Origin of the sequence: Halalkalibacter alkaliphilus, assembly GCF_023555415.1 — a bacterium.
Classification (GTDB): Bacteria; Bacillota; Bacilli; order Bacillales; family Bacillaceae_D; genus Halalkalibacter; species Halalkalibacter alkaliphilus.
This window is the reverse complement of record NZ_JAKRYL010000025.1, coordinates 1-57,671: the sequence shown is the minus strand read 5'-3', so window position 1 is coordinate 57,671 and position 57,671 is coordinate 1. Positions and strand designations below refer to the sequence as shown.

General features: G+C 38.3%; 57 protein-coding genes and 1 riboswitch. Of the genes, 22 read left to right on the top strand and 35 right to left on the bottom strand.

Annotated elements, in window-relative coordinates; all coding sequences use genetic code 11:
* Positions 1 to 217 precede the first annotated feature (217 nt).
* A complete protein-coding gene (locus MF646_RS19105) occupies positions 218 to 1,270 on the top strand; it encodes a hypothetical protein (protein WP_250098103.1) in 1,053 nt (350 codons plus the stop codon).
* Positions 1,271 to 1,316: 46 nt separating this feature from the next.
* On the opposite strand, the gene MF646_RS19100 is transcribed toward MF646_RS19105, so the two are convergent.
* Complete coding sequence (locus MF646_RS19100; RefSeq protein ID WP_250098105.1) at positions 1,317 to 2,420, bottom strand: YncE family protein; 1,104 nt, start codon at positions 2,418 to 2,420, stop codon at positions 1,317 to 1,319.
* A 709-nt stretch (positions 2,421 to 3,129) separates the two neighbouring features.
* On the opposite strand from MF646_RS19100, the gene MF646_RS19095 reads away from it, so the two are divergent.
* Positions 3,130 to 3,435 (top strand): MerR family transcriptional regulator, encoded by a 306-nt coding sequence (locus MF646_RS19095; RefSeq protein ID WP_250098102.1) that lies wholly within the window; start codon positions 3,130 to 3,132, stop codon positions 3,433 to 3,435.
* Between the two features lie 77 nt (positions 3,436 to 3,512).
* Here the strand turns inward: MF646_RS19095 and MF646_RS19090 are convergent, their stop codons facing one another.
* Both MF646_RS19090 and MF646_RS19085 read right to left on the bottom strand, forming a co-directional pair.
* Positions 3,513 to 4,271 (bottom strand): transposase, encoded by a 759-nt coding sequence (locus tag MF646_RS19090; protein ID WP_250098101.1) that lies wholly within the window; start codon positions 4,269 to 4,271, stop codon positions 3,513 to 3,515.
* A gap of 301 nt (positions 4,272 to 4,572) precedes the next feature.
* Positions 4,573 to 5,916, bottom strand: coding sequence for an MmgE/PrpD family protein (locus MF646_RS19085; RefSeq protein ID WP_250098100.1), 1,344 nt, complete (start codon positions 5,914 to 5,916; stop codon positions 4,573 to 4,575).
* A 223-nt stretch (positions 5,917 to 6,139) separates the two neighbouring features.
* On the opposite strand from MF646_RS19085, the gene MF646_RS19080 reads away from it, so the two are divergent.
* Positions 6,140 to 6,841, top strand: a complete 702-nt coding sequence (locus MF646_RS19080; RefSeq protein WP_250098099.1) for a GntR family transcriptional regulator — start codon at positions 6,140 to 6,142, stop codon at positions 6,839 to 6,841.
* A gap of 19 nt (positions 6,842 to 6,860) precedes the next feature.
* Here MF646_RS19080 and MF646_RS19075 read toward each other — a convergent pair whose 3' ends face one another.
* From MF646_RS19075 to MF646_RS19035, 9 genes are all read right to left on the bottom strand, one after another.
* Positions 6,861 to 8,288, bottom strand: coding sequence for an SLC13 family permease (locus MF646_RS19075; RefSeq protein WP_250098098.1), 1,428 nt, complete (start codon positions 8,286 to 8,288; stop codon positions 6,861 to 6,863).
* 215 nt (positions 8,289 to 8,503) lie between these two features.
* On the bottom strand, positions 8,504 to 9,847 hold the full coding sequence (locus MF646_RS19070; RefSeq protein ID WP_250098097.1) for an MmgE/PrpD family protein: 1,344 nt from the start codon (positions 9,845 to 9,847) through the stop codon (positions 8,504 to 8,506).
* A gap of 26 nt (positions 9,848 to 9,873) precedes the next feature.
* On the bottom strand, positions 9,874 to 10,515 hold the full coding sequence (locus tag MF646_RS19065) for a GntR family transcriptional regulator (protein ID WP_250098096.1): 642 nt from the start codon (positions 10,513 to 10,515) through the stop codon (positions 9,874 to 9,876).
* A gap of 35 nt (positions 10,516 to 10,550) precedes the next feature.
* Positions 10,551 to 12,062 (bottom strand): tripartite tricarboxylate transporter permease, encoded by a 1,512-nt coding sequence (locus MF646_RS19060; protein ID WP_250098095.1) that lies wholly within the window; start codon positions 12,060 to 12,062, stop codon positions 10,551 to 10,553.
* A gap of 16 nt (positions 12,063 to 12,078) precedes the next feature.
* Positions 12,079 to 12,522, bottom strand: coding sequence for a tripartite tricarboxylate transporter TctB family protein (locus tag MF646_RS19055; RefSeq protein ID WP_250098094.1), 444 nt, complete (start codon positions 12,520 to 12,522; stop codon positions 12,079 to 12,081).
* Between the two features lie 44 nt (positions 12,523 to 12,566).
* Positions 12,567 to 13,595 (bottom strand): tripartite tricarboxylate transporter substrate binding protein, encoded by a 1,029-nt coding sequence (locus tag MF646_RS19050; RefSeq protein WP_250098093.1) that lies wholly within the window; start codon positions 13,593 to 13,595, stop codon positions 12,567 to 12,569.
* Positions 13,596 to 14,999: 1,404 nt separating this feature from the next.
* A complete protein-coding gene (locus MF646_RS19045) occupies positions 15,000 to 17,318 on the bottom strand; it encodes a transglutaminase-like domain-containing protein (RefSeq protein WP_250098092.1) in 2,319 nt (772 codons plus the stop codon).
* On the bottom strand, positions 17,315 to 18,544 hold the full coding sequence (locus tag MF646_RS19040; RefSeq protein ID WP_250098091.1) for a DUF58 domain-containing protein: 1,230 nt from the start codon (positions 18,542 to 18,544) through the stop codon (positions 17,315 to 17,317). The genes MF646_RS19045 and MF646_RS19040 overlap by 4 nt, the downstream gene beginning before the upstream one ends.
* A gap of 15 nt (positions 18,545 to 18,559) precedes the next feature.
* Complete coding sequence (locus MF646_RS19035; RefSeq protein ID WP_250098090.1) at positions 18,560 to 19,498, bottom strand: AAA family ATPase; 939 nt, start codon at positions 19,496 to 19,498, stop codon at positions 18,560 to 18,562.
* A 599-nt stretch (positions 19,499 to 20,097) separates the two neighbouring features.
* Here MF646_RS19035 and MF646_RS19030 point away from each other — a divergent pair.
* The 4 genes from MF646_RS19030 to MF646_RS19015 are packed head-to-tail and all read left to right on the top strand — an operon-like array spanning position 20,098 to position 23,588.
* On the top strand, positions 20,098 to 21,447 hold the full coding sequence (locus MF646_RS19030; RefSeq protein WP_250098089.1) for a zinc ribbon domain-containing protein: 1,350 nt from the start codon (positions 20,098 to 20,100) through the stop codon (positions 21,445 to 21,447).
* A 14-nt stretch (positions 21,448 to 21,461) separates the two neighbouring features.
* A complete protein-coding gene (locus MF646_RS19025) occupies positions 21,462 to 22,598 on the top strand; it encodes a S1C family serine protease (protein ID WP_250098088.1) in 1,137 nt (378 codons plus the stop codon).
* A 13-nt stretch (positions 22,599 to 22,611) separates the two neighbouring features.
* Positions 22,612 to 22,833, top strand: coding sequence for a hypothetical protein (locus tag MF646_RS19020; RefSeq protein ID WP_250098087.1), 222 nt, complete (start codon positions 22,612 to 22,614; stop codon positions 22,831 to 22,833).
* On the top strand, positions 22,830 to 23,588 hold the full coding sequence (locus tag MF646_RS19015) for a GDSL-type esterase/lipase family protein (RefSeq protein WP_250098086.1): 759 nt from the start codon (positions 22,830 to 22,832) through the stop codon (positions 23,586 to 23,588). The genes MF646_RS19020 and MF646_RS19015 overlap by 4 nt, the downstream gene beginning before the upstream one ends.
* A gap of 105 nt (positions 23,589 to 23,693) precedes the next feature.
* Here the strand turns inward: MF646_RS19015 and MF646_RS19010 are convergent, their stop codons facing one another.
* Both MF646_RS19010 and MF646_RS19005 read right to left on the bottom strand, forming a co-directional pair.
* Positions 23,694 to 24,449 (bottom strand): hypothetical protein, encoded by a 756-nt coding sequence (locus MF646_RS19010; protein ID WP_250098085.1) that lies wholly within the window; start codon positions 24,447 to 24,449, stop codon positions 23,694 to 23,696.
* On the bottom strand, positions 24,433 to 24,951 hold the full coding sequence (locus MF646_RS19005) for an RNA polymerase sigma factor (RefSeq protein ID WP_338035516.1): 519 nt from the start codon (positions 24,949 to 24,951) through the stop codon (positions 24,433 to 24,435). The genes MF646_RS19010 and MF646_RS19005 overlap by 17 nt, the downstream gene beginning before the upstream one ends.
* A gap of 390 nt (positions 24,952 to 25,341) precedes the next feature.
* Here MF646_RS19005 and MF646_RS19000 point away from each other — a divergent pair, with 390 nt between their 5' ends.
* Complete coding sequence (locus MF646_RS19000) at positions 25,342 to 25,662, top strand: polysaccharide deacetylase family protein (protein WP_338035515.1); 321 nt, start codon at positions 25,342 to 25,344, stop codon at positions 25,660 to 25,662.
* 244 nt (positions 25,663 to 25,906) lie between these two features.
* Here MF646_RS19000 and MF646_RS18995 read toward each other — a convergent pair whose 3' ends face one another.
* The 8 genes from MF646_RS18995 to MF646_RS18960 form a co-directional block, all read right to left on the bottom strand.
* Positions 25,907 to 26,284, bottom strand: a complete 378-nt coding sequence (locus MF646_RS18995) for a hypothetical protein (protein ID WP_250098082.1) — start codon at positions 26,282 to 26,284, stop codon at positions 25,907 to 25,909.
* A gap of 17 nt (positions 26,285 to 26,301) precedes the next feature.
* Positions 26,302 to 27,306, bottom strand: a complete 1,005-nt coding sequence (locus MF646_RS18990) for a hypothetical protein (RefSeq protein ID WP_250098081.1) — start codon at positions 27,304 to 27,306, stop codon at positions 26,302 to 26,304.
* Positions 27,307 to 27,597 carry a YkgJ family cysteine cluster protein gene (locus MF646_RS18985; RefSeq protein WP_250098080.1) on the bottom strand — a complete coding sequence of 97 codons (291 nt, stop codon included), beginning with the start codon at positions 27,595 to 27,597 and terminating at the stop codon, positions 27,307 to 27,309.
* Between the two features lie 26 nt (positions 27,598 to 27,623).
* Positions 27,624 to 28,331: a hypothetical protein gene (locus MF646_RS18980; RefSeq protein ID WP_250098079.1), complete on the bottom strand. Its 708-nt coding sequence runs from the start codon at positions 28,329 to 28,331 to the stop codon at positions 27,624 to 27,626.
* An 18-nt stretch (positions 28,332 to 28,349) separates the two neighbouring features.
* Positions 28,350 to 29,084, bottom strand: a complete 735-nt coding sequence (locus tag MF646_RS18975; protein ID WP_250098078.1) for a DUF4230 domain-containing protein — start codon at positions 29,082 to 29,084, stop codon at positions 28,350 to 28,352.
* Between the two features lie 78 nt (positions 29,085 to 29,162).
* Positions 29,163 to 29,249: riboswitch (cyclic di-GMP riboswitch) on the bottom strand.
* A 53-nt stretch (positions 29,250 to 29,302) separates the two neighbouring features.
* Positions 29,303 to 30,148, bottom strand: a complete 846-nt coding sequence (locus MF646_RS18970; protein ID WP_250098077.1) for a hypothetical protein — start codon at positions 30,146 to 30,148, stop codon at positions 29,303 to 29,305.
* A gap of 19 nt (positions 30,149 to 30,167) precedes the next feature.
* Positions 30,168 to 30,965, bottom strand: coding sequence for a hypothetical protein (locus MF646_RS18965; RefSeq protein ID WP_250098076.1), 798 nt, complete (start codon positions 30,963 to 30,965; stop codon positions 30,168 to 30,170).
* A gap of 14 nt (positions 30,966 to 30,979) precedes the next feature.
* Entirely contained in the window at positions 30,980 to 32,404 is a 1,425-nt protein-coding gene (locus MF646_RS18960) for a dynamin family protein (RefSeq protein ID WP_250098075.1), read from the bottom strand.
* A gap of 292 nt (positions 32,405 to 32,696) precedes the next feature.
* Between MF646_RS18960 and MF646_RS18955 the strand changes: the two genes are divergently transcribed.
* Positions 32,697 to 33,419, top strand: coding sequence for a YaaW family protein (locus MF646_RS18955; RefSeq protein ID WP_250098074.1), 723 nt, complete (start codon positions 32,697 to 32,699; stop codon positions 33,417 to 33,419).
* Positions 33,420 to 33,586: 167 nt separating this feature from the next.
* Here the strand turns inward: MF646_RS18955 and MF646_RS18950 are convergent, their stop codons facing one another.
* From MF646_RS18950 to MF646_RS18920, 7 genes are all read right to left on the bottom strand, one after another.
* The gene (locus tag MF646_RS18950) at positions 33,587 to 34,303 is read right to left on the bottom strand and encodes a hypothetical protein (RefSeq protein WP_250098073.1); all 717 of its coding nucleotides are present in this window, start codon (positions 34,301 to 34,303) and stop codon (positions 33,587 to 33,589) included.
* Between the two features lie 138 nt (positions 34,304 to 34,441).
* A complete protein-coding gene (locus MF646_RS18945; RefSeq protein WP_250098072.1) occupies positions 34,442 to 34,699 on the bottom strand; it encodes an AbrB/MazE/SpoVT family DNA-binding domain-containing protein in 258 nt (85 codons plus the stop codon).
* Between the two features lie 2 nt (positions 34,700 to 34,701).
* On the bottom strand, positions 34,702 to 35,058 hold the full coding sequence (locus MF646_RS18940) for a ribbon-helix-helix domain-containing protein (RefSeq protein WP_250098071.1): 357 nt from the start codon (positions 35,056 to 35,058) through the stop codon (positions 34,702 to 34,704).
* 361 nt (positions 35,059 to 35,419) lie between these two features.
* The gene (locus MF646_RS18935; protein ID WP_250098070.1) at positions 35,420 to 35,716 is read right to left on the bottom strand and encodes a hypothetical protein; all 297 of its coding nucleotides are present in this window, start codon (positions 35,714 to 35,716) and stop codon (positions 35,420 to 35,422) included.
* Positions 35,706 to 36,515 carry a hypothetical protein gene (locus MF646_RS18930; protein ID WP_250098069.1) on the bottom strand — a complete coding sequence of 270 codons (810 nt, stop codon included), beginning with the start codon at positions 36,513 to 36,515 and terminating at the stop codon, positions 35,706 to 35,708. The genes MF646_RS18935 and MF646_RS18930 overlap by 11 nt, the downstream gene beginning before the upstream one ends.
* A gap of 519 nt (positions 36,516 to 37,034) precedes the next feature.
* Positions 37,035 to 37,226, bottom strand: a complete 192-nt coding sequence (locus MF646_RS18925; RefSeq protein ID WP_250098068.1) for an aspartyl-phosphate phosphatase Spo0E family protein — start codon at positions 37,224 to 37,226, stop codon at positions 37,035 to 37,037.
* 336 nt (positions 37,227 to 37,562) lie between these two features.
* Positions 37,563 to 38,411 (bottom strand): zinc metalloprotease HtpX, encoded by an 849-nt coding sequence (locus MF646_RS18920; RefSeq protein ID WP_250098067.1) that lies wholly within the window; start codon positions 38,409 to 38,411, stop codon positions 37,563 to 37,565.
* Between the two features lie 272 nt (positions 38,412 to 38,683).
* Between MF646_RS18920 and MF646_RS18915 the strand changes: the two genes are divergently transcribed.
* From MF646_RS18915 to MF646_RS23540, 3 genes are all read left to right on the top strand, one after another.
* On the top strand, positions 38,684 to 39,934 hold the full coding sequence (locus tag MF646_RS18915; RefSeq protein ID WP_250098066.1) for a DUF1294 domain-containing protein: 1,251 nt from the start codon (positions 38,684 to 38,686) through the stop codon (positions 39,932 to 39,934).
* Positions 39,935 to 39,950: 16 nt separating this feature from the next.
* Positions 39,951 to 40,517 carry a hypothetical protein gene (locus MF646_RS18910; protein ID WP_250098065.1) on the top strand — a complete coding sequence of 189 codons (567 nt, stop codon included), beginning with the start codon at positions 39,951 to 39,953 and terminating at the stop codon, positions 40,515 to 40,517.
* 174 nt (positions 40,518 to 40,691) lie between these two features.
* Positions 40,692 to 40,832, top strand: coding sequence for a Fur-regulated basic protein FbpA (locus tag MF646_RS23540; RefSeq protein ID WP_420842546.1), 141 nt, complete (start codon positions 40,692 to 40,694; stop codon positions 40,830 to 40,832).
* 274 nt (positions 40,833 to 41,106) lie between these two features.
* Here the strand turns inward: MF646_RS23540 and MF646_RS18905 are convergent, their stop codons facing one another.
* Positions 41,107 to 42,702, bottom strand: a complete 1,596-nt coding sequence (locus MF646_RS18905) for a tetratricopeptide repeat protein (RefSeq protein WP_250098064.1) — start codon at positions 42,700 to 42,702, stop codon at positions 41,107 to 41,109.
* Positions 42,703 to 43,115: 413 nt separating this feature from the next.
* Between MF646_RS18905 and MF646_RS18900 the strand changes: the two genes are divergently transcribed.
* On the top strand, positions 43,116 to 43,256 hold the full coding sequence (locus MF646_RS18900) for a hypothetical protein (RefSeq protein WP_250098063.1): 141 nt from the start codon (positions 43,116 to 43,118) through the stop codon (positions 43,254 to 43,256).
* A gap of 257 nt (positions 43,257 to 43,513) precedes the next feature.
* On the opposite strand, the gene MF646_RS18895 is transcribed toward MF646_RS18900, so the two are convergent.
* Complete coding sequence (locus MF646_RS18895; protein WP_250098062.1) at positions 43,514 to 44,677, bottom strand: MetQ/NlpA family ABC transporter substrate-binding protein; 1,164 nt, start codon at positions 44,675 to 44,677, stop codon at positions 43,514 to 43,516.
* Positions 44,678 to 44,953: 276 nt separating this feature from the next.
* On the opposite strand from MF646_RS18895, the gene MF646_RS18890 reads away from it, so the two are divergent.
* Positions 44,954 to 46,177 carry a lipase family alpha/beta hydrolase gene (locus tag MF646_RS18890; RefSeq protein WP_250098061.1) on the top strand — a complete coding sequence of 408 codons (1,224 nt, stop codon included), beginning with the start codon at positions 44,954 to 44,956 and terminating at the stop codon, positions 46,175 to 46,177.
* A gap of 51 nt (positions 46,178 to 46,228) precedes the next feature.
* On the opposite strand, the gene MF646_RS18885 is transcribed toward MF646_RS18890, so the two are convergent.
* The gene (locus MF646_RS18885) at positions 46,229 to 46,660 is read right to left on the bottom strand and encodes an outer membrane protein assembly factor BamB family protein (RefSeq protein WP_250098060.1); all 432 of its coding nucleotides are present in this window, start codon (positions 46,658 to 46,660) and stop codon (positions 46,229 to 46,231) included.
* A 308-nt stretch (positions 46,661 to 46,968) separates the two neighbouring features.
* Here MF646_RS18885 and MF646_RS18880 point away from each other — a divergent pair, with 308 nt between their 5' ends.
* Positions 46,969 to 47,562 carry a hypothetical protein gene (locus tag MF646_RS18880; RefSeq protein ID WP_250098059.1) on the top strand — a complete coding sequence of 198 codons (594 nt, stop codon included), beginning with the start codon at positions 46,969 to 46,971 and terminating at the stop codon, positions 47,560 to 47,562.
* A 464-nt stretch (positions 47,563 to 48,026) separates the two neighbouring features.
* On the opposite strand, the gene MF646_RS18875 is transcribed toward MF646_RS18880, so the two are convergent.
* Positions 48,027 to 50,819 (bottom strand): KAP family P-loop NTPase fold protein, encoded by a 2,793-nt coding sequence (locus tag MF646_RS18875; RefSeq protein ID WP_250098058.1) that lies wholly within the window; start codon positions 50,817 to 50,819, stop codon positions 48,027 to 48,029.
* A gap of 492 nt (positions 50,820 to 51,311) precedes the next feature.
* Between MF646_RS18875 and MF646_RS18870 the strand changes: the two genes are divergently transcribed.
* The 6 genes from MF646_RS18870 to MF646_RS18845 all read left to right on the top strand — a co-directional run bounded on the left by MF646_RS18870 (position 51,312) and on the right by MF646_RS18845 (position 55,622).
* Complete coding sequence (locus MF646_RS18870; RefSeq protein WP_250098057.1) at positions 51,312 to 51,812, top strand: sigma-70 family RNA polymerase sigma factor; 501 nt, start codon at positions 51,312 to 51,314, stop codon at positions 51,810 to 51,812.
* A gap of 169 nt (positions 51,813 to 51,981) precedes the next feature.
* A complete protein-coding gene (locus MF646_RS18865; protein WP_250098056.1) occupies positions 51,982 to 52,278 on the top strand; it encodes a helix-turn-helix domain-containing protein in 297 nt (98 codons plus the stop codon).
* A gap of 105 nt (positions 52,279 to 52,383) precedes the next feature.
* The gene (locus tag MF646_RS18860) at positions 52,384 to 52,875 is read left to right on the top strand and encodes a competence protein ComK (protein WP_250098055.1); all 492 of its coding nucleotides are present in this window, start codon (positions 52,384 to 52,386) and stop codon (positions 52,873 to 52,875) included.
* Positions 52,876 to 52,940: 65 nt separating this feature from the next.
* The gene (locus MF646_RS18855) at positions 52,941 to 53,792 is read left to right on the top strand and encodes a hypothetical protein (protein ID WP_250098054.1); all 852 of its coding nucleotides are present in this window, start codon (positions 52,941 to 52,943) and stop codon (positions 53,790 to 53,792) included.
* A gap of 187 nt (positions 53,793 to 53,979) precedes the next feature.
* The gene (locus MF646_RS18850; protein ID WP_250098053.1) at positions 53,980 to 54,789 is read left to right on the top strand and encodes a nuclease-related domain-containing protein; all 810 of its coding nucleotides are present in this window, start codon (positions 53,980 to 53,982) and stop codon (positions 54,787 to 54,789) included.
* A gap of 656 nt (positions 54,790 to 55,445) precedes the next feature.
* On the top strand, positions 55,446 to 55,622 hold the full coding sequence (locus MF646_RS18845) for a Fur-regulated basic protein FbpA (RefSeq protein WP_250098052.1): 177 nt from the start codon (positions 55,446 to 55,448) through the stop codon (positions 55,620 to 55,622).
* Positions 55,623 to 55,950: 328 nt separating this feature from the next.
* Here the strand turns inward: MF646_RS18845 and MF646_RS18840 are convergent, their stop codons facing one another.
* Together MF646_RS18840 and MF646_RS23535 are read right to left on the bottom strand one after the other, a co-directional pair.
* Positions 55,951 to 56,115: a hypothetical protein gene (locus MF646_RS18840; RefSeq protein ID WP_250098051.1), complete on the bottom strand. Its 165-nt coding sequence runs from the start codon at positions 56,113 to 56,115 to the stop codon at positions 55,951 to 55,953.
* A gap of 152 nt (positions 56,116 to 56,267) precedes the next feature.
* Positions 56,268 to 56,429, bottom strand: coding sequence for a sigma factor (locus tag MF646_RS23535; protein WP_420842548.1), 162 nt, complete (start codon positions 56,427 to 56,429; stop codon positions 56,268 to 56,270).
* A 391-nt stretch (positions 56,430 to 56,820) separates the two neighbouring features.
* Here MF646_RS23535 and MF646_RS18835 point away from each other — a divergent pair.
* Positions 56,821 to 57,671, top strand: an 851-nt coding sequence (locus MF646_RS18835; RefSeq protein ID WP_250098050.1) for an S-layer homology domain-containing protein, incomplete at its 3' end; no start/stop codon positions are given.

Here is a 57,671-nt window from a genome sequence, read left to right as displayed (position 1 = left end):
TCTGCTGTGGATATCTGCCGTAATGTGGAAAACCGACTGTATAAAGTCATAGTTATCCACTTTTTCTCGATAATTTGTCCCGTTTTTCATACTTGAATTTTCTACTAATCCACAGAATGCGCTCTAACCATAGAGATCTCCAAATCCTCTATCATATCCCTCTCCCCTCCAGCATATCTATTACTAAAATAATAGAATCCGCGGAGGTGCTTCATTCATGGTCCTGCTCTCAAAAAACGAAATAGAAACGGTGATGAGCACATTAAACGAAGAGCAAATCTACTTCCTACAGCATCGAACAAAGCAAAAAAAGAAGAGTCGCTGGCTGCAAACTCTAGCAAATTACAAAGGATTCGACATCAATGAAAAAATGAGTGACCAAGAGATTGAGGAGAAGCTCGATGATTGGATCTTAGTCGATATCAAAGATGGAGGATATCAAAAGCGACCTCATAAATGTGATTGCGGACAAGCACTTCGCTTCCAATACATCATTCGAAATAAAGCCCAAGACGCAGTACGCTATTTAGGAGAAAATTGTTTTGAAAACTATCTCTCCCTCCCTGCTTCTGTCATTAAAGATGTCAAAAAAGGACTGTATTCGATTGATCTTGAAAGAGATGAAATACTCGTTAAATACAAGAAGAATTTATTTTATCCTTTAGACAAGTACATGCATTTGCCTCTCCCTCAAGATCTACTCGACCAATATGAACTTGGCCTTCCGCTATCCGATAACCAGATTAACCTAGTCGAGCGGATTCATACACGATACGAGGAAGAGAAGAAATTAGCCTCTTTATTTCAACGGCTAACGATCGAACAACAACAATTTGTATCAAAACTAAACCAGGAAGACCGAAGAGAGTTACTTCTATCTATTGAGGATGGGTTTGCAGAAAGCTTCTTGTATATTGAAGATCTATCAGAATTCAACGAAGCCTTACACCGACAAATTCAACTAAACCTCCCTCTACTCGAAAGGCAGAAGCAGACTATAGAAGAATGGAGACTCACAAAGAAAAGAGAGGCAGCGTTACACGCCTTATCACCAGAACAACAAAAATTTATCCTTTCTTTTGGAAAAGAAGAGCAAACTTCCTTACTAGATCAAATTCATAAACCGCTTTATTTTAGCTATGAAAGCATCGAGAACTTATTACTAGATGACACGATAAAAAAACAAGTCGAACTGAAATTGCCTTTGTTAAAAGAGCAAATCTATCAAATTCAACTAGCCCAAAATAAAAGGGACAAGGTTGAAGTTTAGCTGAATTTGGGGTAAGAGGGACACGGTACCCGTCCCCCTGTCCCAATTATCGATCTATTACACGAACATCAATGCCATGAATATCTCCTTCTGGCATTTCAAGTAATTTCACTTTCTTTAGTGAACGTGTATTGATGATAGATAATCCAGGACGATCACCTGCAATTGCATGTGTGCCTGTAGCTGGTTCTGGACCTCTAGTTGTTACATATGCCCATTGACCGTTAGGGGAGAATTTCATTAAATCCGGCGAATCCCCGACATAAGAAACCTGGTCAATCGCTTCTGTTGTCTCTAAGTCAAAAATTGTAGCGTTATTCGACGCACGATTAACGACCCAAAGGTTTTGTTCATCAGGAGTAATTGCTACTCCATGAGCATCGTATCCTAATGTATCTTTTGTTTCTAGTAATTCATGAGTTTCTGTATCAAATACGTATAGCTCTCCCAAAGTACTACTTCCAGCATTAGCATACATCTTTGTTTCATCAGGAGAAAGAATTAATCCACAGCCATGTGGAGCTACAACATCTTTGTCATATGCTTTCACTAGATTAAGTGTTTCTGTTTCAAAGACAAGCAATCCGCCACCGCCAAGGGTAACATAGAAGTGTGAGTCGTCTGCTGTGAAGAAATGGCATACAGGTGTCGGGTTAGGGAAGCGATCTTTGTCTTGTAATACTTCATACTCTTTTTCGATGTTGACAGTTTCCAGTAAAGTGAACTCTTCGTTTTCTACATCTGTTTCAATAATAGAAATACTTTTGCTCGGAGTATTTGCCACAATTACTTTGTCACGTTTGTTTGTTGGCAAGGCAGCATGAGCACCAGGCTCTGTTTCAATCGTTTTAATAATTTCTTTGTCGGAGCCACGTATAACGGACATTGTCCCACTTTTCATATTGGCTACAAATGCATATTCTCCAGCATTATCAAAAACTAACATATGAGGATGTTCACCAACACCATCATCTGTAGTAAGGGTATGTTCAATTTTGTGAGTCGTACCATTTACGACATAAATCTGATTTTTTGCTTGATCTGTCACCCAAATTTCATGGGTGATGTGACCTTTACCACTTTGTCCCGGGTAGGCCAATCCGGTTGTTGCTAGTAATGACAGCAGAAGTGCCATACATAATACTTTCATACTCAATGTTCATCCACTTCCTTTTTTGTATTGTATTCTTCTAAATTTTAACCTGATTTGCTTAATAATCCTTTTTTGAAAAGTAATTCTCAAGTAGATACGTAAACTAAATTTCTATTTACAGAGTTACCTGTCTCTTCGGGATTTCTTTCTCTTAAACCGCCCTCACCATCTGATTAAACTACGTTAACTAAAATAGCCCTTTGATCTTATGATGGTCCGATATGTAGCTTATGATGGAACGCGACGTGGGCACTGGAACCTCCAGCGAACGCTAATGATAAAGGTAATGTCGCTCTATTTTTTACTTTTTCATTAAATATTCCTCCCCTGGGTTCATTTGTTATACAGGTGAAAGTATATATAATCGCGTGGTAAATTTCTACTATTCTGACAAATATAGTGTAATTTTTACAATGTTCAACACCTAGTACTGAGATTCTTTCGTTATATTTCATACTTATGTCCCGATGTAACACAGTCTAGGGACGTGGCACTGAGACCATTGCCCCCTTGTCCAGGGCGGTGACAGGAACAACAAAAAAACCGAGGGACACGGTACCCGGCCCCTTGTCCCCCCTTGTCCCGGTCAAACCCCAGATCTTCCCTCCACACCCTATATCTTTTCTCCACCTACTAAATTTAGTATGTTAGAATAATAAGCACTACAATATATGATGCTTCTAACTTAATAAAAGAGGTGAAGCAGGTGTCATCATACAAAGATCAAAAAGTCATCACAATCGGGATTGTCAGTGAATTAACGGGGTTATCAGAAAGACAAATACGTTATTACGAAGAAAGACAATTAATTTTCCCTGTTCGAACGGCTGGTAAAACTCGGAAGTATTCATTTCGTGATGTTGAGAGATTAGTAGACATTGCTAACAAGATAGAGGACGGCGTAGGGACGTTTGAAATACGCAAGGCCGAGAAAAAGAAACAAAGCACAAAAGAAACAAGAAACCGCATGCTTCGTGGTCAGATCAATGCTGCGTTTAAAATACGAAATTAGGGACAGAGGGACAGGTTCATTGTCCCTTTTTCCTGTTTCATCCGGGACGAGGGACCTGTCCCCCTGTCCCTCCGTCCCTAGAGACGTTGAATAACACTCTTTGAGACACCAGTAACCCTCGATAATTGCCGCAGGGATACCCCTTCTAGCTTTTTTAACTCCCGCAGAATATCATTCCTATTCTCTTTATCCATTTGCTGCAGCACACTGCTGTTCGACACTCCAAGTTCACTCATATAATATATAACTTCATTATCAGAGAGTCTTACTTTGTCTTTCTCGTCTAAACAGAGATCATTCGTTACAATTTGCAAATGGGCCTTGAAACATTTCAACGCCTTGTTTCTATCTGTTGAAAATTGATTCAAGGCAAAATTGATATCGACTATGATCGACTTATAGATATACTCATTTATACTTGTCCACTTGCTATCAAATACGGTTTGGGAGAGTCCTGCTTTGAGAGGGTTTTGGTGGATATATCTAAGGACGGTTAGAAAGTAGGCACGATCTTCTACATTTTTGCTTTTAAATCGGTCTTGGAAAAGATGCCCACATCGTTGATATTTCGCATTGTACCAATATACATAGCTTGAGTTGATTCTTTTCATTACCAAAGAAATCGGCTCATCTCGCTCCTTCATCAAGAGATGAATATGATTATTCATCAAACAATAAGCGTATAGTTGATAATTGCACGTTTGCTTGTACCGTTTTAATGTTTCTATAAATCTCCTTTTGTCTTCGTCATCCTCAAAGATCAGTTGTTTATTATTTCCTCTCAGTATAATGTGATAGATGCCACTTATGCTCTTTGCCCTTGGTTCTCTAGGCATATTTAAATCACCTCAAGGTTGAAGGTTTAGCTGAATTCGGGATAAACGGTAGTTGGATGGATTTGAGAATGATGTTGGTTTCGTACAAATGGGAGGAGCAATAGACTAGAGGGTCGTGAAAGTACCATTACCGGCTGATTGGAGAACGTTACGTTTTACTATGTAGGTTAAATTTGAGGGGGGGACTTATCCGAGACCTTTCAATGGCCTTATTTAGTTTATTTCAATAATCACGACAAAAATTCCTGCTAGTTAATCGGATAAATCTATAAAAAAAAGAGGGACATGTCCCCCCGTCCCGTTAATTAGTTGTTAGCTTCTGACCACCAGCTACAGCCAACACCTCTTGAAGGTTTGGCAACTGATCTAAGTTGTAAAGCGTCGTGATCAGTGCCTCCGTATTCTCCGCTCCAATGATTGGTGTAGCTAGGTTCGTAAATTTACGAATAAGCGCTTCGTCTGTCATTGGATTTTCAATGCTTCCTGTCGCGTGTTCAATTTTCACTTCGAACTCGCGGCCATCAAGAAGAGTAAGCTTTGCGTATACTTCATCCTCTTTCATGTTTTCATTGACGACTGGTTTGATCTTTTCTCTGAATGCAACTGTCTTACTGTCTAACACTTTCTCATTTGAATATTGCTCTTCACCCGCATCCCCGTCTAAGAAGGCAATCGCTCCTGTATGATAAATACTAAACTTCCCTTCTAGTCCTGTTTGCGGCGTTGGCTTCCCTGTTAATTCAAGGACATATTGGTTTACGCTGACTTCAATGGACTTCACTTCATCTGGCTCCGCATGTTTGCGCAAGTTAATGCACGCATCAATCGATGGATGTAAGACAATTCCGCACGCATACGGTTTGAAGGCATTCTTCTGTAACTCCCAATCTACTCCCCAGTTGACATTCACTTTTTCTAAGTCATGTTCTGGTGCTAATACGTTGGCAAATCCACGTTTTGCTTCAAGCACTTGCTTCGAGCTTGTGAAGCCTTTCTTCGCTAGCATTGCTGCTAGTAAGCCATTTTGAGCGGCTTTTCCTGGATGGAATGGTTTCGTCATCGTTCCAAACATTTCACGCAATCCAAATGATTGAGTTCCCGCTAACCCGAGCGCATGTAACATTTCTTCTTCGTTTAACTCTAATAATGTTCCAGCTGCAACCGCTGCCCCAAACACCCCTGCTGAACTCGTAATATGCCAGCCTAGCTGATAATGACTCGGATAGACCGCATTACTGATTCGAAGCTCGACTTCACAACCTAGAATAAAAGCATGGAGAACTTGTTCTCCGGAGAGGCCTAGGTGCTCACCTAACGCTAGCGCTACAGGGGCCACTGGACCACTTGGGTGGTGAATTGTGTCAAGATGAGTATCATCATAGTCAAAGATATGAGAGGACATACCATTAACCAATGTCGCTAATAATAAATCGGTCTTCTCTTCTCTTCCTAAAATTGAAACTTGTTCCCCGCCGTTTAGGTCGTTTTTCAACTCAAGAACCATATCGACCGATTCATGTTGTGCCGCACCGATCGCTACACCCATCCAATTTAGAAAACTTCTTTTACCATGGTCTCTAACCTCTTGTGGGATATCCTCAATTTTTGTCGCTAACACATTTTGCACTAATTGCTTTGTCACCATATTATCCTCTCCTCCTATGTACAAATAGTTGAAAAATGAATTACAATAATGTATGTTTATATTGTATACAATATTGTAATTGGAAGTCAACTGGATTTGCCAAAAAATCAGAAAACTAATTACCTTCAAAATCTTTGTTGACTAAAAAAAGGTAGATTTTTATAATAAACACAAATTGTTCTACAAAAATGTAATGAATAAATAGCATACAAAGGTGAGTGCGATGACATCACAAAAAGAAACGATTCAAATTGCTGTATATGAAAGCGTGAAAAAGGCCCTACTGAATGGTGAGTTCAAACCCGGTCAAAGAGTAATAGAAAGAGAGCTATGCGAATCACTTGAGGTTAGCAGAACTCCTGTAAGAGAAGCACTAAATAGACTTGTCATGGAAGGACTTCTGGAAAATCAAGCGTATAAAGGAATCCTTGTACCGCGGCTTAATGTCAAATCCATAACTGACTTAGTTGAGGTAAGAGAAGTAATGGAAGGACTCGCAGCAAGAAAGGCTGCCGAAAACATAACGAAGGAAGGGATCAAGAAACTTAGAGCTATATTAGATGATTCTTACAAAGCAATGGAAGATGATAACATTCGTGAATTGGTTCATATTAATGATGAACTTCATAATACAATCGTAGAAATTAGTGATAATCAGTTTGTTAAGGAAACCCTTCAACGTTTGAAGTATCGCATTATTCTAGCACGTTCCACTTCTTTAGCCGTGCCCTTTCGTCCTGAAGATACGATAAAAGAGCACATAGAGATTATTAATGCAATTGAACAAAAAGACTCAGAATCAGCCGAGATAAAAGCTAAACAACATATTATAAATGCTGGAAAAGTAGCGATAAAAGCGCTTGAAGAAAGCTCGCAAAGTTTCATCCAGCCTATAAGAGAGAACAGCAAGAAACCACGTACATAACGGTACGTGGTTCTTTCAGCTAATACATATCTAAGCCAACGAACGGCCAGTAAAAAAAGGAAAATAGCAAAGCAATGAAAATAATACAAATCGTTAACAATCCACCCGCTTTAAACATATCCTTATTGTTGTAATACCCCAAGGTAAATGTCATCATACTTCCTATTGCTTGAGTAGGAATCAAATAAGCCGTACTGCTTGCTATTAAACTAATCATCCCAATCCATAAAGGATTGTAAGGAGTCGTAATAGCAAATGAAATAGCTACTGGCATTAAAGTCGCAACCATCGCATTAAAATTCGTAAAACAAAGCCTAATCACGACAAAAATCAACATAATCGATAAGGCTAAAATAAAGATCGAGAAATCCTGCAAAAACCGTACTGCCACATCTGATAACAAGTAGACAATCCCACTCTTTTCAAAGGCATTCGCAATCGCAAATCCCGCCGCAAATAAGATAGGTACACCCCAATCAACCTTCTTTAGGCTTTCCTTCCATTCAAGCAATTTTATTCCAGGTAGGAACATAAGAACTAACACGATCACAGCCGAGAGAGAGATCGATAGATGGTGGTAATCTCTAGTTATCCACAAAAAGATTAATAGAACATACAGACAGAGTAATTTTCTTTCACTCGTTGATATAGGGCCCATTCCCTTTCTTTCCTGTTCAAAATACTCCTGACTATCACTAATTTTAGACGCGCGTGACGGGAAGAGGAATAAAACAATGAGCCAAAGCGCTATCAATACAACAAAGATCATCGGAACCATAATAATCATCCATTGTAAATAATTCCAACTGTACCCAAGCATCGTCTCAAAAAGCCCTGTTGCATAAATAGAGCCACTAGCCCCTGTTAATAAAGCGACTGCTGTAACATAAGGAGAATAGGTAACAATTAACATGATTGATTTACCTATGTTCTCTCCTCCCTCTTTTTCCATACTACGAATGATCCCCTTACCTATCGGCAGTAGAACAGCTAGTCTCCCTACTGCATTAGGGATGAGAAATGTCAGCACGAATGCAGACATAATTAAGTTAAATAACGTAGCTTTTACGCTCCCCTTCGATAACGAAAGCAGCGAATAGGCAATTCGTTTATCAAGCCCAGTCTTCTCAACAGCAATCCCCATAAATAAAACGGCTAAAACAAGCCAGATGATTTCATTTCCTAACCCACTTGCTGCCTCTTCAAATGTCAAAACATCAAATACTGAAAACAGCACAATCAGAAGAACAGCGGTTAATGAAGAAGGGATTACATTCGTAATCCACAAAATAATCCCCAAAATAAAAATAGCTCCCGCACTGAAAATATTGCTATCCACAGAATCACTAAATGTTAATAAGGGAGAAGCCACTAAGAATAGGAATGCTCCCGCAATAATCACGTGCTTAAACACTTCACTTTTTTTTACTCGACTCAGATCTTCCATTTTCCCAAACACCTTCTTACTAGGGTTAATTTTTTTCATAATGAAAAGGGTTTGTCTCACTAGTCGAGAGCAGTACTTGCATTGGCTCCGTACATACTTACGCCATAAGGATTAACTCAAGTAGTCGTTTTGAAACCAGCAACTACAATGCTCATTATTTCAGGGGTGCCTCAACAGGTTAAAGTCACCTTTGAAGACACCCCTTTCATTTCTTGTTAATTAGTTGTTAGCTTCTGACCGCCTGATACTGCCAACACTTCTTGAAGGTTCGGTAGTTGATCTAAGTTGTATAGCGTCGTGATCAGTGCCTCCGTATTTTCTGCTCCAATGATTGGTGTAGCTAGGTTCGTAAATTTACGAATAAGCGCTTCGTCTGTCATTGGATTTTCAATGCTTCCTGTCGCGTGTTCAATCTTCACTTCAAACTCACGCCCATCAAGAAGAGTAAGCTTCGCGTACACTTCATCCTCTTTCATGTTTTCATTGACGACTGGTTTGATCTTTTCTCTGAATGCTACCGTCTTGCTGTCTAACACTTTCTCATTTGAATATTGCTCTTCACCCGCATCCCCGTCTAAGAAAGCAATCGCTCCTGTATGATAAATACTAAACTTCCCTTCTAGTCCTGTTTGCGGCGTTGGCTTCCCTGTTAATTCAAGAACATATTGGTTTACGCTGACTTCAATTGACTTTACCTCAGATGGATCCGCATGCTGACGCAAGTGAATGCACGCATCAATCGATGGATGTAAGACAATTCCGCACGCATACGGTTTAAAGGCATTCTTCTGTAACTCCCAATCTACTCCCCAGTTAACATTCACTTTTTCTAAGTCATGTTCTGGTGCTAATACATTGGCAAATCCACGTTTTGCTTCAAGCACTTGCTTCGAGCTTGTGAAGCCTTTCTTCGCCAACATCGCTGCTAGTAAGCCATTTTGAGCGGCTTTTCCTGGATGGAATGGTTTCGTCATCGTTCCAAACATTTCACGCAATCCAAATGATTGAGTTCCCGCTAACCCGAGCGCATGTAACATCTCTTCTTCGTTCAACTCTAATAATGTTCCAGCTGCAACCGCTGCCCCAAACACCCCTGCTGAACTCGTAATATGCCAGCCTAGCTGATAATGACTCGGATAGACCGCATTACTAATTCGAAGCTCAACTTCACAACCTAGAATAAAAGCATGGAGAACTTGTTCTCCAGAGAGACCTAGGTGCTCACCTAGCGCTAGCACCACAGGGGCCACTGGACCACTTGGGTGATGAATCGTATCAAGATGAGTATCATCATAGTCAAAGATATGAGACGACATGCCGTTAACCAATGTCGCTAATAATAAGTCCGTTTTCTCTTCTCTTCCTAAAATTGAAACTTGTTCCCCGCCATTTAGGTCGTTTTTCAACTCAAGAACCATATCGACCGATTCATGTTGTGCCGCACCGATTGCTACTCCCATCCAATTTAGAAAACTTCTTTTCCCATGGTCTCTAACCTCTTGTGGGATATCCTCAATCTTTGTCGCTAACACGTTTTGAACTAATTGTTTTGTCACCATATGAACCTCTCCTTTTCTTTTCTCATTTATATTTCTAAATTTTTTAATACATTTTCCATAGATTTTCGAACATGATACTTGGTTACTGCTTCTGCGAAATCAGGCTCTCCTCGTTTTATCGCATCCAAAATCAAGTGGTGTTCTTCGATATTTTCCAATGGTCTTCCTGTAACCTTTAGCGACGTACCCATACAAACACTAATATGCGATTGTAATGTTTGCATCGTATTAATTAAGTACAAGTTATTTGTGCTACTAGCAATTTCGATATGAAACTGCGAGTTAATGTTTCGTAATAGATCGATGTCATTGTTCTTGGCTGCTTTTTCCGCCTCAGCTAAAAGCATTTCTAGTCTTTCTATGTCTTTAGGATTGGCTTTCTCAGCAAGAAGCTTTGCACCTAATCCTTCTAATACCTCACGTACTTGATAAAGTTGTTTTACCTTCTCTTCTGAGAAAGAAATGACTTTCACACCTTTATGTGGTTCTGGCTCTACTAGTCCATAATTCTCCAACCTGCGCAAAGCTTCGCGAACCGGGGTTCTACTCACATTTAATTCAGATGCTAATCCTCTTTCTGATAACGTTTCACCAGATTTAATAAGACCATCTTTAATTCCTTTATAAATATGATCAAACACTGAATCAGTCTTAATATCTTTCTCCAAGATGCATTACCCTCTCTGTTATTTATTACCTCTTATTACATTGAGATGTTTTGGTCATCTGCTTCTTTTTTCTTTGACTTAATACTTCTAATAATTGGTACTAACAATGTTAATACTGCAAGTGCAATTAACACAAATGCAATTGGCCTTGATAGGAAGAAAAGGAGGTTGCCATCTGATACGACCATAGCTCTTCTAAAGTTTACTTCCATCATAAACCCTAATACCATCGCTAAGACAATTGGCGTTGTCGGTATACCAATCTTTCTAAATAAATACCCTACAATCCCTGCTATGAGCATAATCCAAACGGAATACATGGAATTACTATAAGCATAAGCTCCTAGTATACAAATCCCTGCTACAACTACTGCTAGCAATCGTTTTGGAATAAGCGTTACATTTACCCATAAGCGTACCCCAAAAAGACCAACTGCCAACATAAGTGGAATGGAAAGCAGCAACGAGGCAAAGATCGAGTATGGGATTTCTGGATACTCTGTAAAAAGGAGCGGTCCAGGCTGAACACCTTGTATCGTTAAAGCACCAATTAAGATAGCCGCACTAGCTGAACCTGGTATCCCAAGTGCTAGTAATGGAGCTAATGAACCAGGAACAGCAGCATTGTTCGCTCCTTCAGAAGCTGCAATCCCTTCTGGGTTCCCCTTACCGAAGCTATCGCGATTTTTTGAAGATCTTTTCGCTTCATTGTAACTAATCAAAGAGGCAATCGTTACACCTGCACCAGGTATAATACCAATGACATAACCTAGTATCGGCGATCGAATTAAGGTTCCTTTAAATTTACTTAAGGTTTCTTTCGTATCCTTTAACCCGAACCTCTCTATTCGGTTCACCTTTTTATTATTCTTGTCTTGCTTGGCTTCTAACATATAAAAAACTTCAGAAAGAGCAAATAATCCAATAAGAGCTGGTAGGAATGGTACTCCACCTAATAAGTCTGTTGTAACAGCGAATCGCGGTACTCCATTAACAGGGTCCATCCCAATCGTTACGATAATTAACCCTATGAACATAGCTATTAAACTCTTTACTAACGAACCTTCACTTAAACTACTAACTAAACTCAAGCCAAACAATGCAAGAGCAAAGTACTCCGCCGGTCCAAAATTCAATGCAAAATTAGCCATAGGAACTGCGGTAAATATGAGTAAAATAGTACTAATGAATGCACCAATAGCAGAAGCCACAATAGAAACCGTTAATGCCTTACCAGCCTTACCTTGCTTTGCTAGCGGATAGCCATCAAAGGAAGTAGCTGCCGCCGCTGGTGTACCTGGAGCATTTAAGAGAATAGCCGTAATCCCTCCACCGTACTCAGCTGCAACATATAAAGATACTAGTAAGACTAACGCAGCAACTGGCTCCATCCCAAAAGTAAATGGGATTAATAAAGCAATACCAATACTAGGAGTCAGTCCTGGAATTGATCCGATAAAGTAACCTGCCACTGTTCCCAACAAGATCATTAGGAGTACACTTGATCCTAGAACTGTTGAAAAACCAGATAGTAATTGTTCAATCAATTAAACCTCCTCCTTCTTATGGCAATGGAACACCTAATAACATATCAAAAGCTAGTTTTGCAAAAGCCAGAAATCCAATCGTAATAAAGACGACTTTCTTCCATGACCTTTCCCCTGTAGCTAAAATAATAAATGGGAAAAATATTAATGTAGAAACAAAATAACCGATTCTAGGAACCAAGTATGCATACAAAATAAGTAAGCCTGCAAAGACGGTTACATTCATTAATTTGGTGAACTTTACACTCTTTTGTTCTCCTTTTTTTATAGAGAGAATTGATTGAATAAGTAAGACGATCGAAAAAGTAATAATCGAAATCGACATTATAAGCGGGAACGCACGTGGTCCAACATCTGCTGCATTAGAAGCCGTTGGGAGTGCTAATGTTCCTATTAAAAACCATGCCCCGATACCTATAAAGATTACACTAGCAATTATATTGGCCACATTCATATTCATATAGGAACCCCTTCCTTACATAAGGGGGGGAGAACCCCCCAATATTAATTAACACCTAATCTTTCATACCAAGTTCCTGTTAACTCATTTTGATTCATAATATACTCTGTATACTCTTCATAACCCATTGGACTTTCCACCAATTGAGAATTTCTCATATAGTTTGTATATGATTCCGAAGAATACGCTTCCATAAATGCATCACTTAATATGTCAATTACATCTTGCGGCATATCCTTAGGTCCAAAAACTCCTCTGAATTGAGCCCAGCCTGTATCAACTGTAATTCCTGCTTCTTCGTATGTCGGTACATCTGGTAAATCTTCTAATCTCTCATCAGCCATAACCCCTAGAACCCTTAGCTGTCCTGCTTCTACGTATTGCATGACTTGACCTGGATTAGAGTTAGCAACATCAATATGTTTACCTAAGATTCCAGTAACAGCATCCCCAGTACTCTCAAACGGAGTCCAGTTCGCATCTACACCAGCAGCCTCAGCGAAAATATTCCAAGCTACGTTATGACCTGAACCTTCAGCCCCGTACCCTCCAACAGTTAGTCCGTTAGGGTTTTCTTCTAAATACTCAACAAGATCTTCCAAAGTGTTGAAAGGGCTTTCAGAATTTACTACTAATACGTATGGATCAATCTGAGCTCTTGATAACCACGTGAAATCATTAATATCATACTGTTCTTTAAGTGTCCCATTAATTAAACCAATTTGTGACGGTGTCATTGCACCTAGAGTATAGCCGTCCGGATCTGCTGAGAAAACCTGCGCCATTGCTGTAGCACCACTTCCACCTGGTCTATTTTCAACTACAACATTGGTACCTAGCACTTCTTCTGCTGCTCTAGCTAGTTCACGAGCCATTAAATCCGTTGGACCACCAGAACTCGTATGAACAACAATCGTAATATTTTTAGTTGGGAAATCTGTACCGCTTTGACCATCTGCCCCTCCGGCACTTTGACCGTTTCCATCTCCGCTAGATTCACCCGATGAACACGCTACCAAAAAAATTGAAAGTACGAAGAAAGCAAAAATCGAAAAATACTTCTTTTTTCTCATTACCTAATCCCCCTCGTTTCGTTAATGGTATACCACCTGTTCTAAATATTAAATAATTAATTCAATTCTGTCAATTGTTTTTATAAAAAATCTCCTTTTATTAACGATAAAACCTTATTTTGTTGCCAAAATGACTTGTTTGAGAGTCAGGGTGGTATGCCACATGCCGGAAGTGGTGTACCACCCTGGGGAGGGGCAGGGGGAGGAGGGGGGACAGGGGGACAGGGGGACAGGTTCCTTGTCCCATATAACACAAAAAAGGTGGATAACCCTCTGTATAAAGAGGCAGTTATCCACCCACCTGACTATAATGAATCACCTTTAAAGAGAGAAGAACTGAATATCTTTTCCCTTAACCATCTCACTTCATTCGTGTGGTGCCAGGCACCTATACTAACTATATCTCTTCCTTATTCCCTTAAACAACGATTCTATCGATAACACGGCAGAAGGAAACCACCTTTTAAAAAACATATGCCTATTTTCCAAGAGACAACCGCTCAAATTAACCTACTACAAATATAATATGTAGAAAAATCAAATAAAAGGAGGAGTAACTTTTGAGTATAAATTCCCATAAGCAGGCATTCCCTTACAATTATCTATATCAACCGCCCCCTTATAGTCCCTTTGATTTTCTCCCTGTAGACTATCGCAAGCATGAAGAGGAAAGAGCATTTACATCAACTAATTTTCCAAGATCCTGGAACGTTAACGACTCTTTAGTTAGATCCGATGTACTATTATGTCCCTTTGATAGACCCTGCATAAGAGCTGTCTACAACGAAGGTGCTAACTTGGTTGTCGAGTGGAACGACACTGAGACTCGAGATCACTATAACTTTCGTTGGAGCCGTCCAGGCAGGCAGGCCACTCAAATGGAAGTACGTGGTGGCAGAGGCGGAAGATTCACACTAAGAAACTTTAGACCGAATACCAGCTATACGTTTTCCGTACAAGGGTGCCACAAGCCTCTTATTGGTCGATCTAGGTGCACCCCTTGGTACGAGATAACAGTAACCTCCTGCGGCGCTCAATGGAACCCGTGTAGGTAACCGTTCGGCCGAGACCGGTCAAATACCTAGGCCAGATACCAGTCCAATGCCATATTAACCGCTACTCCCCCCATTAAATACTTCTAATCAAGAATAATAGTATGTATTTGGGTCAAGGGATCTGTCCCAATAAACCCAACTAAAGAAACAGGTGACACTCATTTTTGAAGTACGAGATCCTTCCACATGCTTCCTTGTATACTGATATCAAAATCAACCTAAAATAAAAAAGACCGAGTGCGCTAACACCCGGTCATCGCAACTACATGCCGCATGAAGAGCGGCTGACCAAATGATGTTGATATTAGAAAAGAAGTAACCACCTACTCTTGGTCGGGGTGACGGGCGGTTACTTCTTTTTGTTGGTGGCAAGTAGCGACAACGTGGGACAAGGTACCTGTCCCCTATGTCCCCCACCATTCATCTTCTCTCTCACCCCATCCATCATCCTCCTACCTTTATCTACCTCCTCCTGCGAAATCTTCTCCCCGCTATACTTTGCTTTTTCAAATAACACGAGCAGTTCGGATAAATCCTTTTGTAAATGAGGCTGCTTTGCTGTCCACTGCTCCATCGTTTCTTTCATCGTTTCATGTTCATTGACTTTGAACCCTTTTCTTCTGGCAAATTGAAGAAAACTTTCAAATTCGTAAATCAATCTTGCTTTTGCTGTTTTGCTCTTCTTTCTTTTCCAGCGCAGCTTTAAGAGCAAGCCTTTTTTTCTTATAATAAAAAACAATATCAATCCGACAACCACAAGACTGGCAAAAAGCAAATACCATCTTGAAAACAGGAACTCACTCTCATTATTCTCTTCTTCAAAGGAGGCGGTTTCCTCTCTTTCTGCCCAATTGCTTTCTTCTGCTCCTCGAATGAGAGGGATCGAAAAAGCTGGTGTTGGTTCAAATGGGATCCATCCATAGCCTTCGAAATAGACTTCTGCCCAAGAATGAGCATTTGAATTACTGACCGAATATGTACCTGGTCCTCGATTGTTTTCGATATAGGAGTACATCATTTCGTCATCCCGCACCGAGCCTTCTGTATAGCCTTTGACCCATCTCGCTGGTATATCTAGTGATCTAGTTAAGATAACCATCGCTGTTGAAAAATAATCACAGTATCCTTCTTGGACTTCAAAGAGAAAGCGGTCGACAAAGTCCTCACTCTCTCCTAAGTGATCATCTGGTTCTGTCGTATATTCATAGGTTTCCCTTAAATAGGCTTCAATTGCTTTTACTTGATCGTAAGGATTGGTTTGATCGATGCTAATTTCCTTTGCCAGCTCGCTCACTCTTTCTGGGAGTTCGTCTGGTAATTGCAAATACCTTTCCCATTCCCCCAACTGCTCAATCCGATTCACCTTTCTCAATGCTTCCTCATCTATAACAGGAACTTCTGACACAACCTTATATTTTTTAGGATACGCTTTCCCGTCCGCAAAATAGTGGATTTCTTCTACTTCCGGCAGCCATGCTAACGATGCTGAGTCTTCCTGATCTTCTCGTAAAAAATCTACTAAGCTCGCATGTTCAGACACATTTTCCTTCTCCCGATCCTCTATGATTTCAATCGATGTCATTGAATAGGCCCCGAAAAGAACCGGATAAAGGAAAGGCGATTCTTCATAAAATTCGATCGTTTGCGTGACCGTTCTCGTTTCTAATCGTGAACGGTCTGGTACAAATTCATTCTCATGCTGATTAGACAGCTCAGTCACGGTATTGTTTGAAATCAATAAAGGCGTCAGAAACGAAAAGTCAGGGTCTTCCCAGCCGGCACCGCTGTAATAATGTCTTGATTCTCCTCTCCAATAGTAAGGATCAGTTGTTTCAACTGTCATTACAGGCGAATAATCAAAATCAAAGCTACCGCCAAGCTGCGAATTGTCTCGGCTGTAGCCGGATATTTGTTCTCTTGCTTTTGTGCTAGACTCACGATCATTTCCCAAGTTAGATGAAACGGCTCCCTCTGTAGCAGTATAACTTCTCCAAGCTGTAATCGGATCGGTTACGAGAGGCTTTGTATCAGGTAAAAGGAGAATAGCTGTTAATATCAAGCCAAAGAAAAGACCGACTGGAATAATCAACAATTCCGGGTAATACGTTAAATGACTCCAGCCATCTGGGCTTTTCTTTCTTAGCATGAGAAAGTGATGAACAACAAGAAGTGCCAAAATCGTACAAACCATTAACATAATCTCAGTCGAAAAAGAGTGACGCGTGAACGTATCGATCAACGCTGTCAAAACTGTACAAACAAATAAAGCAGCAATTGTCCGAAACTTATTCTGAAACCACTTAATCGCAACTAGAAACAAGACCCATGTGCCGATAATATAAAAAATGGTTGGAACTAACACGGTCAACTGAGTGATGTCAGACATGACCATATGCCAAAGTTGTTCAAAGCTTCTCGCAGAATAGAAGGAAGGACGCCACCCTGAGTACCAAAGTGCTCCAATCATTAGCAACAAGAGCTGAGGCCAGCGCTGAACCACTTTCTTCACAGGAAAAAGGATTTCAAAAAGGGCCACGATTAGCAAAGCAGCGATCAACGCCGGTTTCGCCTCCATATTAAAATAGAGAGCTGTCATAGAAGTACAAAGATAAAGAAAGTAGCCCGCCAACATCACCGCACTGCTCTGGAGCCAGTCTATTCTTTTCATAGAAATCGCCCCTGACTTTCTAATTTCACAGGCAGTTCTTTGATGGAGCCGATCATATAAACCGGTATTCCTGCCCCCTCTACTAAACGAGCCCACTTTTCCTGACTGTTTTGGTTACTCGAAAGAAGGATAAGACAAGGCTGAACCTTTCCTTCCTTTAACCACTTTATCTTTTGGAACACACTCTCATTTATTTCTGGAGAAATGAGAACAAGGATCGTACCTGGGATCAACTTGATTTGTTCATCTAAAATGACATCCTCAAGTTTCATCCTTCCATCCACCTTCACTTCGAGTAAATGATGATCGATATGAGGAATATGTCTTTGGCCTTGTCTCGCTTCTAAGTACCGTACTTCCTTTCCAGGAGAGAGGAGTCCAAGTGACATGTGGAGGTGTTTCACATAGGCAATTAACGACGCTGCCGCACTGACAGCAAGTTCGAATTGTTCGTCATCTTGATAAGAATGAGAATATCGATCAAGTATGACAATTGTTTTCGGCTCGGCTTCCCGTTCAAATTCCTTTGATTTCAGTGCCCCTGTTTTCGCTGTCGCATTCCAGTGAATGTGTGACATGCGGTCACCATACACATAGTCCCTTATGCCATCAATATACGTTGTTTCTCTTTGATGTTTTGCAGTCGAGGTTCGATGTGACGATGCATTTAGAGCTTTAACGTATTGCCACTTTTTAATTGGCACCGTTTGCGGATAGACGTAAATAGCAGAAGTCAAATCAAGCCTACTCTTTTGTTGAAATAAGTTAAAAATATCCCCGGTTAAGCATTCGGTCTTGCCGATCCGGTAAATGCCTCGTTTTAATTGAGGAATCGTATATTCAATCCTTCCTTTCCTTTTGTCATCAAGAACAAAGGAAGATTCATATACCTTTACACATTCATTGTTATGATATAAATAATCTTTAATAAACACATAGATAATCGGCCAAAAACCTGGTATTTCAAACGTTGTCTTCAAATGAACAGAATCACCCGCTTCTAATCGATCCGACATAGCTGACCTAGATCCGGTGATATGTTTCATTCCGCTAAATCTTTCTAATAGGACCGGGTAAGCCGTTAATAAGGTGACGACAAACAATAGGAAAGCTGCTAATTTTCCCCCTTCAAAAAGAAAAAACAAAAAACAGCACGTCCAAAAAAAGAAAAAGATAAAAAACAGAGTACGTTGGCTTTTAGGAATCCAGCTTGCAATCGTCTGCATCAGCATACCCTCCAATCAAATGGGCACGCGTACATTTTTCATGATCGATTGCAAAATAGCTTGTTCCGTCAACCCATCCATTTTCGCCTCTGGCTTTAACATTAGACGATGACAATATACGTACGGGGCTAAAAATTTGACGTCATCAGGCGTAACAAAAGTGCGTTGCTCGATTAACGCTAACGCTTTTACTCCATGCAAAAGCGAAAGAGCTGCACGCGGACTCGCACCTAAGTAAATATAAGGATGTTCTCTCGTTTCTTCGGTGATCGACAAGATATAATCAACAATCTCATCATCGACATATACCTCTTCGATTTGCTGCTGTAAAGAGGCGATCGTTTCAATCTCTGTAACCGGATTCAAGTTTTCGAACAGCTTGCGGTTGTTTTGCCCTAATAGCAAGTTCTTTTCGGTTGCTTTATCTGGATATCCTAAATGAAACTTCATCATAAAACGGTCCAATTGCGCTTCCGGCAGCGGGTACGTTCCCTCAAATTCAATGGGATTCTGAGTAGCCAGCACAAAAAAAGGCTCTGGCAGCGCATACATTTTCCCATCTACACTTACCTGCTTTTCTTCCATCGCTTCAAGGAGAGCGGATTGTGTCTTCGTAGAGGTTCGATTAATTTCATCCATTAATAAAATATTCGTCATTACTGGGCCAGGCCGAAACAGAAACTGCTCTTCTTTCGGGTGATACATGGAAAATCCTGTCACATCTGTCGGAAGCAGATCCGGGTTGCATTGCACTCGCCGAAACTCCCCTTGAATAGATCTCGCCAATGCTTTAACAAGCAACGTCTTCCCCGTCCCGGGCACACCTTCAAGCAGTACATGACCGCCAGCTAACAACGCTGTTAAAACCAGTTTGATTTCCTTTCTTTTTCCTAAAAGACAGCTTGCTAGATTTTCTTCTATTTCTTTTATGACTTTTATATCTGCTTCATTCATGAGTTAGTCTCTCCTTCGTTGGACCTATTTTGCTTGTGTAAGATTGGTATACAATCATTTTCTATGAAACAGTGGAAAATCCTTTATTTGGGACAGAGGGACAGGTTCCTTGTCCCAGTTATCCCTTAGTTGAGACGTAGGATAACGCTCTTCGAGACACCAGTAACCCTCGATAATTGCCACAACGAATTTAAAACCGAAACCTCGAGACCAAAAAAACCTACCAGCTTAGCTCATAAGCTAACTGGTAGGTTTTGATTACCTTCTTATTTATTAAAAAACACTGAAAATGTAAGACCAATCAAAGTGAAAATCCCTGGATTTCTTAAACCTGCATTTGTCATATTGATTACCTCCCGCATATTCTGCTCTCTTTGATGTCTCCATCATACCAAGTATAAGACAAGCTGTAAGTAAACCCGTGAAGTAATCTGACACACAAAAGATACATTTAAATTATAGGTTTAGAATAACTCCCCTTCAACAAAATCTGCAAAAGTCACCCATTAACTCCCTTCCAATATATTGCCATTTGTTTAATCAAGTCAAATAATCTAAGATTATTATAGTAGAAAACTTGATTAGGAGGATTTACAATCATGTTTTGTCATAACTGTGGCGAGCAATTACATGAGCAGTCTCATTTTTGTTCGAACTGTGGTAAAAAAGTGTTAAATACTAGAATAGCAAATACAGAAAAAAGCGATAACAGTGATACTAATAAAGCAACGTCCACTGAAGTCGAAGATCGTGAGCTCCCCCCAACCGTGATTGACCAGCAAACACCTGTCCAACCTATCACCGTTAAGACCGAAGTGAGCGAGCAGCCTAAGCAAATCATTCGCAGTCGTTTTTTTAAAAAACTCCCCATCCTGATTCCTATTATAAGCATCCTTCTTGTCGGCGGCGGAGTTTCAGCGTCTTACTTTCATGAAATGAACAAGAATGAAGAAGTTTTGGCTTTACAGCAGTCAGCGAACGACGCTGCATTAAACGGGGATTATACTACAGCTGAAGAAAAGTTAGAAAGAGCACAAGGCATCAGACCTACGTACGCTGCCTTGCAAGAAGACTTAGACAATGTGAGTCGAGCTTCACATTACAAGGTTAGGCTAACGACGATCAGCGAGTTAATTGAAGAAGAAAATTTCTCCAAAGCAAAAGACCGCCTCACTTCTTTGAAAAAAGCTGTGGAAGCTGAAGAGGATCCGATGTTTGAAGGGTTTGCCGAGCAAATTACACTCACCCAAGCAGCGTTAACCGTCGGGACCATTAAACAGGACTTAAGTAAGTTCACAACCATTAAGCAGCTGGCAAACAAACTAAATGAGCTTTCTACCCAATCTTCTGATGAAGCAGCTGCAGTCAAAGAGCAGATCCGCTTAAAGATTGTCCAGATTTCAAAAGAGAATGCAGAAACCCAGCTGCAGAACAACCAGTTTTCTGATGCAATTGCGACTGTGAATCAAGGGCTTGAATATGCTTCAGGTAATAAAACGCTTGTCTCTGTTAAGAAAAAAATCGAGCAGGAACAAGCTGCCTTTGAACAAGCAGAACAGGAGCGCTTGGAACAAGCCCGTCGGGAACAAGAGGCATTTGAGCGAGCTGAACAGGAACGGTTGGAACAAGAGAGGGAAGCAGCAGCCCAACAGGACCTCATAAATCGGACCGCCGCCGTTTCAATCATCTCGTTAGACACACAGCTTGATGAAAGTGGCGACCTCTATCTCTATGGTGACATTAAAAACGTCGCAACGGTCGACCTTACCTCAATTGTCATTTATTATACGGTTCATGATGCAGACGGCACATATCTTTCTGCTGGCAGCACTGATGTTACCCCTCATTATATAGGTCAAGGAGAACAAGGCTCCTTTGAAGATGTGATTCACAATCTATCTGTAGATGCAAATGTTCAAATTGACTATATATCATGGCAGTTTTATTAATTAAGGAGGGAAAGATGAAGAAACAATGGATTATTAGTTGCATTACAACGATCATGATTTTTGGAGTCGGCTTCTACTCATTTACTTTGATCAAAGAGTCTGTTGCGAGTCAACTGAATACCGCAGCAATTGCAGCAAGTGAATCGACTGAAGACACGAAAGAAAAAGCGCCCGCTGAATCAAAAGAAATAAAAGACATCATTCATGAAACACAAAAGCTCGTTGTCCAAATCGAAATAGGAGATTACGGCATCGGTTCGGGGTTTTTATATAATGATCAGGGAGATATTGTGACGAATGCCCATGTCGTTGCTGGTGTAACAAATGTTACCGTGAAAACAGCTGACAATCGTGAATTTCCTGGGAAAGTGATTGGAATTAGTGAAAATACAGATGTTGCTGTTGTCCGTGTGGATGGGCTAAAAGGAACAGAGCCTTTACAAATAAGTAAAGAGAAGAACGCTGAGATCGGTGATGAAGTCCTTGCATTAGGCAGTCCATTAGGCTTCCAAAATACGGTTACAACGGGCATTATCAGTGGTGTTGATCGAGATTTTGAGTTACCACCTTATCAATTTGAAAATGTCTATCAAATCTCAGCTCCGATTGCACCGGGTAATAGCGGCGGGCCTTTAATTAATAGAAAAACTGGTGAAGTCGTCGGGATTAATTCCGCATCAGCTGAACAAGGATCGATCGGATTTAGCATTCCACTTCCTAATGTCCTGGCTTTAATCGAAGGATGGTCCAACTCACCAATGACCTCCCTACCGAACAACGTGGAACAGAACGACTATTTCTACGAAGAAGACAGCTTCACAGATGAACAATTAGCCCGTTATCTAGTCATGTATTTCTATGAAAGCTTGAACGTCAAAGACTACGTTACAGCGTACTCCTTACTAGGAAGCTCTTGGCAACGAGACACGACCTATGAATCCTTTCGCAACGGCTATACAAATACAGAAGCCGTGTACATTGATGAATTATCTGTAACAACCAATGGAGATATCACTGTCACAGCGATTATTTCAGCTGAGGAATGGAGAAACGGAAGCTATTCGTATCAACAATACAAAACGACCTACACAGTAGGTTATGAAAATGACCAAATGAAGATAATATCTGGAGGAATGCAGGCTGTCAATTAAGAGGAGGTGCCCGGTGCCTGAGCATAGAAGATTTAAATTGACTATTATTTATTGGGTGAATGGTTTATTCCATTCACCCATTTTATTTAAAGATGAGACAATATGCTTTTTACGTGCAAACACCAAACCCGAAACGGTAAAAATTAATTTTCAGCTCTCTGACCGTTCGACAGCCTCCTCCAAAGCCAGTCACTATAATAGAAATGAATTTAAAATAAGAGGAGGAAGTATATGAGAACATTATTCAAATCATTCACGCTGCTTTTGATCATCACTCTTTTATCTGCCACAACCGCTTTCGCCAAAGACGACCACGCAAAAAAATCTTTAGTATCCTTAGGTGACTCTATTCCTTATGGGTACAACCTTGGAAATAACAACAATGCCTCTCCCTCTAAACATGCCTTTCCTTACTTAATCGGAGAAGATGCAGACATGCGAGTCCGAAACCTTGCCGTATCAGGCTGGACAACCGATCAAATGTTATCCGCACTTAAACACGATCAGAAATACCGTCAAGCTGTTAGACATGCTGATTATGTTACCTTAACGATTGGCAATAATGACTTGCTGCAGGCACTGGCTAAAGCCGGGGAATTAAGCGAAGGGGATCAAAATTTATTTCTTTACCATTTAAATGACCAAATTGAAAAAAGCGGGGTTTTTGGTAAAATCACTGCCAATATCGTACAAATTCGCTCGCTGACAGATGCACCAATTGTTGTTTACAATGTTTACAATCCTTTTCAAGTGAACGACCCACTCCATCAAACTGGACTTTTTGTTTTGCCAGGCATCAATGAGCAGCTCGACTTGCTTATAGCGAGCTTAAACTTCCATTATAAAAACATAGCCATTGCAGATGCGTTCAATGCATTTGGTACGAATCAGGCTCAATATGTCATTGCTGGTGATATCCACCCAACTGTCGATGGGCAGAGAAAGCTTGCTGAGGTTGGCTTAGAGACGTTGAATCACTTTATGAAATAAATGACAAATAAAGCTGGTCCTTGTTACAAGGCCAGCTTAACAATTCGTTCGTTTAGACCACACGCATGTTATTTATCTTAATTCCACACTTATATGGCAAGCACTCTACTGCCGTCCAAGATACGTCCTAACCACATCATAAGTTGCATCTCGATACAACGTAACCCCGAACGGCCCTTTATCCTCCTCAAAGCCGTTGTACGCAACATCAAGATCATGCACAACTTGATAGGCTAACAGCAGTCCATCATCGTCCTGGTTCTGAAAAGCCTCTCCTAAAACAGAATTCAAATTCATTAAATCAACATAAAGGTAATTGTCTGCAGATAAATGAAAGGCAGCAGTACCTGCCCGACTTACATAAGAAAATAGATCCGAAATAATTTGTTGATCTTCTGCTGAATGATAATCAGGAACCCATTCACCCTCAACGAATTTAGTTAATTGACGATGAGTTAATATAATACCCGCGGATAGATCGTTTAACATTTCTTCCTCTGTCCACGTGCTTCTGTCTTCTGTCATTTTCACTCCGTCTTCGATATCCAGCTCATTATCTGACTCTATCCACTCATTTTCTTCTTCCATTACGTCTTCATCTAATATAGGATTCGTAATCTCTTCATCAGAAGGCCTCTGACTTTCATTTATTGGTGTTATGTTGACCACAATTAAAAAAGCAAAAATCGCAAAAGCAATGAGGCTTGAGGAGTAAATAAGTGTATGTTTTAGGATGGAAGGCTTCCTTTCATGCTTCTCTATCTCAGCAATGATCTCATTTTTCACCTTTTGATTTCTCTGTTTGTTCCATTGAATATCATCATCTATTTGTTTCAACCGTTCATCAAATTGAGTTTTCATGTAAATAGCCCTCCTTCAGAAGCTGTTTTTCTAAAGCCGGAATTGCTCTATTTAACGTTGACTTTACTTTACTCTCGGAACAATTCAGGATCTCAGCTGTCTCTTTAGTGGAAAACTCTTTTAGTTTTCTTAGGATAATGACATCCCGATAAGTTTTCTTTAATTGCCTCAACGCTTCAAATAATTCTCTTGAGCTTTCCTTGATTTGAACAACCTCATCTGGCAATGGACCCTTATCCGTTTTGAAACTTAAAAATTCTTTAAGGTAACTAACAGGTTTTCGTTTTCTCACATAGTCTATGGTTGTATGGCGGGCAATAGAAAACAACCATGTCTTTGGACTGGAGTCTCCTTTGAAAGAGTCATATTTTTTATAGGCTTTTATAAATGTTTCATGTGTCAGGTCCTCGGCTAGTTGATGTTCATGGATCATTAATAAAATATAACTAAAAATAGAATTGCTATACTGTGAGTACCATTCTGTAATCACTTGTTGTTTCACATTGGACAAGGTTCTTCCTCCTAGCGTTTATGATCATTGTTACTTAGACGCAGTCCGCATAAAAAAGTTGCGCTTTTTTTAAAACAGGGACGGTTCGAGATCAGTGAAAAAGTCGAAAACTAGAACCCTAACGGTGAGCGCAAGGAACTATATAAGCTTCGTTAATAATCTAGCTGCCCTATGTTGATATGTGAAGAGCAGCAAAATATGAATCATGTAATCTTATACCAAACCAATAACCAGCGCCTATTTATATCAGCGTACACAAATCAAATCTATTATGTATCACCACTTTGAAGAAAATGTGGCTACACCGAACACAATTGATCCAAAGTTATTTCAGTCGCAATTAGATGCACTCAACAAGGGCTGGATATGAGACGATAACAGATCAAGATATTATTAACTACCGGAAGAATTCTTACCATTGACGATCGATATGGGAGCAATTATGATCATGCCTATCCAATATTGAAAGAAATGGGATTTAGGGCAACCATTTATACAATAGTCGATAGAACGGAAAACGGATGGTCCCGAAGACTAACGTATGATCAAATGAGGGAAATGGTTCAATCTGGGGTCATCAATATTCAAAGCCATACGTATGATCAGCATCATAGTATTCAAGGAGCTAACGGGAGAACGGGCGCAGCACTTATTACAAAAGTGCCAACCGCCATCAGAGCAGTTGCTATAAATAAATCTTAAAGAGCTATTCCTTGTAATCTAGCTTTAAGAACAAGAACCGTGCTCATGTCCCCCTCATAATAAACAAGGGTGGTGTCTCAAAAGTTCAAAAACAGACCTTTGAGACACCACTTATTGTATTCCCCCAATCGATAAACCTAACTAGCTGCGGCTGGGGGCAGCAAGGGTACTAAAGTTAATGTTATACGTAATCTAAAATAACCTGCAAACTAGACTATAACTTTGGCATTCCCAATGCCAGTCTTTAATCTAGCTTTAATACATGCTCACCAGTTCCTACACTTTTTTGAAATTCTCCAAAACCTCGAAAAGGAGAGGTTTGAATCGTTGTGACAATTCCGGATAAAAAACGGTCAATGTATTCAATGTTATCTTCTTCAATTGCTCTATCCAAACCTTGAAACATCTGATCTAACGTTTTTCCGCGTTCTTTAAATGTTTCCTCTAATGCGTAAAGCATGACTTCGCGATTGCTCCTGATCGCTTCAATAGCTACATCCCTTTTAGCTTTAATTTCCATACGATTTGTTATCTCTACTTCTTTTACCTTTTTATAATCAAAGTAACTATCAGCAATTTTATTTAGAGATTGAAGAGCTATAGCTGCATTTCCTTTTTTCATAGATAAGACACTCCTTTTTACTGTTGGAAAAGTTCCCCTACTTCACCTAGTACCTTTTTCGATTGGGTATTCATAATTTCTCCTTCTTTCATTAGCTCAATCTTTAATAAGGCATTAACAGCTTGAGCAAACTGTTGGGCTTTATATAAAATTTCTTGCTCCTTTACGTTCAACTCATGGAAGTTAATCTTCGTTGAGTTGTTTTTTACAATTGCTTGCAATTGTTTAATTTCCTTTACAAAGCCTGCATTAACTATTTCTAGCGCTTTCATCACTTCAAACACTCTAGCATCCAAAGCTATAAACTTGGTAATTGCGGTCTTCATTTCTTCAATTGCAACATCTACTTTAGCAGCATAATTCGTCGCTTCGGTTAATGCTTTTTCTGACTTGCTATCTAGAATCGCCCCCGTTACTAAAATAGCCGGTCCAGCCACGACGCCGCCAATAAGCGCAGTGCCTCCTGCAATTCCGAGTCCACCTGCCGAAAGTGCTCCTCCTCCAAGCCAGGCGAGGGCCGCTTTTTGTGCAGCTGCACCACTTAATGTAGAAATGAGTGTTCCTGTAGACGCCGTTCCAAGTGTTGTGGCAATGCTTGTTGCCCCCAACCCTGCCAGAACACCTGTTGAGATTCCTTGAAAACCTGAGCTGAAAAGGTCACTTGCTTTCATAGAATTATTTTCAATTCTTCTAACTTCCTGCGGGGAGATCTTTTCTTTGAAAACACTATTTGTAAAGTTTTTATTTTTATAATCAATGTTACTAATCTGTTTGTAGGCTTTTACAAAGTCCATCATCGTTGTACTTTGAACCTTAACTTTGATTTTTCCTAGTTCTGCTAAGAGGGCTTCTGTTTCATTTGCTTTTTTCTCAAACTCTTTTTTTTGCTCATTGTATTTATTCTCTGCATCGTTTGCGATAGATTTCGCTTTATCAAAATTATCTTTTGCTGTAATCACTGCTCCCGTTCCAAGTATGGCTGCCCCTGCAGCAACGGCGCCGATTAAAATAGGTAATGGCATCTATTCCACCTCATTATTATTATTTTGTAGTTCCTTACAAACTTCAATATTTGCTAAATAAAACTCTTCTTTTGAATATGTATGTTGGTAAAACCTCATGTACATATCGTCAATCCGGCAAACGAGAGGACGGCTTTCGTAAATGTCACATTGATTATTAACTAAATGCTTACAAGTACCGTCCCCACGATTAAACTCTTGCAATTCTTCGATCATCTGTATGTTTGTACAGCATAAACCACATGAATCACAAGGAAATTTCGTATCATCCTTGATGAACTCCTGGTTCATTAGGTACTCCCCTCCTCTGGCATTTGTTACTTTTTCTTCTTAACCGGTGCTCCTCCATATTTTTTAATCATCGCCTTACTGATCTCTAATTCACCGTTTCGTACTTGAGCTTCTATTTTATCTTCAATTTGATCCATGATCTTTTCACCGAATTCCACAACAGCATCCCTAACTAAGTAAGCGGTAAAAACCGCACCAACAAATGGGATAACATTAGCAAGCAATTTACCTCTGCGTGTCTTCATTACATCTTGCGTACTAGTCTTAACATCCTGAGCAATCGACTTCATCTTATAATTGTTATCACCAGCAGCAGTCAGTGCATTGATTTTTGTTTCTAAGTCTTTTATGTTTAACCCATAAAGGTTTGCTATCCCTTCCATTACTTCCTGACAGCCTTTCTTCATGAACTTCCTGTCAAATATAGCAGACATGGTTGCTTGTAAAAATTGTGAAGCTGTTGCTGTTGTACCTAACAGAGATAAACCGGCCCCGTCCCCTAACAAACTTGTTATGATCGATCGTTTCAAACTTTTATTGGCCATCTTTCGAATTAGTGATCGATGTACATTAAACAGTTCGTATTCTTGACCGTCTACTTCTATGATTAGAGACTTATCAAAAACAACTTTGTTCCCATTAATTTTATAGTGTGTATTTGATTTATTTTCCCGCTCAAAATTCATAGTCTCTTCGTTTTCTTCACTATGCTTTACTGTTGCGTTTTCCCCCATGTACTGCTCCTCCTAGATTTACTGAAAGCTAACATCTATTTCATATCCTAAGTTTGCGAAGAATTCACTCAATACTTTTCCAGCATTCTTCTCAGCTGTAGCAAGCAGACCGATCGCCACAGCCTCTTCTTTTATTAATTCCTGCGCATCGGCAGCCAGCTCAAAACCTTCATCCCATGTGACTGCTCCTCTGAGTACACCTTCACTTGAAAAAGTTTGAATTTGTTCCATGATAATAGATGGCTCCTGGACGAACGATGCTCTTGGTAAACTCATTTCAATCATGCCTGTTTCTTGATCTATATGTATATTCATAGTATTAACTTGAGTTAAGTCAACTCCCGCCACGACTGTTGCAGGCACAATTAGTAGTAATTTTCTTTGTGTACCAGGTAGATTAAACCCTATTTCTTTCCCAAATAATTCATTGTTCTCTTGTTCTAATACAGCAGTAATATGGGCTTCCGCAGTAGCTAATGTCGCTAAGTCTCTTACACTATCTACAATCGCAGCGTTATCTTCCTGAAATGTACTTCCTGAAAACAAACTAGTTGAACTAATAATGATTGCTGCTAATAATGCAGCAATCATCGTTAACAATAAGGCCACTTTTCCTCTCCATATTCCTGCTAGCATTCTTTTAGGTGAAAAGAAAGGGCTCGATTGCTTTGGCGTATTTACCGCTATCGCACTTGCCACCTCGGCTTTTGCCTTTTCTATCTCTTTTACTTGCTTACTCTTTTCATCAGACATTATTTCTCTCCCGTTTATTCTACTATTGGTAATATCTAAGAGGCCTCTATAAAAATATAGAGGCCTTGTCGGTATAACTTGTGCAACTGGCTGGCATATCCAATAACAGATTTAGCCCCTCTAGTTTTGCGCCCTACCTTTTCAAATAGTTTGCCGATATGAAGTTACTATTGTCAAATCAGAAAATATCACATTTCACGCTTAGGAACGAAATCTTTCTACCTAAAAGCAACCTCTAAATTATTGATACTTAATACCTCTGATATCTCAGTAATACTACCTTTCGTTCTAGCTTCCAAGTCCTGAAACCGAAAAGCAATAACATCTTTACTCTTATTAACAAGTAAAAAGGCTTGTTCTTCTGAAAGAACCGATGAAAGATCTCTGATTAGTGTATCTGGCATATTCTTAATAATAAAACGCCAAGAAACAGTAGTTGGAGCTTTTTTGGAAAAGTCATTACTTCCTTCATATTGGATCGCTCCAATCTGATTATCATAGCTCTCTCCATCTTCTTTTCTAAGGTAAAATTGAACGGTTTGCTTAGTGTTTTTCCATCCAATATGAAACCCCGCTCTTTCGGTCTCTCTATAAATGAATTTGAATAATGCTGACACTTCACCAAAATCATAACTAAGCGGATGGTCGGTTCCATCTTTAGATGGTTTCATCTCTACTTCCGTTTCATCTAGAATCTCATCAACATAATCAAGCAGTGTGCTCGCCCAGTGTATTTTAACAATCTCTTGAAGGGTATCGATCTTCGCCGATATCCCTTCGTCCCGCTCGTTGAGTGTTTGGAGCTGGCTCGAAACTTTGCTTTTGAGGTTGGAAATTTGTGTGATTAATTGTTCCGTATCTTCTTTATTCTTTGTTTCTAAATGGTTTACTGCATATTTGAATGTTTCATGTATGTTCTCAATTGCTCTATCTTGTGATGCTTTTTGTTCTTGAAAGAGCTCTTGAATATCCTTTTTTAAGATATTTTGAGCCATCGAGAGCTCTTCCTTCATTTCTTTTAACTCATTATGACTTGCCAAGCCGACCTTTGACCAGAAACTCATTCTTGCTCCCCTCTCTCTCCTATACCGACTTTAATTCCTGGATGGAGGCATCGCATAAATCAATCGTAGAAGAGATTTTCATTTTTAGTTGTTCAAGTTCTTCTTCATTTTGCTGCAAAGCGCTTTTCAACTCTTCTAATAGTTCTTGTTCTGTCTCCATGACAATCGAGATTTGATCGACCTTCGATAAAATTAAGTCTTGAACAAGTTCTAATTGTTCCTCGCTCAGGTCATCGACTTTATCTAAAAATTCGTTAACTGCTACTTTCATAACTCGTTTCGCATACTGTTCCATTTCAGTCATTCGTTCACTGTCAGAATCCATTTTTAGAATAGAGAGAAGCTCCTGATTATCCAAGGAGTACGCTCGAGAGATACTATTTTTCATTTTTCCTCTTAACTCTTTTCGAAGCTCCCGAATTTCTTTTTTAATTTTATTCAAAGGCAGCTCCTTTAAAAAGGCATCATCCGCTTGCATCTCTTCTAATTGCAAAATTACTTTATCAAAATAATCATTTGCTGTATCAAGCAATTCTTCTTCCACTCGGTTCGCTTCTGCGTGAAAAGTTTTTGCGTACTGAGATAAATCCCGGTTGATATCTTTCGTTTCATCTGTTGAAGCGGTTGTTGAGTCATAACGTTTATTGCTGAAAAATTCAACAACCTTTCGAATTAGATCACCAATTAAAGGTTTTTCTCCAATTATCGGCGGGATCGATGGATTAGATACAATCTTACTGATCCCGCTTACTACTTTAGATACGGTTGATGAAACTGCTTTTGAAATACCTCCAATAATTGAACCAAATAACCCCATATGTCATATCCTCCTTACACAATGTTCTTTGCAGCTTTTTTTAGTTCTCTTACGTACTCTGAATTGTTTTTCTGTACTTTCCGCAATACGTCCTGCAGTGTATCTTGGTTCACTTTCATTTCTTTAACTTCTTGTTCTTTCTGCTTAGCTTTTTCAGTAATCGCTTCTAAATCTTCTCCTGCAGTAGCCAACATCTCGGTTTGCGATGTTTTTATATAAACGATGCGGTCTAACAGCTCTTGCTGGATATCTTGGAAACGTCCTTTTAATTCTTCGATTAATAAAGATTCGTGGTTTTGAACGATCTCCATAAATAGATCATCCTTGAAAGTAAGAATGTCTGAATACTTAATTGCTTCTTCGACAACTTCTGTAAAATCTTCTGTATAATTAAATAGAGCATTTTCAAGCTTTCGCTGCTCTCTCTTTCCTAATTGGTCATATTGAATGGCTTGGTTATACATATGAGCGGATAAGCCGAAAATGTTTCTAGCTGCCTTTTGAGCAGAACCGTAACAATCTTCCCCTTCTAAGTAAGAAATCCATTTCTCTTTCAATTGAGGCCATTCAGTTTGAGGTTCATTTAAGAGATCCAATTGCGTACCTATTGTATAAACCTTCTCCGGGTTTTCCCGGCAATTTGCAAACACGTTATACATCGTTTGCAAATCTCCCGTATTGAGCGTTTTCGACAACGCACATAAAATAACGGCATTTGCTCGATCTATGTAATTTCGTGTAACATCTGAACGATATCGTACGACATCATTTAATCCAGGAGTATCGACAAAGACAACCTGTTCTGGGAGATTAAAATCGGCAAGGCCTATCTCAACCTCTTTGACAAAATAATGCTTCGGATCTTGCGAAGACGTCCATTCCTTCACTGCTTGTTTCAACTCTTCAGACGAATCAGGATTCAGACTAATTTTGTCATGACCAACCCACTTCTCTTTAATTGAGTCAGCTTGAAGCGCATTATATTCTTTGAAAAAAGTAGAATGTGGATTTTCACTTGCACTATCCCATAACTCCGACCATTCCTTTTCATTATAAAATCGTACAGTGACAACATTGCTTCCTTTGCCCGAACGAAACTTTGTTAATACAGCCGTTTCCGGAGTTACCGCCGTTGAAGCAAGTTCAGAACCGAGCAAAGCATTAATTAGAGTTGATTTCCCGGCCTTTACCACCCCAATAATCGCAATATGAAATTCCGGTTCTCTGCATTGCTTGATAAACGCATCGATCTTTGAAAAGAAACGATCATCGATTGACTGCTGCAATGACTCCTCTTGGAAAATCCTCTCTACACGCTCAAGTGTCCTTGCATAACGATTTGCAAGCGGACTCCACAGGATTTGCTTTCGCTTATCTTCGAGCTCTTCTAAAGCTTTGTGAATGTCTTTATTTGTTGATTTCTGAATCGTTTGCTCCATGTAAACCACCCTTTATTCATTAGTATTAACCTATGAGAAACAAGAAAGATTAAAAGAATTTATCTCTTTTTAACATTTTAAGAAAAAATTGATTAGTAATCACAAGATCTAAATTACTAAGTCTATTTTACTACATTAGTATTATTTACCATAGGATTTTTTGTCAAAAATAATAGATTTATTGGGAGTAACAGAAGTTCGTTCTTTTTAAATCCTATAATAAAAAAAGTAGAATAATATAAATATCATGGTATTATTTTACTATATGACTTTTGCAGGGGTGACAGAAAACATGGCTTACAGACAAGATGAAGATTTGGATTTTTTGAGAAAGTGCGACAACGAAGACTTAGACGTGTTAGTTACTTATTTAACAAAAGATAAGAGCGGGAACCCTCGTTTAACCGAAACATTAACATCAAATGAAAAATATAAACTACATTATCCGAACCATCAGTTGTACTGGGAAGAAATAGCGGAATCTCTTCAATTATACGGAGCAAATTCATTCTCTTCGCTATTCAGGGGAAGAAAGGGAGTTTATTATGAGGAGATTCTCAAAGATGTATGCAAACGTTTGAAAGTAAATTACAACAAAAATAGCTCAATAGATACGATTGAGATGAATTTGTTAATGAAGGTACTAACTGACTCTATAGAAAAAATGGATAAAGAGCAGTTAAAAGAGGTTATTGAAACGACTGGTATTAATTCAAAAACATTAACGGCCGAATCCGTCATTGCTGCTTTACAGGTTGCTATTAAAACAGGCGGATTTACCCCTTATAAAGTTGCATTAATCGTGGCAAATTCAGTTTCTAAGTTTATTACCGGAAAAGGCCTTTCATTAACCGCGAATGCCACATTAACAAAGGTTCTAGCAAAGTTTGCCGGACCAATTGGATGGGTAATAACAGGCGTTTGGACAGCCATTGATTTAGCCGGGCCGGCTTATCGAGTAACCGTCCCAGCAGTCATTCAAATTGCGTATATGAGAGCAAAAATGAAAGCTTAAACAAGCGGAAGCACAGGGATGGATCTCTTGCTTCCGCTTGTTTTTTAGAGAAACTTTCAAAATCCTCGCTCTATAAAAAGTATATTTCTACGGGATAACTGCTTCGATGTTGGTGAAAAAGATATGAAAGCTTACTATTACTAAAAAGGATTTGTGACATGCACGTATTACAAACTAAGCAAAATATTCCTTGAACGATAACTCTCTTTAACCAAACCAATAATCAACAAATCCCTAACCATTTTGATCAGTTGCTCATGGGTACTAGATGTATTCAGCTCTACTTCTGGTAATATGATATATTTGTTACTAACAATATCAAAATTAAACGATTCCTTTAATGTGAATAAGATACTCTCTTTAAGTTGCTTTTTCAGCCCTAATAATTGGTAGTCTCGCTCAAGTTTCGTATATTTTGCATTTAAAAACTTGTGAAATCCATATTGAGTGTATGTAGTGCTCTCGTCCATAAAAAATAAAAAACGAGATGTAGCATCAGTATACACCGCTTTTGGTTCTCCTCTATTTCCAAGGTTGCCAATTTGAAAATAACAAGGGTACTCTTTATCCTGCCCCCCTTGGCTTACTACAGCATTTATCCGTTTTCCAATTTTAGAGTGTTTCGTATTACAGTATGAACTTATCTGAGAAACAAATTTCACTTGAATTCCCTTTGGATAACTAAATTCTTTTCCTGGCAGCTGATCTAGTATTATTCTAATTGCTTCATCTACCAATCTTTCATTCTCTGACAAGTCAGTAGATAACATTCCACTATGATCTCTGTGATTATTAACTCCGTGTTTTACCTCAAATTTATCACTGCTCTTCTCTTGGTAAGACCTTAACAATGGTCCGTACTGATTTTCATCAAACCAACTCAAAATATATTCACCCCTTGTATCAATTTCAGCAGCAAAAGGGCTGCCGGTTTTATTAAGCAAATATGGAACTAAAGCCGACTAATGTAGTTTCTCAGAATACACAAACTCACTGTATATTAGGGTCAGGAACATTGACCCTTAATTAGCTGTTGTTCTTATAATCTCATTCATACAGTTGGTGCAAATTCTTTTATGCATGACTTCCGTTAAACCATCTCCTACATCTCCACAAAAATTACAGTAAGGCTGGTATTTGCGTAAATATATTGTTGTTCCATCACAAGAAATCTCCAGCTTGTCATCTTTATCCAACTCTAGAGTTTTTACCATTTCTGAAGGTATAACAAACCTACCTAACTTATCAAATCCCCTGATTACTCCTGTTGTTTTAGACATTCTTACTCACCCTGAATAAAAGAATCGAATTTTACTAATTCACCATATGTCCAATTGTCTTCACATACTGTACATTCATACACAGACATGTCTCCTTCACCAATATCTGCAATCATTTTGTAACTTGTTACATTATCACAGGTTGGGCAGTTGACTTTTATGGTTGTCGGCGCAGGTAAGTTATTCTTCTTTCTAAAGCGTTCATCTTTACTCACTTCATCATGAAGCTTTTCTACAGCATAACGAATCACATCACTATTTTTAGAACTAACAATCGGATTGGAATAAAATGAAACAAGCTGATTGACTCTAGTAACCATTTCTTTGTCAAAGCGTACCGTTATTGTTTTATCACCCATTAAAAACACTCCTATGTTTGTTTTTTATTAATTTATATTACAAATGATACACTGTAATACATTGTATTACAACAAAAACCTTTAATTTTAAAAAAGATTCTTAGATGATATGTAATTAGTATGAAAAATCAATCATTACACCGCTCCGAGTGGTGACAGCTACACAACCCATAATTTAACCTCATTGAGCTAAATAATGATGACATTCTAAACCTTGATGATATCTTACCTAAAAAACTATTAAAGTTTGGTATTCAAGTTTACTAAAAGAAAAAAACTTTCTTATTTGGACTGTAGATAGATGCCATAAAAAAATCAGGGATCAAGGTTCTGTACCCTTGACCCCTGAAGATCATTCCGTTCACTCAGTTTTTCCCTCATGAATTATAGACGATATGAACGGCTTGTTGTTTGATTCAACCTTATCAGCAATCTTCTGAAGCAAATGAACGATCTCAGCAAAACCTAATAAAAATATACTAGTAATAATCGATGCGAGCCACCAGATAATCGCGATCGTCCAGTTGAATTCAGTATAAGTACCGGTTAGATACGTGTACGAAACTTCAACATTTGCTGCAATTAACCCCGCAAAGAAACCGACAATTATTTGTAAAACAGCAATAACCTTAATGGCAATCGCGATTTTATTCTTCATCGTCTACCACTCCTAGAATCCTTTCCAATTCCTTAAGTTCACTGTGGGCATTTGCCATAAGATAGTAAGCACCATCAATTTTTTCTGTTAAGTCGATATGCTCAAATGTATCGTGAACAAAACTCTCCATGATCTCAATTTGAAGATCAACGGACATATCAATAAAGACGATGGCACTTAACAATAAATCTAGTTGTTCCTCTGTGAATGTACTTTTATTTTCACTAATGACTGTCTTTATCGAGCTTACTGGATAGTCTTCCAACCTTTCTAACGAATTCACTGCTCCTTGTGCACTCTCGATTACCGATTCTAGGTCATCCGAGTTTCTGGACATACTTGAGAAATATATATTAAAGATGGACTCACTGCCATCCTTAAGATCGGCACGAGCCAGATACTGTTCTAAATACTCCGATAGCGAAGCAACAAAAACCGTTTTTGGAGAGTGTAATTTTTGTTGAGCTTCCATAATTTCTAGATTCGAAAGACCCGATAAATCAGACTCAAGCTGCTCAAATGCTTCTTGAATTTCATTGGAATCGTTAATCGTAATTTGGGCATTTGATTGAATGGCCTCTGCTAAAATATTTACGGCAGAACTGAGAGCTACAAACACTTCTCTAGAAGCGGGACCTTCCTCCGCTATAGCTTTTAATTGAGCAAATCTATCCCAAAGCTCGCCCTGTGCCACTTCTAACTCCTCACTATTTTCTAACGCCGCCTCTTCCTGACTTCCTGCAGGACTCGTCCCGCAGGCCATTAGCATAGAAGAAGAGAGCACCAAAACTACTATCATTCCCAAAATTCTCATGTTTTCTTTCCACTCCCTTTACTATAATTATTTGCACTTATTCTATTTTACTATAGTAATCAGCGGAAATTACTAGGTAGATATTGGGGAAACATGGGGACGGTTCTCCCGTCTCATTTCGAGGGAATGAGGGATAGGTTCCTCGTCCTTTTTTGAGTAGGGATAGGATGTGGATATCTAAATATTAGCACCAAAAATCCTTTCTCCCCCCTGTGTATATCTCGTAAAAGGTGGATAACCCTCTGTATAAGTCGAGGATTATCCACCTTTTTGGCAGCGGGGCAAGGGACATGTACCTGCGACTCCAATTTCCACTCTTTCCCCTCCGCCATTCGACATTTTCAAGTAGTGTCATGTACCAACTTAATATTTAATATGCGGTATAATAAAACATCACTGAATATGCTAAAAAGGCCTAAGCAACAAATCCTGCTTACAAGATTTGTTGCTTAGGCCTCTGTTTTACTCATTTACTGTTTTCACATAGGGCTTTTATGAAGAGTCTTATATACTGGCGGATAATTTGTGTATACGCTTCTGATTGATATATAGCCCTCTCCTGATATTAAGTAATTCATCGAGTTCTTGGCTGCATTTAACTGTAACACTATTAGTAAGTCCTTTTGTCATCCCTATCCGAATCAATTCTATTCTTTTCTTTTCTATAGCCATTTCTAATTTTTCATTATGTTTCATTACATTTGTACACCTCGTAAATATTTTAAACTGGTTCTTCGATAGTGACTATAGATATGAGTCAAAAGTATTATCTTATAATTCATATTAAATGAAAAGAGGTTCGACAAAACAAATCATAAAAAGACAAAGAAATACATTTCTCCCGTTTCATTTCGAGGGAATGAAACGGGAGAACCGTCCCCATGAATCCACCAGGCACTGATACTTACTGGAGGTCGCGACTTCTAAATATATAGATAGATAAAGGCACAACAAGCAGACAAAAATCCGCTAGTTGTTCCTTCTTTCGCGTAAAACTTCCGATTGTCCCCTGTTAGAATCGTCCTCGCTTCCTTAAGCTACTTCATTTAAATCTTGCAATTTCCCAATGCGTTGATCTGGGTCGGGATGGCTTGAAGCTAAGTTTGCCCATAATCCTTTTGTTGCTGGACCATCTAGTGCATTAAAGCTGTCAAGGACTCTCACTAAAGGTTGATTATATCCACACTTGTGTGCGAAAGCATCAGCTTCATACTCATTCTTTCGGACAGAGTGCATTACCAGAAGTGTACCAAACTTCGTCCACAGCCACATCATTGCAACTAAAACGACATCCATTAAGAAGGTCATGATTAAGGTACCTAAGCTATTGTTGGCTATACTTACCACGATTCCGACAAATGAGAAAAAGAGTCGAAAAAGAACAAAAAGCGCAGTAACAATCATATTCCCGACTGTGACAATAAGGATGAAGTCAGTATCCTTCGCTGATAGATGTCCAAATTCATGAGCCAATACGGCTTTAATCTCATCGTCATCATACTGTAGCAGCCCTTTTGTAAGACAGATCGTTTTCCTTCCTGTTGCAAATGCATTTGGAGCAGCATCATTACTAATGAACAATTTCACCCCATCAGGAATGGACGGATCAATCTCTCTCGCTTTGCGATAAACCTCATCAAACAAAGGGGTTAAGCGTTCAATATGTTCCTTTCTTGCTAATGGTTTACACCCTTGTTGCAAGCGTAAAATCCATTCACCAAAAGGCGATAGTGCAAGCACCAATGAAATGACATACATGGATAAACCGAGAATAGGGTCACCAAAGATGGCCATGACCAGAAACGTGTTCAGAATGAGGTAAATGAAGATTCCGATATTTTGTTTCTTAGTTAAGCGCTGAAAACAGTCTAATATGTACAAAGTATTCTCTCCTTCACTATCTAAATATAAAACTTGTAAATACCTAACGTTAAAAATTCGACACAAGTATAACATACATAAATATTACATGCGAGGAAAATTATGGAAATCTAGTAGGTTTATTTTCTCAGTAGAATGATGAGACTGTTAGCCCTTCTTGAGAGGGAAATGAGTCGTTCCACTTGTTGGTATCTGTTGAAAATTGTGACTATGTACGCTAACATAAAATACTATATTACTAGTTTGGTAATCAAATTTTTAGGTAGGAAGTAATGGATCCTCCAAAGGAAGTGGGTAAAAAAATGTTAGGTGAAGGTCTATTGTTGGCAGAAAAGATTGCTTATATAACGTTCTATTATCTTATAGTGGCAAATGTCTTTTCCTTTGCAACTTTTGCAATCGATAAGAGTAAAGCGATTCACCAACAATATCGAATTCCGGAAAGAAGATTGTTCTTAACAGCATGGATAGGTGGTGGAATTGGAGCGTTACTCGCGATGAAGTTGCTTCGACATAAGACGTTAAAGAGTACATTTCGTTTTGGCATACCTATGATTACGTTACTTACATATGCATGTTTCATCGTTCTACAAGGACTTCTTCATGATGAAGTCGTCCCTTACATATCATCGGTATTTGACCGGGCCGAAGAAGGAGGAATCCTTTCTTTACTCTTATATCCTTTTCTAATGACTAGAGGGGAAATGTATCTTAGTCTGTATTGGTCATCCGTTTTGACAGTTGCGGCTATCATCATTGGTCTATCTATTACACACTTTATTCTCTCAAAATCGTCTCCGATCATTCGCTTCTTGCTATGGTTCGTCCATACATATGCTTATATCTGGATGGGATACGCATGTGTGATTGGGGTGTTACACTCGGATTCTTTTTGGAAAGCGATCGTTCTATTAGCCTTGCCTTTCTCAATAGGGTTTACAAGAGATTTTGTAAAAGGATTTGCGAATGAATTCACAAAAGAGTTTGCAAAAGAAGTAAAGAAACAAAAACAACGGTCTCATAAAGGACTCCCAGTCAGCAAGCCTGAAGAAATAAGAAGTTCTGAGAACCTCCAAACAGAAACTGATCAAGAGCAAACGTTTCCTCTGCCTGCAGATGCATTAATCGATCCGGAAAAATATGGGCTCATTCCTACAGGATCCATTAGGTTAGGGAACGACGATCTAGGGATACAAGAGGATGAAAAAGTGCACTTTCCTATGTTCGGGGTATCTTTTTATCAACACGATCCATTTCCTAAGGTGTGTGAAGTTGAATTAAACAAACCCTTTTATAATGCTGGTATCGATGTTGGCAATGAATTTATGTATGTTAAAGACATTACAAACCAACGTGAAATGGAAATTACCGACATAAATCACTTAATAGAGGTTTATGAAGGGAGATCCATTGGCGATGAGTTAGTGTTTCAAGTTTTAGTAGGACGTCATACGCCAAATGAACGCGTGCAAAACATTTATGTACGAGTCGAAAACCATATCAGCCTTGTGAAAGAAGAATAATCAGGAAGGACGGATCATGACTATGGGGTTTATGAATTACCTGAAAGAGATGAAGCAAATTTATAAAGAAACAAAGGAAAAAGGTTGGGGCTTTCCAGTTGAACTGGAAGGGACTTTGGAAAAGTTTATGATGGACATTATCGATGGAGATCATTATATTGCACTTGATACAAATGTCCTATGCCATAGTGAAATCAACTTTTTATCGACGAGTCAATTTTCTACCAACCGAAGCACACGATACATTGTGAGTGAACATACGATCCGAGCTTTTAGAGGCTCCATTGAACAAAATGACGAGTATGCAGAAATCGCTGCATTTGCATTAAATCGACTAGAGAGAGCAATGGAGGGAGGTTATACCATCACCATTGTTCCTGGGGTAACAGAAGAAGAAATCAACAATCTAGGATTTGAACAAACTTTTCAATCTGCAGTCATCTGTTCCTTTTATAAGGCAAGTCACGAAATCGAACAGACTCATCAAGACTGGAGAAAATTATATCTTGTTACCTTATCAACTGAACAAGAAAGTAGATCCTTTGCCCAACACCTTGAGGTACCAACTTATATTTTACAGTAATATTTTAGGACACAGCCGCCCTAGTTATAGGGGCGGTTGTTGTGTGTTCGTTAACTGGGATGTTGGGTATTCAAGAAAAAAACAAGTCTGTTCGGAACGATCAATTTATATGATCAACGGGCTAAATTTATTCAAATTCTAAATAAACAAACATAAACTTCAGTAAATCGTCGGGTGGTGCCAGTCACCTTACCTATTAACGTAGGAATCTACAAAAGTGAAGACAAGCACTTATTTGAACTAACACTTACAGATATTGAACAAATTTACGCGTGCTTAAACAGAGTAAATCATCATAAAAAGGAGCGTGTTTAGAGGACTAATGATCTAAACACGCTCTTACCCTATTTTAGAAACGGATTCCAGGGAATTACAAACAAGTATCCTCTACCCTAGATGTGGCTATCTATACATTAATACCAATAATCCTCTCGGGTTGTTGTGTATATTAAGCAAAAGGTGGATAACCCTCTGTATAAACAGGAGGTTATCCACCTTTTTTTGTAACGTGTTATTTTCTAGACTTCTTTCAAATAGTTAACCTTGTGCGGGACAAGGGACCTGTCCTCTATGTCCCTCTATGTCCCACTTACCATACCGTAATTTGTCTAGCCAAAGAATGATCACCATTATCATCAAAAATAAATTGTAACGCGTGGTCTCCAACAGTGTAATTGATGTAGTAGCCCATCAAAATATTAAAATCCTCTCCACGATCATCAGGTGGCCCCAACACTTCTATAATTTGTTTTTGGGTAATGGATTCAATTTGGTGTTTGTATTGATAGATTGATAGTACGTGTACCCCGTCTCTATAGGACATTGGATAATCGGCGTGTTCATATGAATATAATTCCGTTCCTGAGTAACCCATTATTTCTCTAGGTTCCCCTAATATGCTTACTAATTCCTCCGCTGATACACCAACCGTTGCCATGCCTTCACCAAGCGTTCCCTTACTAGCGTATTCCTTTAACTCTAATAAATATTGAGTTACCTCATCGACTAAATCGTCTTCCTTTAACTCTACCTCAGTATAATGAGTCGTGTATTGTAGCGTCTCATCACCTACAATTACATAGTCATCTGTTGAAGAAAATAACTCATGTAATGGTCGGCCTTCTTCTAGACTAAATTCTTGCTCTTCTACCGTTTCCACACTTACATTTTGAATATCTACCTGCACCGTAGTAAACGTCCAAAGTGCATTCTCTCTATCATAATACAAGGATTGAAGCTGATTAGTTTCTACCAATTTTAATTTTGGCGTAACAGCAACCAGCTCATGTACCTTTGCTAACCCTTCACTAGTCAGGACATAAACATCAACTATATTAACATCTTGTCTTTCAACCCAAGAAAAAACTAACAGGTCCGGGCTGTTCTCAACAACGTAAGGCATATGTCCATTTGTATTAATCGTTTTGTTCTCTAAAACAATATCTTGAAGATAAAAGTCTCCAGCCTCATTTTGAATCACAACTCGGTAATCACCAGTTAGTACAGTATCCCCTTCATCACCTAGAAAAGAAAGGTGCTCTAGCGTAGATACATTCTCATCCTCTGAATAAATAAAAATATTATATTCATTGCTGTAACGATCCTTCATCGTTGTTTGAAACCTAGCAGAACTTGGGTCAAATTCAGACAGAAGCTCACCCGCCGTAATAAAAGATAGGTCTTCTAATAATCGCTGATACGTTTCATCACCTGTTTGTTCATAAAGTCTTCCCAAAAAATCTTGTAAGCTATCGATATCATCTATCGCTTGGTATAAATCAATAACCTCATCTATTGCCGCCCTATTATCTAAATCAGAGTCTACTATTTCCAAATATACATCTATTGCTTCTGACAGCATCTCTCTATCTACATAATGATCGGCTAACTCTTCACGTAAGACATTGGTTTCCTCAACTGAATCTATCCCATCCTTCAACGTTGTTACAATTAAATCATCTTCCTCTAAAGCTATGTATATATCAACCAAACCTAAATAAGCATCGACCGAACGAGGATCAATCTCGATTGCTTCTTCATAAGCTAATATCGCTTCCTCGTAATTTTCCTCCAATAGATACTTGTTACCAAGCTTCAACTTTTCATCCACTTGTTCAGCTGTAGTCATCTGAGAACAAGCTACCATAAATACAAGGATTAATTTCAAGAAAAAAAACTTCTTCATTTTACATATATTCCTCCTTCTCACTATCGACAAGAGAAAAAATTGGTTAGGACAGGCATAAAAAAAGGGAACAGGTATGCCACCATGCTCTCCTTTATTCGTTTTAAATCCTATTGTTACATACTCCCGCAGCCTAAAATTTTTTCAAATCGCAATAATATATATATACTACACTTCACAAAAAACTCCTCTTTTTTTAACAATTATTAACAAAAAAATGTTAATTTCTTATCACTTTTAGTCAGGATTTTTTCGAACGCATCTTTTATACAAAAGATGGGAGCTTCACGTGGACGCCAGATGAACATCATGCTTATAAACAAATTACTTTCAGGATCGACAACCCATTATTAGAGGAATATTCCGAAGAGATAAAAGAAGAGTTATTACATTCCTATAGCGAATCTGGAAGTATGAGAGTATATGATCACTATATACGCAAAGAGCGCTCTTTAAACCCTGTTATTGCAGAGGGAGGTCCATTTGAGGACGTACTTAAAGAAGAGGATTATGACTTAACAAATACGGAATTTGTAGACATTGGAAAGAAATAATCACAGCATTAGATTAGACGTGATGTTTATCACTTTAATCGTGATGAAATTCTGGTGATAGCACCATAGTCAATGAGCATGAAAGCTGTTGAGAAAATATCTACAACAGCTTTTTTCTCATGAATTTAAGCATAGACAGGTCTACTTTATAAACAGAATACTATTTGCAGCCTGATGAGCAGCTGTGGTCAGATTGGTTTAGATAAAAGTACATAAAGATCAAACAGTACACTTCTTCAACAGATAACGAAACTCTACTATTCAGCAGGAACTACTCCACCCTGCCAAGTTTCTAATATAAATTCACGTATAGCACTAGAGTTTAACACTTCTACTAGTGTTTGAATTTCTGGACGAGTTTCATCTTTAGCACGAACGGCAATGATATGAACATAAGGATTACTTACGTCTCCTTTTTCAAGAATCATTGCATCTTCCATTGGGTTCAACCCAGCCTCTAGTGCTAAGTTTGGAGGAATTAGTACGGCGTCACCTTCCCCATTTAAATATGCTTCTGCTAATAAAGCTGATTCTAGACTATTATCAATAATAATGTTTCTTGGGTTTTCTGTAATATCATCCACAGTAGCATATATTCCCGCATCTGCTCTTAGTGAAATAAGGTTTAAATCTTGAAGCGTAGCTAACATACGTCCCTGCTCAGTGATGCTGCCACTGATAATAATCTCAGCTCCATCAGGGAGTTCATCTATACTTGTATAGGTTTTTGAGTATACTCCAATGGGTTCGATGTGAATTCCGCCAGCGTTAACAAAATCATAATCGTACCGGTCATTCTGAACGTTTAAATAAATATTATGTTGGAAATAATTCGCATCTAGTTCCATATTTGCAAGTGCCTTATTGGGCAAAATATAGTCATCAAATACAACAATCTCAATATTAATATCTTCCTCCAAAAGGATGCCTGCTGCTGCTTCTAATATTTCAGCGTGAGGAGTATTAGAAGCACCAACGACTAAATCTACAACCTCTATTGTTGATTGTGACTCTATTTTTTCCCCAGTAATTGAAGCCTTGTCATTATCGTGTGCATGAGCTAGACTTTCAAAATAATAACCTCCACTCCGTTGTTGGAATTGCAATGTCCAAGGAGTTATTGATTCATCATGAAAGGTCACAAGCACCTCTAAATGACCAACTTCTTCTATCGTATAATCGGAATTTGATAACCCAACTTTGTTTTCCTCATTTGCAAGTGAAAGTATGTAATCAGTTTGAAAATCAACTTCATTAGCCACATTTACGTTATCAATTTTTTCAAAATCGCCCTCAGTTGCCCCTTCCATAAAAGTTCCTGCTGCATTTAAAACCGTGTCATTTTTCGGCCCACAAGCCACTAGAATGCTTACTAAACTAATCGTCATAAAAATGTTTAGTAGATTTCTTCGTAATATCACAAAACTCCCCCTTTTTACCGCTAACTTATGTTCCATAATAAGTTATATGCTGAATATTAGGTATATTATACCATTTTATTGTTATAGTTTTATTTATTTCCAGATAATTTCTAATAAACTATTATCTCTTTTGGTCAACCTTATTTACCTAAGGTTGTAGTATATTACCGGCCTTCCTCAGCAAGTGAACTGGCTTATCTAGTAAGAATTACGTCGATTTACATATACCAAATAGTGGTAATATAATATATTTAGTGAAACCAAGGGAGTGATGAAATGAACTTACAAAACATAAATGTAAAGATAAATCATGATGTAGTTGATAATATGGATGAAGTGAGGATCTCTGAATATACTATTAACAATGACCAAATGCCGCTAGATCAAGAGCAAGCTCAATTTAGTGATGCCTATGAAATTCAAATCAGTAAAAACATATATACAAAAGACACGGTAGAGATAGAAGTATTAGTAGATAAAAGTGAACTGGCCTTTGTCGTAGATAAAAGATATATTAAAGAATTCTTCAACTTGAATTTTAGCAAAAAGTATATAAGCGAATTGCTGCTCTTTAAGCATTATGAAGGTAACAAAGAAGTACTAAGCTTTATGAATCAGGATAAACATTTTTCTTTTTCAAAAAATGATGTTGTAGATTTGCTGTTATTCAAAGTGTTAATTAATACTCCGTCTAAGAAACAAGAAACCGATGATTATGGTCTGTCGTACATCTCACATTTAGATAGCACTACTCCTGATCCAACACTGCTCTCATTAGAAGATGCTAAGAGTCTCATTAACAATGAGAAAAAAACAGCTATTATCGTTCATGGAATTGGCGGGAAAGTTGGCAATAACTACGTTGGCTTATATGATTATTTAAAAAATGATTTCAATATTTTTGGCTTTAACTACCCTTCTGTTACGGAGCATATAGCAAACAACGGCAAAGCACTTACTACTGAGGTTGAGAACTTAAGAAAACTGTATAACCAAGATGTTCATATTTTCTCGCATAGTATGGGAGGGTTAGTTTCACGCTCTGCACTAGTTAACGAAAGTGCCCAAGTAGAGACGATTGTAATGGCTGGCACTCCAAATGGCGGAGTATTTTACACCGCCATACATAAACTAAGAGGATTGCTCTATTTATTCAGACATAAGATAAATTTTATCCCAGAGCAAATCATTGCTACTAAATACAAAGATGCAAAGGGGCTACTTGACTTAAACCATAAGTCTGAATTTCTAAACAAGCTGAACAATGGAGACAATATCGCAAATGTGTATAGCAAGTACTTTTCTTTAGTTGGGGATTATATATTCGGTAAGAACGACAAAGTTGTATCTGTAAACAAAATATGCCGTATTGAAATAGAGGATACAAAATACAATTTTCAAAGTGTCGTAAACAACTGGGATCACTTTAATTACTATAAACAATCAAATTACGAATTAACTAATGCATTGGATACGGCTAGATATTGTCTCAAGTTTTAATCATTTAACCGTGCATTTATAAAAAAAGTAGAACGCCTTGTTCATAGCGTTCTACTTTTGTCTTGCCCTTTTGTATTGATTGCTCATCCCGGTCTCCGTTTGAAAATCCCAAACAAGTTCACCATTGTTCTTGTTCAACGCATATAAACGTCCCCCGTAATTAGCAAACAAGACAAGTTCCCCTGCTAATACTGGTCGAAACGGGTTTATTGTGTGACTTTCAAAGTTCCATATAACATTTCCTGAGTCTTGTTCCAAAGCATAAAAGTATTTATTATAATCCCCTATATAAAGAATTCCATCTTCTATCACTCCACCAGAAAGGGTATAATTCGTTTTCGTACCATGAAACACCCAATCCTCTTGTATTATCTCTTCTGAACTATCATTTTCTTCGCTAGTTACGTCTTCGACTGATTGGCAACCAAACAGTAACGAAATAAATAGTAAACCAATCAAGTGAGACAGCCGAATCTGTTTCATTCCTAAATCCTCTCCTCACTTTAACCCCATATTTTCCCTCATCTAACATTATTAACAATACTATTATCCTACAACCATACTATCAAAATAACAATAGTGAGGTAGGGTAGTGCCGAAGTGAGAAGTTGTATTCTGCCTTCTACTATATAACCAACAGCATCATAAGCCTTTTCAAAGGTTTCCTTATGTAAATACCTCAAGGTGATTCCAATAAATCTCTTAATATCCTCATATTGGTTGATTTATTTTAAGTTTTTTAGTACTATAGTCATTGCATTTTGAATTACTAATTATTTAGGGAGGATTTTATGAGCACAAGAGGACTAAGGTTTATTAGGTATTTTGGAGGAATAGTCCAATTATTATTATTAACGCTTCAACTTTCCCTTGCTTTTTCTGCTGGGATGGGATTTACCCTTCTAAATTTATACCAAATACTGTCTATTTTAGGTATAACGATAGGTTGGGACTATATTCTTTTTCTTAGAAGAAAGAAATTTAAAGAAAAAATTACTACAGAGTCAGGTGAAGTACCAACACTAGTTATAGAAGCTGGAAAATCAGGTCATCGTTTTTCATTTGGGCTATTAGGTATTACTAGTCAATCAATCTATTATTTTGAAAAAAAGAAACTATTTAAATTTCCAATTAGTGATATAGAAAATATTGCTACCGGAAGTGAGGGTACTGGAGAATTTATAGGAATGTCTCAACATGTTGCAGGTGGTTTCTCTATCGGTACAGCAACAGAGGCAAAACTTAAGACCATTTCAATTGAAGGTGTAACTAATAATACACCATTTACATATACTTGGAACTCAAGTTATGCAAATAAATTTTTCAAACATGTTGAGAAAAAGGGACTATTTTCAGATACAATGAGTAATCATGAAGTCAGTTAAGTGGTTAAAACAGATTAAAATTGATTATATCCCCTCACTTCATTAGATTAAATATGATAAGGGAGATTACATAATAAAATCGAGTAGGAGGAGGCTTCTAGCCTCCGTCCCCACGAACCACCGAACGTTAAGGTTCCTATACGACAGTTCGATAAGTTAGTGTGTTTAAAATGAAGAGGGTAATATAGTTGGGTTAGATTGAGTAATCCAATTCGTACAAGAAGATTTTGAATATGTAATTTAATTTAAAACTATACGAAAGATGCCAATATTCTTTTGAGCATTTGCCTTCTCCCAAAGTTTTTTGCTTGGGATTTTAGTTTGATGAGACTTATAAAGCGAGTCCTCATCGTTCTACCACCAATCTTTTCTCTTACGCCCCTATTTACTAGAAAACATTCCTTAGATAAATTCAGCATCAAGTAATCCCGCGGGATATACTGTTTCACAGCGTTGCCTAACAATCAACTCTCTACTTCCCTCTCCTCGTGCATCATTCTTAGCGCCTCATCACGGTCTTCCTGCTCTTGTTTAAACATTTCGTTAAAATCTGCTATTAATTTTAGAGCATTTTCAATGTTCTCTTTTTGTTTGGAATCCCCAAATTTACAGATCAAGTTAGCACCTATTTCTACGTACGATTTAAGTTGGATATAAGAATAGTAGGATTCTGCACTACTTAAAGAATACATTTCATAAAGGTTTTTGGAAATAAACGGATAGAGGTTATTGACAGCAAACACAAACGTTCCTATATTTCGTTTATTAGTTCTTGCTATGAACTCATCCAACTCGTGTACTGTCGATGGTGACTTACACTCAAAGTAATGTCGAATCCTTTCACTTGTTAAATAGCGAGTTGAATCAATAAATGAACTGATCAACGATTCATGATTCTTCAAAACTGTTTCATACTTGTCATAAAATGTGTATTCTAACACTTGCTCCAAATCGTCTTCTGATTGTATCCACTTATCGACTGTTCCTTTTATCATATCTTCTGGCCAATAGGTAAACCATTCTCGCATTAAGTTAATAGAGTCCGTATAACTAAAGCTGTTAAAGAAGCTTTCATGTGCAACTTTTAAAAATGCGTTATTAATTGCATTTTCAATTTCAGCTAATCCTTCTTCATTTAGGCCTGTTCTTTTTAAGTATTTATGGATCTCAATTATGATGAGAATGTTACAGCCTTCCCAATACGATTCTTCGAAAATGTAACCTTCAAAGTGCATAGTCCTAGAAATGGTTTTAGCTAACGATACAATAGAATTGTTTTCATCCAAACTACTATTTCGTTTGTATGTCGATGTATACACTTCCGTCAGAGCTTTTAATAAAACAACTTCAGAAGAATTTAGTTCTGAAAGTCTAAGCTGAAGCTTACTACTAACTTCATTAGCACCATACTTTTCAATAAAGTCCATATAGCTTTGTTTTATTGGCGCCAACTCTTTTTCGTTCACTATATTGATCAGTCTACTTAGCTCAATCTGTGAGAGGGATTCCTTTGGGTTCGTATACATAAAATATTGATCAAAGAACTTATATGTACAAATTCTTTTATCTCTCTCCAAATTCTCTTTCTCACTAACCTTCATTTTCTTAGCTTGGTCTTTGTCGTTAAATAATCGTGTAGCAAGTGGAAATAGCGTTAGTAGAATCTCTCTATACCTGCCTTTTGTCTCAATTTCATTAAAGCTGTTCATGACTTCTTTTGGGATGTCAGTATTGCTATCTAAAAGTACTATTTTATGATCATAAATAAAATTGTATAAGTCTGATGAACTAGTTTGGATCATTAGTAGATAAAGTAAATCTGTAGGGTTGACTTCATCTTTCAAGAAGGGTAAATAAAATTTAATTAAGTTTTTATACCGATAAAAACGTCTAATCGAAAATTGGGCGTTCACTAAACTTTCAATGATCTGTATATCATAATAATGCTCAATGTTATTTTTCTTAAGAACACTTTTAAGTTGATCAGAGTAAAACGCGCTTAATTCCCTGTTGTCTGGTTTTGGTAGATAGATCGGCACTTGAATAAACTTTTCTATATAATTCTTGGCATCCTTCGAACTGGTTCCTTCTTCGCCTTGATAAATAGACGCTAATGATTTAATTACGATTTCTTCATCTAACGCTAAGATGTAGGTAACGTTGGGAAAGTCTGCGATTAATCGTACGAGCTTAAAGATCATACGTACCTCAGAGCCTTCTAATCGATCAATATCATCAATATAGATAATGATTTTTTGGGGATAGTTTAACAATAAGCTTTCGATTTCCTCTTTTAACTGATCTAAACTTAAGACTTCTTCACCTGGTAATGCCTTTCGAATGACCTCTTTAATCGAAAAAGTCGTACCTTGACTTTGGATGCTTACAGTAGATACGACATCTGCATACTTCTGAATAGCTCTACCTATTTGAGGGTTATACCCTTTTGACTTTTTGAGTTCTTCCAAGAGCTGATACAAAAATATACGAATGATATCATGATTGTCTTTTCCGAAATACCATGGTTTAAATTCAACAAATACACTTTTTGATTCCGCATCCTGTAAATATTCCTTTGCCATATTATATATGGAGCTTTTCCCAGTCCCCCAATCACCTAGTAGACCTATCGTTAGACTCGTTTTGTAATCGTGTGATTCTAAGACGCACCCTAATTTTTCAGCAAATTCCGATCTGTTTAGCTGATCCTCTACTTTTGATTCGATTGGTAAGCCTGAATCACGATCGACTTTCCCTTCCTTACCTCTTTCATCATTCGTCTTTTTACTAGAGTTATGCCTAATAACGAACAAAACACATATAAAAGATATGTAGATACAAGATAGAATCATAGCCATATCAAATAAATCTGACAATAATCGTCCAGTCCAAAAAGTATAGGGACCATCAACCAGGAAATAATTCGTGATAATCACAAGGGAAAAAATAAAAATAAGATAATCAACTGATGAAAGAAGACGATCCGACTTAACCCGAACCACTGTCAGACTGGTCATCACAAACGTACTTAATGCGAGTATCCCTATTATTCCAACAGTTACATAGATTCCCCACTTCACCCATTCAAAATTCAAAACCGGTAAGAAAGTATCACTTAGCGTTCTTCTTAAAAATGTCAAAATCCCGTTACCTAAAATCAATAACGCCACACTAATGCAGATATATTCCAAAATAAGAAATAATCTCGTTTGAATATGAACAACATCAATCTTAATATCTTTACGATTAACTTTCATTCATTTTCCTTTCTTCGCCCTTCATCATTCTAGGTCTTTTTTGTAAGAGGATTAATAAATTTGCTATATATAAACTATTGTACTTAATTATCTAAGGTTGGACCACTTCTTATTGTTTTGTAGTACGGGTACGGAAGGTACCACCGTCGAATATTGAATGATCTTCCTACCACCGATTCACCAGGTCACCAGGCGCTTAAGACAACAAAAAGCTTTTTTATGTAAAACTAAACATAAAAGATTAAGAACTACGTATACCATTAAATTCGAACACTAGCACTTGTCGAGCTAAAACAACCATTTTGCAAAACTCTCCCCTTACCTGTGTTCGTTTTTCACAAAATGACCTAAGACAAAATCCCAAAATCTCCTCCTCTCCTTCCTTGAAAATGCACTATTCACAATATGACGCTCTTTCAACATCCATTTATGCTAAACATACCGGCGGAATAATCGAGAAAACGCGTTTTCAAAAAGGATAGAAATGTGAATATGAATCAACCATCGTTTGAGGAAGTCCTTAAGAATTTTCAGCCTGCGATCAAAAAGCAACTAGTTATGCTGCGCATTTACAAAGACCACGATGAATTCTATCAAGTCGGCTGCCTCGCCCTCTGGGATGCCTATCGAAATTTCAATCCCGAAAAAGGGAACTTCTCTACTTATGCCATTTCCTATATTCGCGGTAGAATGATGGTCGCCCTAAGAAAAGAAAGCAAATATAGTGAGCGCCATTCCTTTACAGGAGATGAGTTGCTAGAAACTGTTCCTACCAACAATGAGACGGTTCCCCTTGAATCAGAATTACTCGAAGGTTATTTGGATGGTTTAAGTGAAAGAGAAAAAACTTGGGTCATAGAATCCATTAATAAACAAAAGAAAACAGCCGAGATTGCTAGCCATTATAACGTCTCCACCCCGACGGTTCGCTCCTGGAAAAAAGGAGCCTTAAAGAAATTACGAAATCATGCTACCTCTAGATCAGGTGCCTAATCCCGCTCGCGGGACAAGGGACCGGGGGACAAGGGACCTGTCCCCCCGTCCCATCCCCACTCCCCAAAAAAAACCTCCACCATTTCCCAACAATTCCTAAATTAATGTCGATAGCCCGTCGATCGAATCTCCTTCATGACTGATTATAGTCTTAAAAGGGGCTAGAGCAGTGGAAGAAATAGATAAACAAAAAGCAAATGATTTAGAAGAACTCGCAAACAAAACCATCGGAAAAAACATTTCAGGTATTCGTAATATGCAAGGCATGTCGCGTTTAACATTAGCGGCAAAAGCTAACCTTGACTACTCCTACCTTGGACAAATCGAACGAGGAGAAGTCACAATGTCTCACTTCATTCTCTTAAAATTATGTTGTGCCCTCGATATTAGAATGTCAAACAGCCTATATGAAGATGTTCCAGACGCTGTTACACATTTCCTGAAAGAAATTAACCCCATTGATTAACGAACTCACCCTTTAAGTAGTCACTCCCACCTAGAGTCTTCACTACCTTCTAATTAGCCCCTCTTTTTTTATCTCCAACCCATCCCCCCGAAAAGGAGCCTCTCCATGTCCATAACCATTCTCCCTGACTACGAAATTACCCAAGACACGACCGCTATTTTCTCCGCTACCCATACAGACTACTACTCCATCGTCTGGGAACGCGATCGAATCTATTACATTCAAAAGACTCCCATGCAACTCATTAAAGCTGGATGCCTCGAAGGAGGGGCTGACTTCAATGGTCGCAAAGCCTCTGTGATTCACAAAACAGGCATCCAAAGCAAAATCCCTATCCCAATTAATCCAAACGAGCATATTTACGCCTTCCCCACCCACTCACCGACACTCCATGAGTGTAGCTGGATCTTCTATCACCACATCAAATCTATCAAGCGCAATCCTAAAAGCCATTCTCAATCGATCATTCTATTTCACCATCACAAACAGCTCGAACTCGACATTTCCTATCACTCCCTCGAAAAACAACTGCAGCGCACTTCTTACTGTATTGTCCGTTTCTCCCATTATAAAATTCGTTCCTCTCATTTCGAATAAACCAAACTCAACACTAACCAGTCCTGTCATGGCTACATGACAGGCTCACCAAGGAGGCAATTATTATGCAATCAGGTCATATTCAACAATTTGCACATTTAAGTCAATTCCAAACGGTAAAAGAATTCAACGATTCTATTAGAAACTTCCTACACCTACATGGAGATTCTTTCACGGAAGGAGAGCATATAGCTCTTCTCACGCTTGTTCGATATAGTGTGAAACTTCACGGCATTTGTAACGCAAAAATATGTAAGCTTCTAGAAGCGACCAATGCTTCAGGCCATCCAATCTCCCGCACTACCTTTGAACGAATGCTTCGTAAAGGGAGAAAACTCGGACTATTGACTAGCTACAACACCTTTCGAAAAAAAGGCGGGAAATCTCATAATGTCTATGTGTTTCATCGCGTTGACGTATCGAGGGACAATCAATTGACGCATTGCCAATTGCCACAAACCCCTACTACTCCAAGCTCTGAGCCTATCAAAAACCATTCCGAAGCTCTATTACTTAAATCTAAAAAATTAAAAGATAAAGATCTACGTAACGAAACGTTTGAATCACTTGACCATACTTTTGTTCCGTCTTCTATTCCAACTTCTTTTGTAAAAGCTGCCAAACCATTCTTCCCTCACGCTAGGGAGATTTGTGCCCTATGGGACCGTGCTAAGATTGCTTACAAGGCAAGAGAATATAACGATCCTATAGAGAATTATCTAGATATTATTATTCAAGCTTTTAAACAAACCGTTTACAAACACAAGCGGAAGCAGATTAAGACGAGTTTTATGCAATATTTTTATGGGGTACTTATTGCGATGTTGCCTATGGGAATTCGTTTGTCTTTCGAACAGAGGGAGTTTGTTAGCTGGTTGGATAAGTTTGAAGTTGAAGCGTTTAACAGTAAAGTCTAAAAGAGAACGGTAACGTCCTCCTTTATTTGCACTCATTAAGCAGTTGAATCTTCTTCTAAGTGTGTCCTTTAGGTCTCGTACTAATCACCCTTACATCCTTTTAATCTATTACACTTGCAACTATGTATAGTTAAATTATTCATAAAAAGTTACAATATTGGTATAACCAGCCAACAAGGAGAAAGTTATGTTATTATTACTAAACTTTTTAAAGAAAAAGAACGAGACCACACCTAAACAAGCTAATAAAACCTCATCAAAACCAAAAAAGACAAGTGAACAGATTGCTAACAGAAAAGGTGAAATAGGTGAATATAAGATTGATATTCAACTAGATCAGCTTCCAAAGGATTGTTGTTACTTAAGTGATCTCCTAGTGACAAATCCCAAAGCAAAGTCTGGATTTTCGCAAATTGACCATGTTGTTTTAACTCCATACGGTATCTTTGTCATTGAAACCAAGAACTATCAAGGAACCATCTATGGCGGGAAAGAGCGAAAAACATGGTTGGTTAATGGGAAATTTAAAATGATGAACCCTTTTGTACAAAACTACGGGTATATCAAAGCACTAGCTTCAATTATTCATGAAAAGGACCCTAATTTATTTATTTCCATGGTTTCTTTTACAAAACGCTGCACTTTTAAAGTAGACATAGATTACCGTAAGATAGCCTCCAACGAAATTATAGTATATGACATCGAGTTGTCAGAGTTCATTCATCGGAAGATCTCGGTAATGAAATATCACAAAGAACCTCTCCTAACTGAAAGGGATATCTCAACAATTTACAATGCTTTCTCGAACGCAAATATTATTGATTTTTCGGTTAGAGAAGAACATAAACGTCTACTAAATACAAATGCATCAGTAAAAAGCACAACCCCTCGCTTCACTTGTTCAATATGTAATAAACCTGTTTCAGATAAAGTTAAGACATATTGTTTATCAAATAAAAAATTTAACGGTAAAATCTATTGTTTTGAACATCAATAAAGCACTTAATAATAATAAAATTCTAACAAAGTACTTCTATGATACTTTGTTAGAATTTTAACTCTTAAAAATGAGATTGGACTGATTTAAATGTTTATAAGAAGAAAAAGCAAACCTAGAAAAACTGTTGATAAACTAAAAAGAAAACTCTTTTTAACCTCATTACCACCTATAACTGCTGCTACTTTAATGAATGAACACGCACTTGGTCCTGTAGCTAACCTTTCTGCTGTTATCCACCCTGCGACGCCTTACTAACTTATTAACTATTCATTATGATAATAATAATGAAGCCAATACAAAAATTTCATCTATAAGTTTGGCTATTCCTCAAGCCATTATAAAGAAGTGACAGGCACGCAATTGCGTGCAACTTCTATAAAAAACCTTTCAACAGAATCACCCCATCTTCCACTCCTTAAATTGTTAACATTTATTTAAGAAAATAAAGAAAACTGACAAAAATCCTCAAGTGAATTACGCCTGCTTCTATTCTCAATATGTAAATTCCTGTAACATATGAAAAATCAGTTTTGGAATGCCAATTGTTGGCTATAATACGGATGATACTTGTTTTTTTCGTCACAAAGACAAAAAGTAACCGAGCAAACTGAATGAATGGGAAGCTGCTCGATTAATTAGAGGAGATGATAGCAATGGGAGAATTGCGAAAACAAGTAGAAGCTCGTAAAGAGAAACTGATTAAAAAGCTTATTAACGTAGGGATCTACAAAAGTGAAGACAAGCACTTATTTGAACTAACACTCACAGATATTGAACAAATTTACGCATCCTTAAACAGAGTAAATCATCATAAAAAGGAGCGTGTTTAGGTTGCTTGATCTAAACACGCCCTTATTCATATTTGAGAAATGGATTCCAGGGCTTACAGACAGCTCCCTCTACCCTAGATGTGGATATCTATGCATTGATATCAATAATCCTTTAGGGCTGTCTGTGTATTTCTTGCAAATGGTGGATAAGCCTCTGTATAAATAGAAGGTTATCCACCTTTACGTGATAACAGTTTATTTTTAAGAAGCTGGGTTTTTATTTAATCCACAATCAAGAACACTAGGGAACTGATTTGAACCTAGTATACGTTTGGGGGCATTCAACTTCATCCCGGATTACACCAAATTTCAATGGCTGGTTTAAAGTTCACATTCCCCTCATCGTTTCACAATACAGCCTCCTCCTCTCCTCCAAGGTTCCTACGTAATACTCAAGGTTCGCTTCTACCTTCATAAGCCGCGGTTGTATTGCTTCTGGGTACATATACCAATAGTCACTACTCCATGGATAATGCTCTGCCCGTTTCATCATTTTTTAATACCCCCTTTCCTAAGGGAGTGACAGGCACGCTATTCCAAAGCATGAAATAATTCTTTTGAGCTTTCCTTTACTTCAACGATCTCATCTGGTAAAGGACTCTTCTCATTTCTTAAGCTAAATAACTCTTTAAGATAATTGCCGGGTTATCGTTTTCGAAAATAGCCAATGGTTGTATTACGGGCAATGGAAAACAACCATGTCTTTGAACTAGAATCCCCTTTGAAAGAGTAATATCTTTTATAGGCTTTTAAATACGTTTCATGGGTCAGGTCCTCAGCTAGTTGTTGTTGCTCATGATCATTAATAAAATATAACTAAAAGTATTGCTATACTGTGAGTACCTTCTGTACACGTGTTGTTTCACATTGGACAAGTTTCTTCCTCCAAGCATTTATGACCTTATTCCTTAGACGCAGGCCGCATAAAAAAGTCACGTTTTTCAAATTATCATGCCGTATCGTAGAGTATCTGAATCCAACGCTTCCATACACCTACGATTTCAACAAACACCCTTCCTCTTTCTATTACCCCAGATTGCACTGTAAAAGCTCCGTATATACTACAAAAAACGGATTTATTCTCCCCCCAAAAAACGTTCACCATTTATACAAGAAATCCCAATAGAAATAATTGTAAGTCTATGAAAAAGTGGTATATTTGATAGAGTAAATATACTAATATTAGGAGGTTTTTTACTTGAAAAGTCTTAGAATCGCAGCTGTATGTTTGTTGGCCTTCTTCTTAATATCAACTCAAGCTTTTGCAGAAACGCCCAAATTTAAAGATGTGAAAAGTAATTACTGGGCAAATGAAGAAATTTCATTTTTAGCGGGGCAGTCTATTATTAAAGGTTATAATGACGGCACATTTAGACCGAGCAATGAAGTAACGAGAGCACAAGCAGCAATAATGATCGCTAATGCACTAAACTTAGAATTAAAAGATCGCCCAAATCCAAACTTCAAAGATATCTCAAAAAACTTTCATGCTTATGAGGTGATAGCAGCGATTGCTGATGAAGGGATTATGAACGGAAATAATGGATATTTCAGGCCCAATAGTAAGATGACTCGTGGTCAAATGGCCGCTATTCTTCAAAGAGCATTTGATCTAGCAGGTGAATGGGATCAGGAGTTTTCAGATATTCAACCGACTCATACCTTTTACACGGAAATTAAAATCCTAGCAGGTAATCATATTACAACTGGATATTCTGCCGATAATACATTCCGAGCTTACAACCCTACAACACGAGCCCAATTCTCTGTCTTTTTATCACGTGTGTTAGATGATTCGTTTAAACCAGTGGAGCCATCTCCGGAACCTAATCCTGAGCCAACTCCAGAACCTAACCCTGAGCCAGCTCCAGAACCTAGTCCTGAGCCTAGTCCTGAGCCTAGTCCTGAGCCGTCTCCAGAACCTAGTCCTGAGCCGTCTCCAGAACCTAGTCCTGAGCCGTCTCCAGAACCTAGTCCTGAGCCGTCTCCAGAACCTAGTCCTGAGCCAACTCCAGAACCTAGTCCTGAGCCAACTCCAGAACCTAGTCC

Coding starts and splice junctions, on each gene's coding strand:
- MF646_RS19105 (WP_250098103.1), top strand. CDS start 218: ATGGTCCTGCTCTCAAAAAACGAAATAGAAACGGTGATGAGCACATTA.
- MF646_RS19100 (WP_250098105.1), bottom strand. CDS start 2,420: ATGAAAGTATTATGTATGGCACTTCTGCTGTCATTACTAGCAACAACC.
- MF646_RS19090 (WP_250098101.1), bottom strand. CDS start 4,271: ATGCCTAGAGAACCAAGGGCAAAGAGCATAAGTGGCATCTATCACATT.
- MF646_RS19085 (WP_250098100.1), bottom strand. CDS start 5,916: ATGGTGACAAAGCAATTAGTGCAAAATGTGTTAGCGACAAAAATTGAG.
- MF646_RS19080 (WP_250098099.1), top strand. CDS start 6,140: ATGACATCACAAAAAGAAACGATTCAAATTGCTGTATATGAAAGCGTG.
- MF646_RS19075 (WP_250098098.1), bottom strand. CDS start 8,288: ATGGAAGATCTGAGTCGAGTAAAAAAAAGTGAAGTGTTTAAGCACGTG.
- MF646_RS19070 (WP_250098097.1), bottom strand. CDS start 9,847: ATGGTGACAAAACAATTAGTTCAAAACGTGTTAGCGACAAAGATTGAG.
- MF646_RS19055 (WP_250098094.1), bottom strand. CDS start 12,522: ATGAATATGAATGTGGCCAATATAATTGCTAGTGTAATCTTTATAGGT.
- MF646_RS19050 (WP_250098093.1), bottom strand. CDS start 13,595: ATGAGAAAAAAGAAGTATTTTTCGATTTTTGCTTTCTTCGTACTTTCA.
- MF646_RS19045 (WP_250098092.1), bottom strand. CDS start 17,318: ATGAAAAGAATAGACTGGCTCCAGAGCAGTGCGGTGATGTTGGCGGGC.
- MF646_RS19040 (WP_250098091.1), bottom strand. CDS start 18,544: ATGCAGACGATTGCAAGCTGGATTCCTAAAAGCCAACGTACTCTGTTT.
- MF646_RS19035 (WP_250098090.1), bottom strand. CDS start 19,498: ATGAATGAAGCAGATATAAAAGTCATAAAAGAAATAGAAGAAAATCTA.
- MF646_RS19030 (WP_250098089.1), top strand. CDS start 20,098: ATGTTTTGTCATAACTGTGGCGAGCAATTACATGAGCAGTCTCATTTT.
- MF646_RS19025 (WP_250098088.1), top strand. CDS start 21,462: ATGAAGAAACAATGGATTATTAGTTGCATTACAACGATCATGATTTTT.
- MF646_RS19015 (WP_250098086.1), top strand. CDS start 22,830: ATGAGAACATTATTCAAATCATTCACGCTGCTTTTGATCATCACTCTT.
- MF646_RS19010 (WP_250098085.1), bottom strand. CDS start 24,449: ATGAAAACTCAATTTGATGAACGGTTGAAACAAATAGATGATGATATT.
- MF646_RS18995 (WP_250098082.1), bottom strand. CDS start 26,284: ATGAAAAAAGGAAATGCAGCTATAGCTCTTCAATCTCTAAATAAAATT.
- MF646_RS18990 (WP_250098081.1), bottom strand. CDS start 27,306: ATGCCATTACCTATTTTAATCGGCGCCGTTGCTGCAGGGGCAGCCATA.
- MF646_RS18985 (WP_250098080.1), bottom strand. CDS start 27,597: ATGAACCAGGAGTTCATCAAGGATGATACGAAATTTCCTTGTGATTCA.
- MF646_RS18980 (WP_250098079.1), bottom strand. CDS start 28,331: ATGGGGGAAAACGCAACAGTAAAGCATAGTGAAGAAAACGAAGAGACT.
- MF646_RS18975 (WP_250098078.1), bottom strand. CDS start 29,084: ATGTCTGATGAAAAGAGTAAGCAAGTAAAAGAGATAGAAAAGGCAAAA.
- MF646_RS18970 (WP_250098077.1), bottom strand. CDS start 30,148: ATGAGTTTCTGGTCAAAGGTCGGCTTGGCAAGTCATAATGAGTTAAAA.
- MF646_RS18965 (WP_250098076.1), bottom strand. CDS start 30,965: ATGGGGTTATTTGGTTCAATTATTGGAGGTATTTCAAAAGCAGTTTCA.
- MF646_RS18960 (WP_250098075.1), bottom strand. CDS start 32,404: ATGGAGCAAACGATTCAGAAATCAACAAATAAAGACATTCACAAAGCT.
- MF646_RS18955 (WP_250098074.1), top strand. CDS start 32,697: ATGGCTTACAGACAAGATGAAGATTTGGATTTTTTGAGAAAGTGCGAC.
- MF646_RS18945 (WP_250098072.1), bottom strand. CDS start 34,699: ATGTCTAAAACAACAGGAGTAATCAGGGGATTTGATAAGTTAGGTAGG.
- MF646_RS18940 (WP_250098071.1), bottom strand. CDS start 35,058: ATGGGTGATAAAACAATAACGGTACGCTTTGACAAAGAAATGGTTACT.
- MF646_RS18935 (WP_250098070.1), bottom strand. CDS start 35,716: ATGAAGAATAAAATCGCGATTGCCATTAAGGTTATTGCTGTTTTACAA.
- MF646_RS18930 (WP_250098069.1), bottom strand. CDS start 36,515: ATGATAGTAGTTTTGGTGCTCTCTTCTTCTATGCTAATGGCCTGCGGG.
- MF646_RS18925 (WP_250098068.1), bottom strand. CDS start 37,226: ATGAAACATAATGAAAAATTAGAAATGGCTATAGAAAAGAAAAGAATA.
- MF646_RS18915 (WP_250098066.1), top strand. CDS start 38,684: ATGGATCCTCCAAAGGAAGTGGGTAAAAAAATGTTAGGTGAAGGTCTA.
- MF646_RS18910 (WP_250098065.1), top strand. CDS start 39,951: ATGACTATGGGGTTTATGAATTACCTGAAAGAGATGAAGCAAATTTAT.
- MF646_RS18905 (WP_250098064.1), bottom strand. CDS start 42,702: ATGAAGAAGTTTTTTTTCTTGAAATTAATCCTTGTATTTATGGTAGCT.
- MF646_RS18900 (WP_250098063.1), top strand. CDS start 43,116: ATGAGAGTATATGATCACTATATACGCAAAGAGCGCTCTTTAAACCCT.
- MF646_RS18890 (WP_250098061.1), top strand. CDS start 44,954: ATGAACTTACAAAACATAAATGTAAAGATAAATCATGATGTAGTTGAT.
- MF646_RS18885 (WP_250098060.1), bottom strand. CDS start 46,660: ATGAAACAGATTCGGCTGTCTCACTTGATTGGTTTACTATTTATTTCG.
- MF646_RS18880 (WP_250098059.1), top strand. CDS start 46,969: ATGAGCACAAGAGGACTAAGGTTTATTAGGTATTTTGGAGGAATAGTC.
- MF646_RS18875 (WP_250098058.1), bottom strand. CDS start 50,819: ATGAAAGTTAATCGTAAAGATATTAAGATTGATGTTGTTCATATTCAA.
- MF646_RS18870 (WP_250098057.1), top strand. CDS start 51,312: ATGAATCAACCATCGTTTGAGGAAGTCCTTAAGAATTTTCAGCCTGCG.
- MF646_RS18860 (WP_250098055.1), top strand. CDS start 52,384: ATGTCCATAACCATTCTCCCTGACTACGAAATTACCCAAGACACGACC.
- MF646_RS18855 (WP_250098054.1), top strand. CDS start 52,941: ATGCAATCAGGTCATATTCAACAATTTGCACATTTAAGTCAATTCCAA.
- MF646_RS18850 (WP_250098053.1), top strand. CDS start 53,980: ATGTTATTATTACTAAACTTTTTAAAGAAAAAGAACGAGACCACACCT.
- MF646_RS18845 (WP_250098052.1), top strand. CDS start 55,446: ATGGGAGAATTGCGAAAACAAGTAGAAGCTCGTAAAGAGAAACTGATT.
- MF646_RS18840 (WP_250098051.1), bottom strand. CDS start 56,115: ATGATGAAACGGGCAGAGCATTATCCATGGAGTAGTGACTATTGGTAT.